A 56,761-nucleotide genomic window follows, 5' to 3' on the forward strand; every position below is an offset into this window, starting at 1 on the left:
AACCCACACCCCCCCACCCAAACCACTCTTTTCCCCCCCCCAAACTAAAACCCCCCCCGGGGGGGGGGCCCCCCCGCGCCGGGCCCCCCCCCCTCCGGCGACATCAGGCGGCAAAGGCCTCAGTGGCCGCCCTGGTCCTTGAAACGCTTGTAGGACCGCTCGATCTCGGCCTCGGCGTCGGTGCGGCCCACCCAGTCGGCGCCCTCGACGGACTTGCCGGGCTCCAGGTCCTTGTAGACCTCGAAGAAGTGCTGGATCTCCAGGCGGTCGAACTCCGACACGTGGTGGATGTCCCGCAGGTGCTCCACGCGCGGGTCGGTCGACGGGACGCACAGCAGCTTGTCGTCGCCGCCGGCCTCGTCCGTCATCCGGAACATGCCGATCGCGCGGCAGCGGATCAGACAGCCCGGGAACGTCGGCTCGTCCAGGATGACCAGCGCGTCCAGCGGGTCACCGTCCTCGCCGAGGGTGTTCTCGACGAATCCGTAGTCGGTCGGGTAGGCGGTCGAGGTGAAGAGTCGACGGTCCAGGCGGATCCGACCGGTCTCGTGGTCCACCTCGTACTTGTTCCGCGAACCCTTCGGGATCTCGATCGTGACGTCGAACTCCACCGGTTGCTCCTCCATGATCAGCACATAGTTCTGGTGGTTAAGTGTCCCTCACGCTGCTGTGTGATCGCGAAAGGGGCTGGTGTTCGTGCCAGAGCTGAGGCCTTGGCGGGCCGCGAGACCGCACGTGGTGCGGGTCGCGGACGCCGTACGACCGCGTCTGGCACGGGCCGCAGGGATCGTACGGCCTCGTCTCGCACGTGTGGCGGCGGCCGCGAAGCCGCAGGTCGCACGGCTCACACAGGCGGCGAAGCCGCAGCTCGAGCGGATCACGAAGGCCGGTCCGAACACCAGGTCGTGGCAGTACACCGCGGGTGCGGCGACCGCCGGGCTGGCGCTGGCCGCCGGTGTGGTGACGGCCGTCGGCCCCTGGGACTCCACCGGTCAGCGTACGGCGGAGCGGGACCGGGCCGCCGCCCTGGAACGGGTGGGTGGCACAGATCACGGCCGCACGGACGATTCGTCCGGTACCTCCGACACGGCGGCCGGAGCACCGCGGCCCGCACCGAGCGCCGCCTCCGTCCTCACGGGCCTGGGCGGCGCCGTCAACGCCGTGAAGTCCGCCCCGGACGCTCTTCCGACCGGCACGGGCCTCGCGGGCGTCCTGGACCCCCTCCTGGGCGATCCGGCCCTCGGCGCCCGGCGGACCGCCGTGGTCGTCGACGTGGCCACCGGCAAGCGGCTGTACGGCTCCGGGGGCGACGTGGCGCTGACCCCGGCGTCCACCACGAAGATCGCCACCGCGCTCGCCGCGCTCTCCGCGATGGGCGGCGAGCACCGTCTCACCACCCGCGCCGCGCTCGAACCCGACACCGGGGAAGTCGTCCTCGTCGGCGGCGGCGACCCCACCCTCACGGCCCGCGCGGACGCCGAGGGCTGGGCCGACCTGCGCGCCCTCGCCGGTTCCACGGCGGCCGCCCTGAAGAAGCGTGGCCTCACCCAGGTGACGCTCTCGTACGACACGACGCTGTTCGCCGGCACGCAGGTTCACCCCATCGGGGTCAACCCCAACCTCGCGGCCGTCACCGCCCTGTCCGTCGACGAGGGCCGCACCGACGACTCCACCAGCGGCCCGACGACCCGGGTGAGCGACCCGGCGGCCGACGCGACCCGCAAGTTCGCCGAGTTCCTGGAGGCCGCCGGCATCAAGACCTCGGCGCCCGGACTCTCCAAGGCCACCACGCGCGCGAAGACCCTCGCCACGGTCTCCTCGCCCCCGCTGTCCGTCCTGGTCGAACGGATGCTGACCAACAGCGACAACGACATCGCCGAGGCCCTCGCCCGCCAGACCGCCGTCGCGACCGGTGTCCGCGCCGACTTCGCAGGCGCCGGCAAGGCCGTCCAGGCACAACTGAAGAAGCTCGGACTGCCGTTGACCGGCGTCCGGATCAAGGACGGCAGCGGCCTCGACCGCGAGGACCGGCTCACGGCGAACCTCCTGACCGCCCTCCTGGTCAAGGCCGGTGACACCGACCGCCCCGACCTGCGCCCCGTCCTCACCGGCCTCCCCGTCGCCGGCTTCACCGGCACCCTCACCAGCCGCTACACCGAGGGCGCGGCCGGCGTCGTCCGCGCCAAGACCGGCACCCTGACCGGCGTGAACACCCTCGCCGGCACGGTCGTCGACCAGGACGGCCGCCTCCTCGCGTTCGCCCTCCTGGCCGCCGACACGACCGATCCGGCGGCGGCCCAGGCGGCGCTGGACCGGGCGGCCACGGCGCTGGCGGGGTGCGGCTGCCGCTGAGCGGCGCGGCCCCGGCACCCCCGAGCCGCCCCGGCTCCGACCCTGACATCTCCCTGACCGGTCTTCCGCGGCCTGCCCCCAACGGCGGCGCTCACGTACGGTTGACGCATGACGAGCAACGGTGGCGCTGCTTCTTCGGGGATGGTCGACTGGAATCTCGCGGTGGCGACCGCGACCCGGCTTGTGCGGCCGGGACCCGAGGTCAGCCGCGACGAGGCGCGAGCCGTCGTCGCGGAACTGCGCCGACACGCCAAGGCCTCGGAGGGACACGTCCGGGGCTTCACTCGTATGGGCACCGAGGAAATCCACGACACCCCGGTCCTCGTCGTCGACCGCCCGGGCTGGGTGGCGGCGAACGTGGCGGGCTTCCGGGAGATCCTCAAGCCCCTCCTCGACAAGATGCAGGAACGGCGCGGCAACACCCCGGGCGGCTCGGTCCTCGGCGCCGTCGGCGGCAAGGTCACCGGCGTCGAACTCGGCATGCTGCTCTCCTTCCTGTCCTCCCGCGTCCTCGGCCAGTACGAGACCTTCGCCCCCGCCACCCGTGCGCTCCCCGCCGGGGCCAACGGCGGCGGCCGTCTGCTGCTCGTCGCGCCGAACATCGTCCATGTGGAACGCGAACTCGACGTGGAGCCCCACGACTTCCGGCTGTGGGTGTGCCTCCACGAGGAGACGCACCGCACCCAGTTCTCGGCCGTGCCCTGGCTGCGGGACCACCTCGAGGGCGAGATCCAGTCGTTCCTGGGCGAGACCGACGTCGACCCCATGACGTTCCTGGAGCGGGTCAGGGAAGCGGCCCAGTCGCTCTCCGGCGGCCGGCCCGAGGGCGAGGAGGACGACGGCGGCCGTTCCCTGGTCGAACTGGTGCAGACGCCCGCCCAGCGCGAGATCCTCGCCCGCCTCACCGCCGTGATGTCCCTCCTGGAGGGACACGCCGACTTCGTCATGGACGGAGTGGGCCCGGAAGTCGTGTCGTCCGTCGCCGAGATCCGCGAGAAGTTCCAGCAGCGCCGCGCCAAGGGCGCCTCCCGACTGGACATCGCCCTGCGCAAGTTGCTCGGCCTGGACGCCAAGCTCAAGCAGTACCGCGACGGCGAGCGCTTCGTACGGGCCGTCGTCGACCAGGTCGGCATGGACGGCTTCAACCGCGTATGGACCTCACCGAACACACTTCCGACCAAGGCCGAGATCGCCAAGCCGGCGGACTGGGTCGCGCGAGTGCACCGCAAGGCCGAGTCATGAACCCGCCAGAACGGCGGTGAGCCGAATCCGGCCGACGGCAGGCGAACGCCCCTTCAATCACCCGTCCGAGGGACCGTGAGCCCTCGGCAGGCGTGCAATGCTCGGGGAACGCCCCGGTTCTGTCACCATCTACACACTCTGCGTGACCGAACCTCGGGTTCACTCCCGAAAACTTCATGAAGGGAACCGGACAGTGGGTCCCCATCCTGCGGTCGCGGCGATACGCCTGGCGGTCCGCCGCGTACTCCACGACATCCTCAACGACCACCCCACCCCCGAAACGGGCTCCCACGAGCGACCGGCACCGCCGCTCGTGCTCGTGGCGTGCTCCGGTGGCGCCGACTCCATGGCGCTCGCCTCCGCCCTCGCCTTCGAGGCGCCCCGGCTCGGCATCCGGGCCGGCGGTGTCACCGTCGACCACGGCCTCCAGCCCGGCTCCGATCTACGCGCCGGGGAAGTCGTCCTGCGCCTGCGCGAACTCGGCCTGGATCCCGTGGAGTCGGCGGCCGTGACCGTCGGCCGCGGAGGAGGGCCCGAGGCCGCCGCCCGCGACGCGCGGTACGCCGCCCTCGACGCCGCCGCCGTCCGCCAGGGCGCCGCCGCGATCCTGCTCGGCCACACTCGCGACGACCAGGCCGAAACCGTCCTGCTCGGCCTCGCCCGCGGCTCCGGCATCCGCTCGCTGTCCGGGATGGCGGCCGTCTCCGGGGGCCCCGGGGCCGCCCGCCGCTACCGCCGCCCCTTCCTCCAGCTCGACCGGCAGACCGCCCGCAAGGCCTGCATGGTCCAGTCCCTGCCGGTCTGGGACGACCCGCACAACGCCGACCCGGCCTACACCCGTTCCCGGCTGCGCCACGAGGGGCTGCCCGCCCTGGAGAAGGCCCTCGGCAAGGGCGTCGTCGAGGCCCTCGCCCGTACGGCCCAGCTCTCCCGTGACGACGCCGACGCCCTCGACGCCTGGGCGGGCCAGGCCGAGTCCTCCGTACGGGACGCGGCCGGGCTTCTGGAGTGCGCCAAGCTCTACGCACTGCCGCCTGCCGTACGCCGTCGGATCCTGCGCCGCGCCGCCATCGAGGCGGGCGCTCCGGCCGGTTCGCTCTTCGCCCGGCACATCGAGGAGGTCGACCGGCTGATCACCGGTTGGCGCGGCCAGGGGGTCATCAATCTCCCCGGCAAAGTCGTCGCTCAGCGCCAGGGTGGCAGACTGGTGATTCGGCAAGGCTGAAATCCGGGCCCTCCGGCAGGACCGCTTACGTGGTCGTGGGCGGTCCCGGTGGCCGCTGGGACAACCGAAAGTGATGCGGGTGGACGCGAAAGACATGGGCACCGATCTCAAAGAGGTGCTCATCACCAAGGAAGAGATCGACGCGAAGCTGGTCGAACTGGCCGCGAAGATCGATGCGGAGTACGCGGGCAAGGACCTGCTCATCGTGGGTGTCCTCAAGGGCGCCGTGATGGTCATGGCCGACCTCGCCCGATGCCTGTCCACCCCCGTCACCATGGACTGGATGGCCGTGTCGTCCTACGGCGCGGGCACCCAGTCCTCCGGTGTCGTACGGATCCTCAAGGACCTGGACACGGACATCAAGGGCCGTCACGTCCTGATCGTCGAGGACATCATCGACTCCGGCCTGACGCTGTCCTGGCTGATCTCCAACCTCGGCTCGCGCGAGCCCGCCACCCTCAAGGTGTGCACGCTGCTGCGCAAGCCCGAGGCCGCCAAGGTCGCCATCGACGTCGAGTGGGTCGGCTTCGACATCCCCAACGAGTTCGTCGTCGGCTACGGCCTCGACTATGCCGAGAAGTACCGAAACCTCCCGTTCGTCGGTACGCTCGCGCCCCACGTCTACGGCGGCTGAGACCCGAAGGGCCCAAGCTCCGTACGAAGATCGGGAACCCCAGCGGGCATTTCGCCGTTGGAGCAAGCAGACGGAGGCACCAGCCGTCCCGTGCGGCTCCGCGCGACAAAGCTGGGGTACCGTCAGAAGAACTGTCTTATCAAACTCACTATGGCAGGAGGGACGGGGCGACACCGCTCCGTATGGATGGACGTGAAGCGATACTTCCGTGGGCCGGTCATGTGGATCGTGCTGGCCGTCCTTGCCGTGGTCGTGTTGATGCAGGTCGTCGGCTCGTCCGGCGGCTACAAGACGGTGGACACCGGCCAGGTCATTGCAGCGATCAACGACAACAAGGTCGAGTCGGCCAAGCTCACCACCGGTGACGAGCAGACCATCAAGGTCACGCTCAAGGACGGCGTAAAGGTCAAGGACAGCTCGAAGATCCAGGCGAGCTATATCGGCGACCAGGGCGTGACCATTGCCAACACGCTGCAGACCAAGTACCAGGACAAGCAGATCCCGGACGGATACACAGTCTCGCCGACGAAGCAGAACGCCTTCGTCGGGATCCTGCTGTCCCTGCTCCCCTTCGTCCTCATCGTGGTCGTCTTCCTGTTCCTGATGAACCAGATGCAGGGCGGCGGCTCCCGAGTCATGAACTTCGGGAAGTCCAAGGCCAAGCTCATCACCAAGGACACCCCGAAGACGACTTTCGCCGACGTCGCGGGCTCGGACGAGGCCGTCGAGGAACTCCACGAGATCAAGGAGTTCCTCCAGGAACCGGCGAAGTTCCAGGCCGTCGGCGCCAAGATCCCCAAGGGCGTACTCCTGTACGGCCCGCCCGGTACCGGCAAGACGCTCCTCGCGCGCGCCGTCGCCGGCGAGGCGGGCGTTCCCTTCTACTCGATCTCCGGTTCCGACTTCGTCGAGATGTTCGTCGGTGTCGGTGCCTCCCGGGTCCGTGACCTCTTCGAGCAGGCCAAGGCGAACGCCCCGGCGATCGTCTTCGTCGACGAGATCGACGCGGTCGGCCGCCACCGCGGCGCCGGCCTCGGCGGCGGACACGACGAGCGCGAGCAGACGCTGAACCAGCTGCTCGTCGAGATGGACGGCTTCGACGTGAAGGGCGGCGTGATCCTCATCGCCGCCACGAACCGCCCCGACATCCTCGACCCCGCGCTGCTGCGTCCCGGCCGCTTCGACCGCCAGATCGCGGTCGACCGCCCGGACATGCAGGGCCGTCTGGAGATCCTCAAGGTTCACCAGAAGGGCAAGCCGGTCGCCCCGGACGTCGACCTGTCGGCCGTCGCCCGCCGTACCCCGGGCTTCACCGGCGCGGATCTGGCGAACGTGCTGAACGAAGCGGCGCTCCTCACGGCGCGCAGCGACAAGAAGCTCATCGACAACCACTCGCTGGACGAGGCCATCGACCGCGTCGTGGCGGGCCCGCAGAAGCGGACCCGGATCATGTCGGACAAGGAAAAGAAGATCACCGCGTACCACGAGGGCGGACACGCCCTGGTCGCGGCGGCCTCCCCGAACTCCGACCCGGTCCACAAGATCACGATCCTGTCGCGCGGACGGGCCCTCGGTTACACGATGGTCCTGCCGGACGAGGACAAGTACTCGACCACACGCAACGAGATGCTCGACCAGCTGGCCTACATGCTGGGCGGCCGCGCTGCCGAGGAACTGGTCTTCCACGACCCGACGACGGGCGCCGCGAACGACATCGAGAAGGCCACCGCGACGGCCCGCGCGATGGTCACGCAGTACGGCATGACCGAGCGTCTCGGGGCCATCAAGTTCGGTGGCGACAACACCGAGCCGTTCCTGGGCCGCGAGATGTCGCACCCGCGTGACTACTCGGAAGAGGTAGCCGCGCTGGTCGACGAAGAGGTCAAGAAGCTCATCGAGACGGCGCACAACGAGGCCTGGGAGATCCTGGTCGAGAACCGCGACGTCCTCGACCAGCTGGTGCTTCAGCTGCTGGAGAAGGAGACGCTGAACAAGGAGCAGATCGCCGAGGTCTTCTCCGCCATCGTCAAGCGTCCGGCCCGGCCCGCCTGGACCGGTTCCTCGCGGCGCACGCCGTCCACCCGTCCGCCGGTGCTCTCCCCCAGGGAGCTCGCACTGACGAACGGCGCCAACGGCGCGACTCCGGCGATCTCCACGGCGAAGACCACCGTGGTGGAGCCAACCCCCGTGACCGAGCCGGCCCCGGAGGACCGCCCCGAGAGCTGATCAGGCTCCCGGAGGCCCCACCAGGCCCGGAATGGATGCCGCGCCCCCCAGGTTCTAGCCTGGGGGGCGCGGCATTTTCGTCTGACGTTTTTTGGATGCCGCAGATGAGGCGCGTGACCCATACGCGCGACCCGTACAGGAACGAGGCACCACATGACCGACCCCGTGACGCTGGACGGCGAGGGCGCCATCGGCGAGTTCGACGAGAAGCGCGCCGAGAACGCCGTACGCGAGCTGCTGATCGCGGTCGGTGAGGACCCGGACCGCGAGGGCCTCCGGGAGACGCCGGCGCGGGTGGCGCGGGCGTACAGGGAGATATTCGCGGGGCTGTGGCAACAGCCGGAGGACGTGCTGACGACGACCTTCGACCTGGGGCACGACGAGATGGTGCTCGTGAAGGACATCGAGGTGTTCAGTACCTGTGAACACCATCTGGTGCCGTTCAGGGGCGTCGCCCACGTCGGCTACATCCCGTCCACCAGCGGGAAGATCACCGGCCTGTCCAAGCTGGCCCGCCTCGTGGACGTCTACGCGCGCCGGCCCCAGGTGCAGGAACGTCTCACCACGCAGATCGCCGACTCCCTGATGGAGATCCTGGAGCCGCGCGGGGTGATCGTCGTCATCGAGTGCGAGCACATGTGCATGTCCATGCGGGGCATCCGCAAGCCCGGCGCCAAGACCATCACCTCGGCGGTGCGGGGACAGCTGCGGGACGCGGCGACGCGCAACGAGGCGATGAGCCTGATCATGGCGCGCTGACCGGGGCCCGCGCTCACCCGGGCGACGTCACGCCGGCGACGCCGCCCCCTTGTCGTGATCTTCGTCCTCGGGCAGCTTGCAGACGCGCTCCAGGAAGATGGCCGCCGCTATGACCGCGATGCCCGCCAGGACGGAGAAACCGGCGTAGATGGCCTGGTCGCGCCGGGCGGGGATGTCGAGGGACTCCAGCAGGAAGACGCCCGTCCCGCCGTACATGCCGGAGACGAGGGCGGCCACCAGGGCGCTGGACTGGCCGAACACGACCGCGCGGGCCGCCATCAGGGGGTCGACGCCCTTGGCCTCGGGGCGGCGCTCACGCTGGGCCTTGAGGCGGGCGCGCAGCGACAGCGCGGTGGCCGTGAGCACCACGGCGATCAGGGCGAGGACGATGGGCGCGGCCAGCGGGACGCTGGGGAGGGTCCCGACCGAGTTCCACAGACGGGCCCCGGCCCAGGACAGGATCGCGGCCACGCCGAACACGCCGGCCAGCACCCTGATGCGCAGCTCTCTCACGGTGTCCCTTCAACTCCCCCGAGCCCGCGGGCATGGGCATCCCGCGGGCAGTGGTCCTGTCGACCTTAACGACTACTCGGGCAGGTGGAGTTCCAGGTCCTTGCGTGCCGCGACGCCCTCGCGGGTCACGGTGTCGAGAAGGCCGGCGACCGGGCCGCGGCCGGGCAGCTGGGCCTCGGGCTCGACATCGTGCCAGGGGGCCAGCACGAAGGCGCGTTCGTGGGCGCGGGGGTGGGGCAGCGTGAGGTGCGGGTCCTCGTCGACGACGTCGGCGTAGGTGACGATGTCGACGTCGAGGGTGCGCGCGCCCCAGCGTTCGTCGCGCACTCGGTGGAAGGCCTCCTCGACCGCGTGCGCCCGCTCCAGCAGCGAGGACGGCGGGAGGGTCGTCTTGAGCACGACGACCGCGTTGAAGTACGAGGGCTGGCTGCCGGGCTCGACGCCCCACGGCTCCGTCTCGTACACCGGGGAGACGGCCTTGATGCGTACGCCGGGGGTGTCCTCGAGGGCGTCGATGGCGCCCTGCAGGGTCTCCAGGCGGTTGCCGAGGTTGGATCCGAGGGCGATCACGGCGCGTTGGGGGTTGTGCAGGGTGGTGTCGGCGGCGTCGACCTTCTCGACGACGGAGGCGGGTACCGGCTGTACGGTCGGGTCGCTCTGACCCTCGGTGAAGAACGCGGTCATACTCGGCTCCGGGTGATGGTGACGGTCACGTCGTCGAAGGGGACCGTGATCGGCGCGTCCGGTTTGTGGACGCAGACCTCGACCTCCTGGACCCCTTCGTGCTTCAGGCAGGCCTGGGCGATGCGCTCGGTGAGCGTCTCGATGAGGTCGACGGGCTCGCCCTGGACGACGGCCACGACCTCCTCCGCCACGATGCCGTAGTGGACGGTCTTCGCCAGGTCGTCGTCGGCCGCGGCCGGTCGGGTGTCCAGGCCCAGGACGATGTCCACGATGAAGGTCTGGCCCTCCGCGCGTTCCTTGGGGAACACACCGTGGTACCCGCGGGCCTTGAGGCCGCGCAGCGCGACACGATCCACGCGAATCACTCCTGCAATCGTCGGTTTCGGCCGGTGCGTCCGGGTGCGGGCGGCACCCCGGCCTCGAACGAATCTACCCGCGAGCACTGACAGACCCGGGCTCCGGCCGCGGTTGCCCGGGCCGGAGTCAGGACTTTTCGCCGGGCGTTTCCCTTGGGGAACCCGGCTGCTCACAGGCTGGTAGCCGCCCCTACCCACGGGTTCGTGATTCCAACCACTTCTTGGTCCCTGTGGGTCGTCTCAGGGCCGCCTGCCCCCTTCCTGTGGTCCGCCTACCCGCTCAGGAGGGGTCTTCTTCACCCTCGGAGTCCTCGGGACTGTCGGCTTCGTCGTTCTCCGTCAGCACCGGGGAGGCGTGGTGCGACCACAGCTTCCATCCGTCGGACGTGCGACGGAACACGTTCGTGGCGACCACCAGCTGGCCGACGAGCGGCCCGAGCTCCTCGCCGTCCTCCGGCGCGGGGCCGCCGCTGAGGATGTTCTCGGTGCAGTTCACCAGCGCGGTGTCGCCGGTGACGGAGACATGCACGTCGGTGAGGAAGAACTGGATGTAGTCGGTGTTCGCCATGATCAGCGCGTACGACCGCAGCACCTCGCCCCGGCCGGTGAGCACCGGCCAGCCGGGGTGCACGCAGGAGATCACGCCGACGTCCGCCGGGTCGTGGTACGTCTCGTCCACGCCCAGGTCGGCCGGGGTGAGCCAGAGCGCGGACACCCCGTCGAAGTCACCTCGTTCGAGTGCCTCGTAGAAGGCGGTGTTGGCGGCCTCGACCTGCTCGACGTCGGTGTGGGGGGCGCTCACCGGGCTCCTTCTGCGCCGCTCGGGCCGTGTCCGCCGTGGTGTGCGCCCGGCGCGGCACCTTCCTCGCGCGCCCCCTCCACGGCACGGGCGACCCGTACCGCGTCCGCCGTCGCACGCACCTCGTGCACGCGCACCGCCCAGGCGCCGGCCTCCGCCGCGAGGGCGGAGACGGCGGCGGTGGCGGCGTCGCGTTCGCGCGCGGGCGGCGGCGCCCCCTCGGGGCCGGCCAGGACCCGGCCCAGGAACCGTTTGCGGGAGGCCGCGACGAGCAGCGGGTGACCGAGGGCGTGCAGCCGGTCGAGGTGGGCCAGCAGGGACAGGTCGTGATCGGCCTCCTTGGAGAAGCCGAGACCCGGGTCGACGACGATGCGGTCGGGGGAGACGCCACCGGCCAGGACGGCGTCCACGCGCGCGTGGAGTTCGTCCAGGACCTCGGCGACGACGTCGGTGTAGACGCCCCTGACGTTGCCGCCCTCGAGGAAGCCGCGCCAGTGCATGACGACGAAGGGGGCTCCCGTGTCCGCGACGGCCGGGATCATCGCCGGGTCGGCGAGGCCGCCGCTGACGTCGTTGACGAGGGCGGCGCCGGCCGCGAGGGCCCGGGCGGCGACGGAGGCGCGCATCGTGTCGACGGAGACGACGACCCCCTCGGAGGCGAGGCCGCGGACCACGGGGACGACCCGGCGGAGTTCCTCGGTCTCGTCGACCCGGCTGGCGCCGGGTCGGGTGGACTCGCCGCCGACGTCTACGAGGTCCGCGCCCTCGGCGACGAGCTGGAGGCCGTGCTTGACGGCGGCCGTCGTGTCGAACCAGCGGCCGCCGTCGGAGAAGGAGTCGGGGGTCACGTTGACGACTCCCATGACCGCGCAGCGGTCCCATCGGGGAAGACCGACGACGCGCCCGCGTCCGCTCTGCTTGCTCATATGTTCAGCGTAGGCCCAGGAGAGGGCCGCGCCGCGGCGCGGCCCGGGTGGAAGCCCCAGGGCTGGGAGGGGGAGGGGCTGCCCCACCCGGGCCGGTCCCGGTGGCGCGGGCCCGATGCCCGACCGGCCGGCATCGCCGCGGCTACGCCGCCCGTACGTCTCGCTCCGCCACCGCGTGCGCACACACGCGTGCCGCCTTGGAACGGCGGCGCAGGAAGCGCGGCAGCGGGAGAGCGAGGTCGACGAAGCCCTCGGCCTGCATGGCGGCGAAGCCGATGCGGGGGAGGTCGCCGGAGGCCCGGTAGACGACGAAGCGGGGCTCCCAGCGCGGCTGGAACTTGGCGTTGAACTTGTACAGCGACTCGATCTGGAACCAGCGGGAGAGGAACACCAGCAGCCCGCGCCAGGCCCGCAGCACCGGGCCCGCGCCGATCTTCTCGCCGCGGGCCAGCGCCGAGCGGAACATGGCGAAGTTCAGCGACACGCGCGCGACGCCGAACTTCGGGGCTGCCTGGAGCGCGGCGACGATCAGGAGTTCGTTCATGCCCGGGTCGGCCGAGCGGTCGCGGCGCATCAGGTCCAGGGAAGCGCCGTCCGGGCCCCAGGGCACGAAGTGCAGGATCGCCTTCAGGTCGCCGTACTCGCCGGGGACCTCGTCGGCCTTGTGGGCGGTGGCGATGAGGCAGTCCCCGTCGGAGGGGTCGCCGACGCGGCCCAGGGCCATCGAGAAGCCGCGCTCGGTGTCCGTGCCGCGCCAGTTCTCCGAGGCCCGCCGGATGCGCTCCAGCTCGGCCTCGCCGAGGTCACGTACGCGCCGTACCCGGGTCTCGTAACCGGCGCGCTCGATGCGCTTGACCATTTGGCGCACGTTGCGCATCGCGCGTCCGGCCAGGGAGAAATCCGCTACGTCCACCACCGCCTCGTCACCCAGCTCGAGCGCGTCGAGGCCGGTCTCGCGGGTCCAGACCTCGCCGCCCGTCTCCGAGCAGCCCATGACGGCGGGCGTCCAGGAGTGGGCCTTGGCCTCGTCCATGAAGCGTTCGATGGCGCCGGGCCAGGCCTCGACGTCGCCGATGGGGTCGCCGCTGGCGAGCATCACGCCGGAGACGACGCGATAGGTCACCGCCGCCTTGCCGCTGGGGGAGAAGACCACGGCCTTGTCGCGGCGCAGCGCGAAGTGGCCCAGGGAGTCGCGGCGGCCGTGCTTGTCCAGCAGGGCGCGCAGGCGCACCTCGTCCTCCTCCGTGAGGCGGGCGGCCGGGTGCTCGGGGCGGAAGGCGAGGTAGATCGTGGTGACCGCGGTGATCCAGCCGAGGGCGCCCAGGGAGAAGGCGACGGTCCAGGAGGTGTTGCCCTGGTAGTCGACCGGGCCCTCGAATCCGAAGAGGCCGTACAGGACGTGCGTAATGCGATCGGCCAGGCTCGGGTCGCCGATCAGGCGGTTGGGGTGGACGCTGACGATGACCAGCCCCAGACCGAGGGAACCGGCGCCCATGAGGACGAAGTTCGCCAGCGCGCGCCAGCGGCTGCGCGGGTCGGGCAGCGCCGCGAACTGGTCGCGGTGCAGCAGCAGCGGTACGAGCAGCGCTACCGAGATGAGCGCGCCCACTACCGAGTGCCGGTACACGAACTGGGCCACCGCGCCCGCCGGGAGCAGCACCACCGCCGCGCGCCACGCGCGCCGCTTGCCCCGCCTGAGGCCGTGGGCGAGCAGCAGCAGCAGGACGCCCGCGCTGAGGGACAGCGCGGCGGCGAACGGCCCGAACGAGCCGGGCAGGACCTCGGCGAAGGTGTGCATACGGCTGTGCCTGAACCGCGGGAAGACGCCGCCGGCCACGTCCAGCAGGCCCACCAGGGCACAGGCTCTGGCGACGAGGGCGGGAACGGACTCGGGGCGCGGACCTCGCAGTATCTGCCGCACCCGGCTTGATCGGTGCGGAACCCCGCCCGACATTTCCCCATCTTGAGTGACAGACATCGCATCCCGTAGTTCCGCGAGAGACCTTGGACCCGGGCCCGATTCGGGCATCCGGCGACATTGCGCCCTCTAGGACGGTGTCTTGGGGAGAGAGGTTCACTCGTCTCCTCAAAGCCACTGAAAAGGCCAAGGAAAGTTCGGGACAAGCCCTCGCGAAGGAGTCGGGGGGAGCGGGCGTCATCCCGGACGGAGAGCAGGCAGGAAACCACCGCATGGGGCTCACTAGCGACAAAATGCTGCTGCTGTCAGTGCTGTTCGCCTTACTGCTGTTCGTCGGCACGGTGTGGCTGTGGCCGCGCCTGGCCCGAACCGGCTGGCGGGCCGTCAGCGGGCGGGTCGGGCTGCTGCTCGCCACCCAGTTGGCGCTGTTCGTGTCGGTGGGGCTGACCGCCAACCAGGCATTCGGCTTCTACGCCAGCTGGGCGGACCTGTTCGGCCGGGAGACCGACCAGGGCGTGGTCGTCGACCACGGGGCCGGTGGCGCCCCGGCGGGGCCGTTGCGGGTGCTCGACACCAGGCGCGTGGACGGCGGCGGCGGTGGGCGTCCGCAGTACGCGGGACAGATCCAGAAGGTCGCCCTCAACGGACGTACGACACACATAGCCACGCCGGCGTACGTGTACCTGCCGCCGGAGTACTTCGACCCGCAGTACCGCACGCGTACGTTCCCCGCGGCCGTCGTCCTCACGGGCTACCCCGGAACGGCGGAGGCGCTCGTGGACAAACTGCACTACCCGCGCACCGCGCGGCAGCTCGCCAAGGACGGGCGCATGCAGCCGATGATCCTGGTGATGCTGCGGCCGACCGTGGCGCCGCCGCGCGACACCGAGTGCGTGGACATCCCGGGCGGCCCGCAGACCGAGTCGTTCTTCGCCAAGGATCTGCCGGACGCCGTGACGGCCCACTACCGCGTGGGCAGGAAGCCCGGCAGCTGGGGCGTCATCGGGGACTCCACGGGCGGCTACTGCGCGCTGAAGCTGGCGATGCACCACCCGGAGGTCTACGCGGCGGGCGCGGGCCTGTCGGCGTACTACAAGGCGCCGTCCGATCCGACCACCGGCGACCTCTTCCACGGGAACGCGACCCTGCGCAACGAGGCGGATCTGCACTGGTTTCTGAAGAATCGTTCCGCTCCCGACACCTCGCTGCTCGTCACCAGCAGCAAGGTCGGGGAATCCAACTTCAAGGCCACGCAGAAGTTCATAGCGCTGGCGAAGGCCGCGGACACGACCAGGATCTCGTCGATCATCCTGGAAAGCGGCGGGCACAACTTCAACACCTGGCGGCGGGAGATCCCGCCGACGCTCGAGTGGATCAGCGGGCGGTTGAGCGGCCGGTGAGGCGGCGCCCGACTGCGGGGGTCGGGCGGCGGACCGCAGATGTCAGGGGCGGGGCGGGCGGCGGGCGTCGAGGGCGGGGCCGAGGGGTGTCGTGGGCCGGGGCGCCCGGAGGCCCGACCGGGGTTCATGGGGGCCGGTCCGGGCGCCCTGACGGGAAATGATCTTGCTTCTTGTCGAATTCCGAGACCGCGTTGTTTCCTGATGCCCTGTGAAGACTTCGGTATGGCCGTGTTTTTGCGGGGCGGGGCGCCAACATTCGCCTACGCGCGGTAAGTTTCTGGCCATGCCACGTGGACGTCACCGCCATTCCCCGCCTTTGCACAGGCTGCTGCCTCCCTCGGCAATCGCAGGCGTCTCCCTCGTCTGCGCCCTCGGCCCCTGGGTGTTCACGGAGCCGATGGCGCTCCGCGGTCTGGCCGCGGCCGCCGCGGCGACGGCGATCCTCGGCGCGTACGTGATGCGCCGCTGGGACATCCAGGCCGGCAAACAGGTCGCCGACCTGGAACGCGCGCGTGTCAGTGACGAGTGGCGCTACGAGGAACGGGTCGCCGAGCTGGAGAGCGACCTCGACGAATCACGTGAGCTGCGCGTCAAGCTGGAGCAGCGCCTGCGCTCCAAGCGCACCGAACTGGCGGGCCTGCGCAACGAGCACGCCGCACTGCTGCGCCGCTACGCCACGGCCGAGACCGAGCGGGCCAGCGCCCTGGAGGGCCGCCGGCTGCTCGAGATAGAGGCGGCTCCCACGCCCGCGCTGCCCGCCGCGCGCGCGGCGCAGGACGAGGAGCCGGCCGGCGCGGTCGCCGCGCGGGAGGGCGGGGACGCGGAGGACGCCGAGGACACGGATGCCGTCGAGGCGGCGGCCGAAGCCCGGGAGACGGCCGAGGAGGCCGTGTCCGACGAGTCGGCCGACTCTGCCGGGTCCGACGACGCCGCCGAGCCGGTCGCGGAGACCGAGGAGGCTGCGGAGGCCGCGGAGGAGCCGCGTGCTTCGGCGGTCTTCTCTCCCGAGGGGTCCAAGCTGTTCCTGCGGGCCGAGGCGGCCCTGGCCCGGTTCGACACCGACGGCGTCAAGGCCTCGAAGATCGAGGACCATGCCGAGGAGGAGACCTCGCGGGCGACTTCCGCGGACGTCGGCGCCACAGCCGCCGGCGGCGACGCGGAGGCCGCGCAGGAGGACGAGGCGCAGGGGAAGCCCGAGGCGGTCGACGAGCACACGCGCGCGGCCGCCCCCCACACGACTGCCGAGGCCGACACGGTCTCGGAGAACCAGAGCAGCCCGGAGGACCGGCGCCCGGAGAGCCAGGACCTGGACGACCGAACTCCCGGCGCCGTGGACGCGGACGACGCGGAGGGGAACGCTCCGGAACCGGCGGTCTCAGAAGCTGTCGCGGTCGGCGAGCACGTGAACGACACGGAGACCGTGCGGCCCGCGCCGCCGGTGTACTCCGCTCCCACCGCGGCCCCCACCGCGGCCCCTGCCCCGGTGGCCGCCGCGGCCGGTGCGCTCGTCCCCCGCCCCGCCGGCGCCGTGCAGCGCCGCCCCTCCGGCCCCTCCGGCCACTTCGCCGTGCCGACCGCGGTGGCCGTCGTGCCGGCCGCGCAGCCCGTACGGCGTCCGACGGCCGAGGGAGGCTTCGACTTCTTCGGGACGAAGGGCGCGTCGGCGCCTCTCGCCCTGGAGGCCGTGCAGAACGAGGACCTGGCCGATGTCGTCGGCCAGGAGGCCCTCGCCCTGCACAAGGCCGAGTCCGAGGCGGAGTTCAAGCCGCTGGACGAGCGGGCGCGCGGTGTCGGTCAGGTGATCGACCTGACCGCCCACGACGAGACGGAGCACATCGACCTCCAGGGACTGCGCAGCGCCGTCTCCTGACGCCGTCTTTCTGACGCCGTGTTCTGGGATGCCTACGCCATCCACCGGTCGGGCCGGGCGTCCAGGCGCCCGGTCCGTGACCGTTCGGCCTGGCCGCGGAGCAGCTCCGCGGCCTCCTGTGCGTCCCGCAGCCGGGCTGTGACGGTCTTGTCGGCCCCCGTGTCCACATGGACGTCGGCGAGCCGCCAGAGGCGCTGCCAGGGCCCTTGCGTCAGTCGGACGCTCTGTACCTTGGCGTGCGGGACGAGCGCCAGGCTGCGGCGCAGCAGGCCGTGCCGGGTGGCGAACACGGCGTCGGTGACGGCGATTCCGTAGCCCCGCCACCACAGCGGCACACACCGACCGGCCCGCCGCGGCGGCCGCGACAGCGAGCTTTCGTCCGGGACGTTCACCCCGGGCAGCACGCGCGCGACGACTGCCTCCGCGGCCTCGCGCGGGGCCACCGGCACCAGTACGGAGTTGGCCGAGCCGGCCACGTCGAGCTCGACCCGGACCCACCCGCGCCGCCGCCACAGCAGCGGCTGGACGATCCGTACGGTCTGCACCCGGCCGGGCGGCACCGTCTCGTGCGTACGGTCCAGCAGTCCGTGGTCGATCCGCAGGCCGTCCGGCGACTCGCCGACCGTCCAGTCGTACTCGCCGACGAACCGTCCCACGCTGCTCGCGCCCGCCGCGCCGAGCAGCGGCACGCCGGTCGCGAGGACTGTCCACACGCTGTGGGTGGCCAGCCACAGGACCGGCGGCACGACGAGCGCGGCGACCAGCGCGCCCCAGGTCGCGCCCGTCAGGACCAGCGCGATCGCGAGCTCGCGGGCCGGTACGCGCAACAGCTCGCGCGCGGGCGCCTCACCCACCTCGTGCGCCGTCTCCGGCGCGAAACCCGCCGCCCGAGCGAGCAGCTCCGCCCGCAGCACCCGGGCCTCCTCCTCGCCCAGGAAGGCCAGTTCGTCCTTCTTCTCGGCGCCGACCACGTCGAGCCGGAGCTTGGCGACGCCCGCGATCCGCGCCAGCAGCGGCTGACTGACGTCGATCGCCTGGATGCGTTCCAGCCGGATGTGCGCGGCGCGCCGGAACAGCAGGCCGGTCCGGATGCGCAGTTCGCTGTCGGTCACCGAGAAATGGGTGAACCACCAGGTCAGAAAGCCGTAGAGGGAGGCGGCGGGGACGAGGACGGCGAGCGCGATCAGCAGGGTCGTGGTGGTCAGCCGGGTCAGCTGTTCCTGCGCCTGGTTGGGGTCGTGCACGGCCCAGCCGACGAGGACCGCGATCGGGGCCCACGCCCGCCGGAACGGTGTGACGGGGTGCAGCCGGCGCTCGGTGACGGGCCGTTCGGGGCGGGTGCCGGGCGGGTCCGGTGAGTCCGCGGTGTCCGCGATGTCTGTGGTGCTCTCGGTGCTCTCGGTGCTCTCGGTGTCCGCGGTGTCCGCGGTGTCCAGAGCATCCGGGGCGTCTGCTGCGGGGGGTGCGTCGGGTACGCCGTTCTCGACGCCCGGGGTCGTCACAGCCCCGCCGATCGGGCCTCGCCGAGTCGGGTGAGCCGGTCGCGCAGCCGCTCCGCCTCGGCCGGGTCCAGGCCCGGGATGGTCGCGTCGGTCGCGGCGGCCGCGGTGTGCAGCTGGACGCTGGCCAGCCCGAAGTGCCGTTCGACGGGCCCCGAGGTGACCTCGACGAGCTGCATGCGCCCGTACGGCACGACGGTCTCCTCGCGCCACAGCACGCCCCGGCTGATCAGCAGGTCGTCGGCCCGCTCGGCGTACCGCCAGGAGCGCCAGTTGCGCCCGAGCAGCACCCAGCCCCATCCGATGCCGGCCAGGGGCAGCAGCGCGAACGCGGCCCACGCGGGGCCGACGAGCAGCCCGAGCAGCAGCCCGGCGCCGACGGCCGTCAGCCCCAGCCACACCACCAGCAGCAGCCGCCGCATCCGCAGCAGTCCCGGCGGCAGTCCGATCCACACCGGTGCGGCCGCCGTCGTCCCCACGCCGTCCGGGCTCCCCGTTTCCATACCGTCAGCGTACGTAGGGGAACCCGTAGGGGAGACTGTGCCCATGACTCCCACGACGGAGACCACGGTCGGGATCGGCGGTGCCGCGGAGAGCACCGACATGGTGCTCAACATCGGTCCCCAGCATCCCTCCACGCACGGTGTGCTGCGGCTGCGGCTCGTCCTGGACGGTGAGCGCATCCGGCAGGCGGAGCCGGTGATCGGCTATATGCACCGCGGCGCGGAGAAACTCTTCGAGGCACGCGACTACCGCCAGATCGTCATGCTGGCCAACCGCCACGACTGGCTGTCGGCGTTCTCGAACGAGCTGGGCGTGGTCCTCGCGGTGGAGCGGATGCTCGGCATGGAGGTCCCCCCGCGCGCGGTGTGGACGCGCACCCTGCTCGCCGAGCTGAACCGGGTGCTGAACCACCTGATGTTCCTGGGGTCCTACCCCCTGGAGCTGGGCGGCATCACCCCGGTCTTCTACGCCTTCCGTGAGCGCGAAGTGCTTCAGAACGTGATGGAGGAGGTCTCCGGCGGGCGCATGCACTACATGTTCAACCGCGTCGGCGGCCTCAAGGAGGACCTGCCGGCCGGATGGGCAACGCGCGCGCGTGGCGCCGTCGCCGCCGTGCGCTCGCGCATGGACGTCTTCGACGACCTGGTGCTCGGCAACGAGATCTTCCGGGGGCGCACGCGGGACGTGGGAACGCTCGCGCCGGAGCACGTGCACGCGTACGGCGTGAGCGGGCCGATCGCGCGCGCCTCGGGTGTCGACCTCGACCTGCGCCGGGACGAGCCCTATCTCGCCTACGGGGAGCTGCGGGACACCCTCAGGGTGGTGACCCGGACCGAGGGCGACTGCCTCGCGCGCTTCGAGTGCCTCCTGGAGCAGACGCACAACGCGCTCGACCTCGCGGACGCGTGCCTGGACCGTCTCGCGGAGCTGCCGCCCGGTCCGATCAACCAGCGGCTCCCGAAGGTCCTCAAGGCGCCCGAGGGGCACACGTACGCGTGGACCGAGAACCCCCTCGGCATCAACGGCTACTACCTCGTCAGCAAGGGCGAGAAGACCCCGTACCGGCTGAAGCTCCGCTCGGCCTCGTTCAACAACATCCAGGCGCTCACCGAACTGCTGCCGGGCACGCTGGTCTCGGACATGGTGGCGATCCTGGGGTCGATGTTCTTCGTGGTGGGAGACATCGACAAGTAGGCCGGGCGACGGACGGGCAGGCCGCGGGCGGTCAGCCGGTCCCGGGTTCCGGGTCGAGCGGGTGAGGAATCCCGACCGGCTGGAGCAGCCATCCGAAGTCGCCCAGTCCACCCGGCGCGGTGAGCTCGGCGGCCTCTCCGGCGCTCGCGAGGGCGCGCACGTACGCGGCGGGATTCGTGGACGCCAGCGCCAGCGGGGGGCGTGCGCCGGTGATGCCCAGGGCGCGCAGTGCGGCGCGCTGTGTGAGCAGGCGCGCGCCGGCGAGTGCCCGCGCCGCGCCCTTCCCCGCCGTCGCTCCTGCCGTGGACCCCGCCCGCGCGCACGCGTCCAGCGCGACATGGGCCGTGATGTCGCAGGAACCGTCCGGCACGGGCACCGTCTCGCGCCCCTCCCGGAAGCCGGTGAGCGTTCCGAACGGGGGGCGCGCGTCCGCCGTGTGCGCGTAGTCCACCGCCACCGCGAGCCCGCCCTCGACGCAGGAGACGGCGGACGCCCACGCCGTGTCCCGGGGCAGCCCGATCTCCGCCCGCAGGCCCTCCTCGGCCGCCGTCGGCCACCAGCGCGCGAGCCACTCCGCCTCCACGCCGGACACCCGCTCCCCGAGCCGCTCGGCCCCGGTGTCCCGGACGAGCACGAGTCGAGCCACGCCCGCGGAGTCGACCTCCGCGACCTCGACGGGCACGTTGTCCAGCCACTCGTTGGCGAACAGCAGCCCGGTGACCTGCCGTGGGGGCTCTGGCAGCCACTCGATCCGGTGAGCGAGGCCCACCGGCCGGTCGGCGACCTCGACGGCGCACGCGCGCGTGCGCGCCGCCACCTCGGCGGGGAGCGCGGCCAGCACCGCGGTGACCAGTTCGCCCCGCCCGGCGGCCATGTCGACGAAGTCGAGCGACGAGGGCCGGCCGAGCGCCTCGTCGACCCGGCACAGCAGCCGGGCCACGGCCCCGGCGAACAGCGGCGACGCGTGCACGGACGTACGGAAGTGCCCGGCCGGGCCCTCGGAACGCCGGTAGAAGCCGCCCGTTCCGTCCGAGCCGTACAGTGCCGCCTGCGTCGCCGCCCGCCAGCCGCGCCACTCGCCCGGGCCGGTCACCTTGTCCACCACCCGGTCAGACTAGGCGTACAGGTGATCACGGCATCCACCTTGCGGAGTACGCGCGCCCGGACCGGATCGGCCCTCCGGTTGACCCCTGCACGCACCGGGCTTCCCTACGCTGGGTCACGTGCAGCGCCTCTATGACTTCCTCCGCAGACACCCGACAGGGGTGGACGCCTTCTGGGCCCTCGTCCTGTTCGGGATCTCCGCGGCTGCCGGAACCGCCGGTCAGGACCGCGGCGGCACCGACTCCATGGCGCTACTGGTGCCGGTCGTGTTCCTGTTGTGCCTGGTCATCGCGTTGCGTCGGCGCATGCCCGAGCAGATGCTCGTGCTCGCCGTGGCACTGGGACTGGCTCAGCTGGTGCTGAACGTCGGGGTCACGGCGGCCGACTTCGCCCTGCTGGTGATCGTCTACACCGTCGCCGCGACCGGCGCCCGCTGGGCCTCCCGGCTCGCACTGGTCATGGCGCTGAGCGCGGCGACCCTGGCGCAGCTGCGCTGGCCGCACGAGAACGCGAGCGTGCCGGGCCAGGTCGCGGTCATCGTCTTCCAGACGGTGCCGTTCGCCCTCGCCTGGGTGCTGGGCGACTCCATTCGCACCCGTCGCGCGTACTTCGCTCAGCTGGAGGAGCGCGCGGCCCGCCTGGAGAAGGAGCGCGAGGCGCAGGCGAAGGTCGCGGTCGCCGCAGAGCGCGCCCGTATCGCGCGGGAGCTGCACGACGTCGTCGCGCACAACGTGTCGGTGATGGTGGTGCAGGCCGACGGCGCCGCCTATGTCCTCGACGCCGCGCCCGACCAGGCGAAGAAGGCCCTGGAGACGATCTCGTCCACGGGCCGCCAGGCCCTCGCCGAGATGCGCCGTCTGCTGGGCGTGCTGCGCACCGGCGAGCACGAGGAGGGCGGCGAGTACGTGCCGCAGCCCGACGTCGAACAGATCGAGGACCTCGTCGAGCAGTGCCGCGGCTCGGGCCTGCCCGTGGACTTCAAGGTCGAGGGCACGCCTCGGCCGTTGCCGAGCGGCGTCGAGCTGACGGCGTACCGCATCGTGCAGGAGGCGCTGACGAACACGCGCAAGCACGGGGGGCCCAACACGGGCGCGAGCGTGCGCCTGGTCTACTTCGACGACGGCCTCGGCCTGCTCGTCGAGGACGACGGCAAGGGCGCCCCGCACGAGCTGTACGAGGAGGGCGGCGCCGACGGCGCGGGTCACGGCCTGATCGGCATGCGCGAGCGGGTCGGCATGGTGGGCGGCACCCTGGACGCCGGCCCGCGGCCCGGCGGAGGATTCCGCATCAGCGCCCTGCTCCCGCTCAAACCCGCGCATTGACGCCGACGCACGCCCCTGGTGACACCTGTCACGCCCCCTCGGTGCCAACCGCACCAGCTGACGCAACAGAAGAAACAGAAGAAACGGAAGAGGACTCGATGACGATCCGCGTGATGCTCGTCGACGACCAGGTGCTGCTGCGCACCGGGTTCCGGATGGTGCTCGCCGCCCAGCCGGACATGGAGGTCGTGGCGGAGGCGGGCGACGGCGTCGAGGCCCTCCAGGTGGTGCGTTCCACGGCGGTCGACGTCGTGCTCATGGACGTCCGCATGCCGAAGCTGGACGGCGTGGAGGCCACCCGGCGCATCTGCGCCGAGTCCGAGCCGCCGAAGGTGCTGATCCTGACCACCTTCGACCTGGACGAGTACGCGTTCTCCGGGCTGAAGGCGGGCGCCTCCGGCTTCATGCTCAAGGACGTGCCGCCGGGCGAGCTCCTCGCCGCCATCCGCTCCGTGCACAGCGGTGACGCGGTGGTCGCCCCGTCCACCACCCGCCGTCTCCTCGACCGGTTCGCGCCGATGCTGCCCACCACCGGCAAGGAGCCCCGCCACAAGGAGCTGGAGCGGCTCACGGAGCGGGAGCGCGAGGTGATGGTGCTGGTCGCGCAGGGGCTGTCCAACGGGGAGATCGCGGCCCGGCTGGTGCTGTCCGAGGCGACCGTGAAGACCCATGTGGGCCGCATCCTGACCAAGCTGGGGCTGCGCGACCGGGTCCAGGTGGTGGTCCTCGCGTATGAGACGGGGATCGTCCGGGCCGGCGGTCACGGCTGACCCGCACGGACTCACGCGGCTGCGGCGGGGCGCACCTCGTTCGGGCACGGCAGCGGGGCGGACAGCCGAGGGCTAGCGGAGCATCCCTTCCAGGAAGTCGCTGCCCAGCCGGGCCACCACCGTCACGTCGAGCTGGTGCAGCACATAGCGGCCGCGTCGACGGGTGGTGAGCAGGCCCGCCTTCCTCAGGACGGCGAGGTGCCGGGATATCTCGGGGGCCGTCATGCCGTGCACCTGGGCCAGCTCGGTCGTGGTGTAGGCGCTGCGGGCCAGCAGGCGGCAGATCCGCATCCGGACGGGGTGGGACAGCGCCGTCATCCGCAGCGTCAGCTGCTCCACCGAGGGCGGCGAGGCCAGTTCCGGCGAGCCGACCGGGTAGTGCAGCACCGGCTGCCAGTCGTACCGGTGCAGCACCATCAGGTGCGGCCAGCCGAGACTCGTCGGCACCAGCAGCAGGCCGCCGTCCCCGGTGGCGCTGCGGCCCTGGGTCAGCTTGTCCACGGTGATCCGCGCGGCGTCCATGTCGAGCGTCACCGCCGAGGACACCGCGGCGAGGGCTTCCGCCAGACCCTTGTGGCGCAGGAGATCCGTCTTGTAGCGGGCGTCCGTGGCGAGCGGAAGGCGCACCCGGGCCCAGACATCGGCGAAGAACGCCTCGTCGCAGTCCTCCAGGAACTGCCTGAGCCAGGCACGCACGCGGGGCGGGTCGTCGAGCAGCCGCTGAGTGAACCGCACCTGCCGCGGCCCGCGTGTGGCGGCCAGCTCGAAGGCGCGCCGACGCAGCTTCGGGTCGGCGAGCACGCTGGGGCTCGGCACGTCGTACCCGGGCGCGCAGGTGAACTCCAGGGCGGAGTCCACGAACTGCTCGTCCGTCAGCTTGTCCAGGAGGTCGAGCTCCTCGGCGAGCGAGGCCCCGGGGAGCGTGCTTCTGCCCGGGATGCCCGCGTACGGCAGGAAGATGTCCGAGAACGTCGTCCTCCACAGGAAGTCGGCCTCGCACATCCGGTCCGCCAGATGCGAGTCGAGCCCTGCGGTCACACCGGTGACCCAGCCCTGAAGACCGGGGTGGTGCGCCGGCTCGGACAGCGCGTGCAACGCCATGCCGAGCTCGGCCAGGGGTGAGGGCACGACCGCGACCCTCTCCGGCCGCAGCCCCGCGATGTCGATGCTCACGCTCATGACCTCATGGTGCACCCCGCCACTGACAACGCGGTCCTCGATTGACAGCCGCCGTCAATCGACGCGACGCCGGGCGTCGGCCGGGCGCAGCCTGAAGAGGCCGGGGCGGTCGCGGAGGCGGTTCGTGCGGGCCGCCCCGCCCGCCGGCGGCTGCGGCAGGCCCTGGCCCGTCGGCTGCGCCCGCGGCCTACCTGCTGACCACCTCGGCCACCCGGCCCACGAAGTCCACGACCGCCGCCCGCACGTCGTCCGCCGTCCACGTCAGTCCGGCGGCGCTGACGGTGACCTCGGTGTACGACAGCCCCGGCCCGCCGCGGCTCCAGGCGCCGGCGAAGAGCATCGCCTTCGTCTGCTCGGCCTGGAGCGCCGCCGCTTCGGCGAGTACCTCGCCCTCGTACGGCAGCCAGACCTGGAACTCGTGGGTGTGCGGCACCTCGGGGTGCACGCGTGCCCACGGCCCGCCCGCTTCGGCGAACCCCTGGCGCAGCGCCGCGGCCACCACGCGCGCGTGGACCACGTACTCCGGCAGCCGGGGCAGTTCCCGCTCCAGGCCGACGAGTGCGGCCAGGGCGGTGGGGAACTGCTGGAAGACCATCCCGCCGTAGCGGTGCCGCCACGTCTTCGCCTCCTCCACCAGCGTCCTCGGGCCGGCGAGCGCGGCGCCGCCGAAGCCGTCGAGGGACTTGTAGAACGACACGTAGACGCTGTCGGCCAGGTCCGCTATCTCCCGCAGGGGGCGGCCGAAGTGGTGGGTCGTCTCCCACAGGCGCGCCCCGTCGAAGTGCACCACCGCGTCGCGCTCGCGTGCCGCCTCCACGACCTCGGTCAGCTCCTGCCAGGAGGGCAGCACATAACCGGCGTCCCTGAGAGGCAGTTCCAGCATCAGCGCTCCGAAGGGTTCCTCGAAGGCGCGCACCTCCTCGGCCGTGGGCAGCCGCGGCTCGCGCGTCAGCCGGACCGTGCGCAGTTCGCTGACGGCGGTGAAGGCGCCCCGCTCCCACACCTCGGGATGACTCAGCGCGTGCAGCGCGACCGTGGGGTTGCCGGTGCGTCCCGCCCAGCAGCGCAGGGCGACCTGCTGGGCCATCGTGCCGGTCGGGAAGAACGCCGCGGCCTCCGTGCCCAGCAGCCCGGCGACCCGCTCCTCCAGCGCCGCCACGACCCCGTCGCCGTAGAGGTCCGCGGGCTCGTCCAGGTCGTGGACCTGCGGCGCGGCCTCGTGCAGCAGCGCGAGCCGGTCCCGCAGCGTGCCCCGGGCGCCGTCGCGCGACAGGACGCGTTCCGCCGTCCGGTAGGCGGCCGCCCGCCGCTCCCGCAGGCGCTGCTGCGCCGACTTCTCCTCGCCGTGTTCCGCCGTGTTCGTCATGCCCCGGATGATGCCGTGCGGCGGCCCGCGGGGCCACGGACGTTTCCGGCCCCCGCCCGTCCCCGGGGCCGCAGGTCGGGAACGGGTGGGATAACCCACAGCCTGTGGACAACCGGACGCTCCCCGGACGGATAGCGTTAACATGACGAGAAATCGTCCGGTACCCGGAGCGGACTGGAACGGAAGGCCTCCGTCGCGTGAGTACAGCCCAACAGCCAGACCCCAGGGACCGCCCGGCGCGGCTCGCCGTCGGCGTCGTCGGCGCCGGCCGGGTGGGCCCAGCCCTGGCCGCGTCCCTCCAGCTCGCCGGGCACCGCCCGGTCGCCGTCTCCGGTGTCTCCGACGCCTCCAGGCGGCGGGCCGCGCTGCTGCTGCCCGACGTGCCCCTGGTCCCGCCCGCCGAGGTCCTCCAGCGCGCCGACCTGGTGCTGCTGACCGTCCCCGACGACGCCCTGCCCGGGCTCGTGGAGGGCCTCGCCGAGACCGGTGCCGTACGGCCCGGCCAGCTGATCGTGCACACCTCGGGGCGGTACGGCGCGAAGGTCCTCGACCCGGTCCTGCGCGTGGGCGGGCTGCCGCTGGCCCTGCACCCGGCGATGACCTTCACGGGCAGCCCCGTCGACGTCCAGCGCCTGGCGGGCTGTTCCTTCGGCGTCACCGCGCCCGACGAGCTGCGGCTGGCCGCCGAGGCCCTGGTGATCGAGATGGGCGGCGAGCCGGAGTGGATCGCCGAGGAGAGCCGGCCGCTCTACCACGCGGCCCTCGCCCTGGGCGCGAATCACCTGGTCACGCTGGTCGCCCAGTCCATGGAACTGCTGCGAGCGGCCGGCGTCGAGGCCCCCGACCGGATGCTCGGCCCGCTGCTCGGCGCCGCCCTCGACAACGCGCTGCGCTCCGGCGACGGCGCGCTCACCGGCCCTGTGGCGCGCGGAGACGCGGGCACGGTCGCCGCGCACGTCGCCGAGCTGCGCGAGCACGCCCCGCAGACCGTGGCCGGCTACCTGGCGATGGCCCGCGCGACCGCCGACCGCGCGCTCGCCCACGGGCTCCTCAAGCCCGAACTCGCCGAGGACCTCCTCGGGGTGCTCGCCGACGAAGCCCACGGCACCCCCAAAAACCCCGGGGCCCCCGGCACGCACGGCACCGAAGGAGATGCCGGATGACCACCACCCTGCTGCGCACCGCCGCCGAACTGCACGCACGCACGCGTGGCGGCCGCCGGGCCGTCGTGATGACCATGGGCGCCCTGCACGAGGGCCACGCCACCCTCGTCCGCACCGCCCGGGAACTCGCCGGGCCGGACGGCGAGGTCGTCGTCACGGTCTTCGTCAACCCGCTCCAGTTCGGCCAGGGCGAGGATCTCGACCGCTACCCGCGCACCCTGGACGCCGATCTCAAGCTCGCCGAGCAGGCCGGCGCGGACGTCGTGTTCGCCCCGTCCGTGGACGAGGTCTACCCGGGCGGCGAGCCCCAGGTCCGCATCACCGCGGGCCCCATGGGCGAGCGTCTCGAGGGCAGCTCCCGCCCCGGCCACTTCGACGGCATGCTCACCGTCGTCGCCAAGCTGCTGCACCTCACCCGGCCCGACACGGCCCTCTTCGGACAGAAGGACGCCCAGCAGCTCGCCCTGATCCGCCGCATGACACGGGACCTGAACTTCGGCGTGGACATCGTCGCCGTGCCCACCGTGCGCGAGGAGGACGGGCTGGCCCTGTCCAGCCGCAACCGCTATCTGTCCGCCGAGGGCCGGCGCACCGCACTGGCGCTCTCCCAGGCACTGTTCGCGGGCCGCGACCGGCACGCCGCACAGGAGGCGCTGCGGGCACGCGCGCGTCAGGTGCCCGCCACACGCGCGCGCGCCGAGGCGCTCAGCGCCATAGGGGAGTCCCGCGCGGCGGCCGACGCGCACGCCGTCGCCAAGGCCGCCCCCGGCAACCCGGCGGCCATCCGCGCGGCGGCCCGCCTGGTCCTCGACGAGGCCGCCCGGCTGCACCCGCCGCTGGAACTGGACTACCTCGCGCTGGTCGATCCGTCGGACTTCACGGAGATCACCGAGCTCGGGGACGACTTCACCGGCGAGGCCGTCCTCGCCGTCGCCGCCAGGGTCGGCACGACCCGGCTGATCGACAACCTTCCCCTCACCTTCGGAGCCGCCTCGTGACCAGCACAGGCATACGACTGCACGCGCCCGAGCCCGGGTGGAGCATCGCCGCGGACGTGGTGGTCGTGGGTTCCGGCGTCGCCGGCCTGACCGCGGCCCTGCGCTGTGAGGCCGCCGGCCTGACCACGGTCGTCGTCACCAAGGCCCGGCTCGACGACGGCTCCACCCGCTGGGCGCAGGGCGGTATAGCCGCGGCCCTGGGCGAGGGCGACACGCCCGAACAGCACCTGGACGACACGCTGGTGGCCGGCGTGGGCCTGTGCGACGAGGACGCCGTACGGATCCTCGTCACGGAGGGCCCCGACGCCGTGCACCGGCTGATCGAGACCGGCGCCCACTTCGACGAGTCCGAGGGCGGCGGCCTGGAGCTGACCCGCGAGGGCGGCCACCACCGACGCCGTATCGCGCACGCGGGCGGCGACGCGACCGGCGCGGAGATCTCCCGGGCGCTCGTCGAGGCGGTACGCGCGCGTGGCCTGCGCACGATCGAGAACGCGCTCGTGCTGGACCTGCTGACGGACGCCGACGGCCGTACCGCCGGCGTCACCCTGCACGTCATGGGCGAGGGCCAGCACGACGGCGTGGGCGCCGTGCACGCCCCCGCGGTCGTCCTCGCGACCGGCGGCATGGGCCAGGTGTTCTCCGCCACCACCAACCCGTCGGTGTCCACCGGCGACGGCGTGGCGCTCGCCCTGCGCGCGGGCGCGGAGGTCTCCGACCTGGAGTTCGTCCAGTTCCACCCGACCGTGCTGTTCCTCGGCGCGGACGCCGAGGGCCAGCAGCCCCTCGTCTCCGAGGCCGTACGCGGCGAGGGCGCCCACCTGGTCGACGCGAACGGCGTGCGCTTCATGGTCGGGCAGCACGAGCTGGCCGAACTGGCGCCGCGGGACATCGTCGCCAAGGGCATCATGCGCCGCATGCAGGAGCAGGACGCCGAGCACATGTTCCTCGACGCCCGCCACTTCGGCGCCGACATGTGGGAGCACCGCTTCCCGACGATCCTGGCCGCCTGCCGGGTCCACGGCATCGACCCGGTCACCGAGCCCGTCCCGGTCGCCCCGGCGGCCCACTACGCCTCCGGGGGCGTGCGCACCGACTCCCGCGGCCGGACGACCGTGCCGGGCCTGTACGCGTGCGGCGAGGTCGCCTGCACCGGCGTGCACGGCGCGAACCGGCTCGCGTCGAACTCGCTCCTGGAAGGCCTCGTCTACGCCGAGCGCATCGTCACCGACATCGTGGAGAGCCGGACGGACGACGGCCTGCACGCGCGGGTGCCCGCGCCGGTCGAGCACCCGGAGAAGCCGGCGCACCCGCTCCTCGCCCCGGAGGCCCGGTTCGCCATCCAGCGGATCATGACCGACGGCGCGGGCGTCCTGCGCTCCGCCGAGTCCCTGGAGAAGGCGGCCGGCCAGCTCGTGCGGCTGCACGCCGAGGCCCGCGACGCCCTCGACGAGAACGGCAAGACGGCCGAGCCCGGCGTCGACACCTGGGAGGCCACGAACCTCCTGTGCGTGGCGCGGGTCCTGGTCGCCGCCGCCCGGCAGCGCGAGGAGACCCGCGGCTGCCACTGGCGCGAGGACCACGCCGACCGCGACGACGCGAACTGGCGCCGGCACATCGTCGTACGGCTGAATCCGGACCGCACGCTCGCCGTACACACCACCGATACCGCAGACTTCCCCCCGACCCGGCAGCACCCCCAGGAGCAGTGACAGACGTGAGCACCCCCGACCTTCCCCTCGCCCAGAGCGGCGGCTGCGGCGACGGCTGTGCCTGTGGCGCCGACGCAGACACGGACTTCGCCGGCGAGGGATACGCCGAATACGCGGAGTGCGGGCTCGACCCCGCGCTCGCCCAGCTGCTTTCCGACGCCGGACTCGACCCCGTCGAGGTCGAGGACATCGCCAACGTCGCCATCCAGGAGGACCTGGCCCACGGCGTCGACGTGACCACCGTCGCGACCATCCCCGAGGAGGCGGTCGCCACCGCCGACTTCACCGCGCGCGAGGCGGGCGTGGTGGCGGGCCTCAGGATCGCCGAGGCGGTCGTCTCGGTCGTCTGCACGGACGAGTTCGAGGTCGAGCGGCACGTGGAGGACGGCGACCGCGTGGAGGCCGGCCAGAAGCTGCTGTCCGTCACCACGCGCACGCGTGACCTCCTCACCGCCGAGCGCAGCGCGCTCAACCTGCTGTGCAGGCTCTCCGGCATCGCCACCGCCACGCGCGCGTGGGCGGACGTCCTGGAGGGCACCAAGGCGCGTGTGCGGGACACCCGCAAGACGACACCGGGCCTGCGCTCCCTGGAGAAGTTCGCCGTCCGCTGCGGCGGAGGCGTCAACCACCGCATGTCCCTGTCCGACGCGGCGCTGGTCAAGGACAACCACGTGGTCGCCGCGGGGGGCGTCGCCCAGGCCTTCGAGGCCGTGCGGGAGACGTTCCCGGACGTCCCGATCGAGGTCGAGGTCGACACCCTGCACCAGCTGCGGGAGGTGGTCGCCGCCGGCGCCGACCTGATCCTGCTGGACAACTTCACGCCCGGGGAGTGCGCGGAGGCCGTCGGCGTCGTCGGCGGGCGCGCGCTGCTGGAGGCGTCGGGCCGGCTGACCCTCGTCAACGCCAAGGCGTACGCCGACACCGGCGTCGACTTCCTCGCCGTCGGTGCCCTGACGCACTCCTCGCCGATCCTGGACATCGGTCTGGATCTGCGAGCGGCTGAGTAGGGAACGGGGACCGGCCATGCTGCTGACGATCGACGTGGGCAACACGCACACCGTGCTCGGCCTGTTCGACGGTGAGGACATCGTCGAGCACTGGCGGATCTCCACCGACGCCCGCCGGACCGCGGACGAACTGGCCGTGCTCCTGCAGGGCCTGATGGGGACGCACCCGCTGCTCGGAGAGGAACTGGGCGACGGCATCGACGGGATCGCGATCTGCGCGACCGTGCCCTCCGTGCTGCACGAACTGCGCGAGGTGACCCGGCGCTACTACGGCGACGTGCCCGCCGTGCTGGTCGAACCCGGCGTGAAGACGGGGGTGCCGATCCTCTTCGACAACCCCAAGGAGGTCGGCGCCGACCGCATCATCAACGCGGTCGCGGCGAACGAGCTCTACGGCGGCCCGGCGATCGTCGTCGACTTCGGTACGGCGACGACGTTCGACGCGGTCAGTGCGCGCGGGGAGTACGTCGGCGGCGTCATCGCCCCCGGCATCGAGATCTCCGTCGAGGCGCTGGGCGTCAAGGCCGCACAGCTGCGCAAGATCGAGGTGGCCCGGCCCCGGAGCGTGATCGGCAAGAACACGGTCGAGGCGATGCAGTCGGGGATCGTCTACGGGTTCGCAGGCCAGGTCGACGGCGTGGTGACCCGGATGGCCCGCGAGCTGGCGGACGACCCGGACGAGGTCACGGTGATCGCGACGGGCGGGCTGGCGCCGACGGTGCTCGGCGAGTCCTCCGTGATCGACGAGCACGAGCCGTGGCTGACCCTGATCGGGCTGCGCCTGGTGTACGAGCGGAACGTGTCCCGCATGTGAGCGGACGGGTGGGGGCGGGTGACCCGGGAGGCAGGGCCACCAGGGCGGATTGCGGGCGCGCCACACCCGTCCCCTATGTCGAATTTGTCTGATTAGCGCGTATCGTCGCGGCATGCCCACGCCCTACGGATCCCGCGGCGGCATGGCGTTCGGCACGGAGGAGCTGCGAGTGCTCCGCCGCGCCCTCGCCCTCGCCCTCCACCCCGGCCCCGTCTCCGCCGAGGACATCCAGGACTGTCATCGCCTCGCCGAATCCCTCGACGAGGCGATGCACGAGGCCGCCCGACTGCGGGCCTTCCTGGTGGCCGACCTCGCCCGGTACCGCGCTGCCCTCCCCGGCACGGCCGCCGGCTACCTCACGCTCCTCGAGGAGGTACTGCCCACCGGATACCGGCCCGAGCCGGACGACCTCGCCGCCCTCCGCGCCCTGCGCGGCAACCCCACGGCCGCCGCCCTCCTGGGCCGCTGTCAGACGCTCGCCGAACGGGACGTACGCGCCCGTCTGGCCCGCCGGGCGGCTCACAGGGTCCCGGAGGCCGCCCCCACCGTCCCGGCGTCCCGTACCCGGCTCCTGGCCCTTCCCGGGGGCCTCTGCGGGGACGGCCGCGCCCGCCCGTCCGTCGCCGCCGGTGATCCGGGCGGGCGACCGGGCGAGGAGCCGCGCAGGAGACCCGCCGGGAAGCCCGCCACGCCCGCCCCCGGTCCGGTTCCCGCCGAGCCCGCCCGGGAGCCCGCCCGGCGGCCCGTTCCCACGCCGGGCGAGGTCTTCCCGCGCCGCAGACCGACCCCGCCGCCCGCCAATCCGGAGCAGCAGCGGCTGGTGGCAGGCTGATCCGGGCGACCCCGCCCCGATGTCCCGTTCCGCCCTGGCTACCCTGTTTCCATGGACTACGTCTCCGCGCTCGTGCCTCCCGTCGTCATGGCCGTGTTCTTCATCGGTGTGATCAGGGTGATCGTGAAGACCCAGGGCGGAGCCAACAAGGCCAAGGAGGACGCGGCCGTCGACGCCGTCCTCGCGCGCGCGGACGGCGCCCAGGCCTCCGCGAGCTCCGACGCCTGACCGACCCGCGACGCTCCCGCACCACCGCCCAGGGCGTGCGGCTCTTTTCGGAGCCGCACGCCCTTTTTGTTCCCGTTTGCCGATGAAAGCGCACGTCCGGCACGCGATTGGCGAGATCTCCCACTATTGTTCTGAGCTGTGCCTCGCCCATTGGGAGAACTCGAAGACTCGGTCATGACGCGGGTGTGGAAGTGGAACCGCCCGGTGACCGTTCGAGAAGTCCTGGAAGACCTTCAGCGGGAACGGTCCATCGCCTACACCACGGTGATGACCGTTTTGGACAATCTCCATCAGAAGGGCTGGGTGCGGCGTGAAGCCGAAGGCCGCGCCTATCGATATGAGGCGGTCTCGACCCGGGCCGCCTACGCGGCTGCCCTGATGAACGACGCCTGGGCGCAGAGCGACAACCCCGCCGCCGCTCTCGTCGCCTTCTTCGGGATGATGAGCGAGGAACAGCGCCACGCGCTCCGCGACGCCGTACGCATGGTCCAGGGCCCGGAAACTGCCCAACCCGCAACTGCGGGGAGTGCGGGGAGTCCGGAGAGTGCGGGGAGTCCGGAGAGTACCGGGAGTACCGGTGAGAACCCCGGCTCGGCGACGGAGGCCGACGGGCGATAGCGTCCGCACATGTCAGCAGAGAGTCCCTCGGCCGAGAACCCCGAAGTCACCGCTAAAGCCATCACCGTCCGCCGGGCCCGGACCGGCGATGTCTCCGCCGTACGCCGTCTCCTTGACGCCCACGTCCGCGGCGGCATCCTGCTCGACAAAGCGACGGTGACACTTTACGAGGACATCCAGGAGTTCTGGGTCGCCGAACGCGACGACAACGCCGAGGTGGTCGGCTGCGGGGCCCTGCACGTGATGTGGGAAGACCTGGCGGAAGTCCGCACTCTCGCGGTGAAGCCCGGCCTGAGGGGCGCGGGCATCGGTCACCAGTTGTTGGAGAAGTTGCTCCACACCGCGCGCTGGCTCGGCGTTCGACGAGTTTTCTGCCTGACCTTCGAAGTCGACTTCTTCGGCAAGCACGGCTTCGTGGAGATCGGTGAGACGCCGGTCGACACCGATGTCTACGCGGAGCTGCTGCGTTCCTATGACGAGGGCGTCGCGGAGTTCCTCGGACTCGAACGAGTGAAACCGAACACCTTGGGCAACAGTCGGATGCTTCTGCATCTGTGATCGTCGACGTTCATTCACACCGATCCGCCTTGCCCGGGTTCCCTATGTCCGAAACGCGCACGTTTCCGGGCGAGGGGCGGGCTGCGGGCCCCCGCCGGGGGTTTGTGTTTTCCCAGCAAAAGCGGTTTGCTTTCCGACGTACTGCTGTACTGCATATATCAGGGCGCGGCTAAACGGCGTACGCCGCGGATCCCCGGCCCTCACGTTTTCGATGAAAGGAAATCCGGTGGCACAGAAGGTTCAGGTCCTTCTTGTCGACGACCTCGACGGCGGCGAGGCGGACGAGACCGTGACGTTCGCGTTGGACGGCAAGACCTACGAGATCGATCTCACGACTACCAATGCGGACAAGCTCCGTGGACTTCTCGAGCCCTACGTGAAGGGTGGCCGTCGCACCGGAGGCCGTGCCGCGGGCGGGCGTGGAAAGGCGCGTGCCGCCACCGGTGGCAGCCAGGACACGGCCCAGATCCGCGCGTGGGCCAAGGAAAACGGTCACGAGGTCAATGACCGCGGCCGCGTTCCGGCGTCCATTCGTGAGGCCTACGAGAAGGCCAACGGCTGAGCGCTCGCGCGCCGCAGCCGGACACGGTGACAGTGCGTCGCCAGCGTGTCCACCAGCCGTACGAGATCGGGGGCGCCCCCAACGCCCCCCAGTGCCGACATCGTCGGCAGCGAGGCCTCGGCCTCGCGCCCTGCCACGGGGGGCCGCAGCCAGACGGCGGCCCCCTGCACCGCCCCGGGACGGTGCGGACCCGCATCGCGGTCCCGGCTCCCGCCGGGGGGCGGCAGCGGAGCCTCGATGAGTTCGCCCGCGCCGATCGCCGTCAGATCCAGTGGCAGCGCGCCCCACTCCAGCCACCGAAGGATCCCCGGCACCTCCTCCGCGCCGCCCGCCGCCACCAGCAGCCGCATCCGGTCGCCCCGCACGGCCACCGGCGAGCCCGGCGCCAGTCGCCGCAGCGCGGCGAGGCCCGCCTCGGCCGGCACGTCCAGCACGTCGAAGCGCTCGCCCACCAAAAGTCGTACCGGCTCTCCGGGCACCGTCGGCCAGTCCAGTTCGTTCTCGTACCAGCCGCGGATCCGGTCGGCCGGATCATCCGGGTCGAGCGGGCGTCGCGGGAGGGGGACCGTGAGGATCGCGGCGGCGGCCGAGCAGGCAGCCGGTGGGACTGAGCCAACCATGCCAAGTCCAACCGCCGAAAAGGTCCGCGGGTTACGCTGGGTGTTTGAACGGATGCGCCCTGTGTCGACAAACGGGGCGCGTGGGGGTGTCGGGAGGCGCAAGGTTGTTCGCCCGTAGCGGAGGGGACCGGTGCGCACGGCATGGACTGTCGGTTGCAGCGGGTAAGACATCCCTAGTGGGAGGGGGCGACACGCAGGAAAGGCCGTCTCACGTTCGCCATCGGCGTACTGGCGACTGGGGTATCTGCCTGGCCTGCGGGAACATCGTCTCGCACCATCGGGTTGGAGCAGATGTCGGCGTTCGGGGTCAGGAGGCCATCGACGGTGTCGGCAGTTGGAATGAGCGGTCCCCGCTTGCGGGACTAAGCTGCGGAAGGACAGGGAGGGGAAGTTCCCCCCACTGCCTGACCGCTCTGAGGAGCGATTAACGATGTTCGAGAGGTTCACCGACCGCGCGCGGCGGGTTGTCGTCCTGGCTCAGGAAGAAGCCCGGATGCTCAACCACAACTACATCGGCACCGAGCACATCCTCCTGGGCCTGATCCACGAGGGTGAGGGTGTCGCCGCCAAGGCCCTTGAGAGCCTCGGGATTTCGCTCGAGGCGGTCCGCCAGCAGGTGGAGGAGATCATCGGCCAGGGCCAGCAGGCCCCGTCCGGGCACATCCCCTTCACCCCCCGTGCCAAGAAGGTCCTGGAGCTGTCGCTCCGCGAGGCCCTTCAGCTGGGACACAACTACATCGGCACGGAGCACATCCTGCTCGGCCTGATCCGCGAGGGCGAGGGCGTCGCCGCCCAGGTCCTCGTCAAGCTGGGCGCAGATCTCAACCGGGTGCGGCAGCAGGTCATCCAGCTGCTCTCCGGTTACCAGGGCAAGGAGACCGCCGGCGCCAGTGGTGGCCCTGCCGAGGGCACGCCCTCGACGTCCCTGGTCCTCGACCAGTTCGGCCGGAACCTCACCCAGGCCGCTCGTGAGTCCAAGCTCGACCCGGTCATCGGGCGCGAGAAGGAGATCGAGCGGGTCATGCAGGTGCTGTCCCGCCGTACCAAGAACAACCCGGTCCTGATCGGTGAGCCCGGCGTCGGCAAGACCGCCGTCGTCGAAGGTCTCGCCCAGGCCATCGTCAAGGGCGAGGTGCCCGAGACCCTCAAGGACAAGCACCTCTACACCCTGGACCTCGGCGCCCTGGTCGCCGGTTCCCGCTACCGCGGTGACTTCGAGGAGCGCCTGAAGAAGGTCCTCAAGGAGATCCGCACCCGCGGCGACATCATCCTGTTCATCGACGAGCTGCACACGCTGGTCGGTGCGGGTGCCGCCGAGGGCGCCATCGACGCCGCTTCGATCCTGAAGCCGATGCTGGCCCGCGGTGAGCTCCAGACCATCGGTGCGACCACGCTGGACGAGTACCGCAAGCACCTGGAGAAGGACGCGGCCCTCGAGCGCCGCTTCCAGCCCATCCAGGTCGCGGAGCCGTCCCTGCCGCACACGATCGAGATCCTCAAGGGTCTGCGCGACCGGTACGAGGCGCACCACCGTGTCTCGATCACCGACGAGGCGCTGGTCCAGGCCGCCACCCTGGCCGACCGGTACATCTCGGACCGCTTCCTGCCGGACAAGGCGATCGACCTGATCGACGAGGCCGGTTCCCGGATGCGTATCCGCCGGATGACCGCGCCGCCGGACCTGCGCGAGTTCGACGAGAAGATCGCCGGCGTCCGCCGCGACAAGGAGTCCGCGATCGACTCGCAGGACTTCGAGAAGGCCGCCTCCCTCCGCGACAAGGAGAAGCAGCTCCTGGCCGCCAAGGCCAAGCGGGAGAAGGAGTGGAAGGCCGGCGACATGGACGTCGTCGCAGAGGTCGACGGCGAGCTGATCGCCGAGGTCCTCGCGACCGCCACCGGCATCCCGGTCTTCAAGCTGACCGAGGAGGAGTCGAGCCGCCTGCTGCGCATGGAGGACGAGCTCCACAAGCGGGTCATCGGCCAGATCGACGCCGTCAAGGCGCTGTCGAAGGCGATCCGTCGTACGCGTGCGGGCCTCAAGGACCCGAAGCGTCCCGGTGGTTCGTTCATCTTCGCCGGTCCGTCCGGTGTCGGTAAGACCGAGCTGTCCAAGGCGCTCGCCGAGTTCCTCTTCGGTGACGAGGACGCGCTGATCTCCCTCGACATGTCGGAGTTCAGCGAGAAGCACACGGTGTCGCGGCTCTTCGGTTCGCCCCCCGGATACGTGGGCTACGAAGAGGGCGGCCAGCTGACCGAGAAGGTCCGTCGCAAGCCGTTCTCCGTCGTCCTCTTCGACGAGGTCGAGAAGGCCCACCCGGACATCTTCAACTCGCTGCTCCAGATCCTGGAGGACGGTCGCCTGACCGACTCCCAGGGCCGGGTCGTGGACTTCAAGAACACGGTCATCATCATGACGACCAACCTCGGCACCCGGGACATTTCCAAGGGCTTCAACCTGGGCTTCGCGGCCTCGGGCGACAAGAAGTCGAACTACGAGCGCATGAAGAACAAGGTCTCGGACGAGCTCAAGCAGCACTTCCGCCCCGAGTTCCTCAACCGTGTCGACGACGTGGTCGTCTTCCCGCAGCTGACGCAGGAGGACATCCTGCAGATCGTCGACCTGATGATCGGCAAGGTCGACGAGCGCCTCAAGGACCGGGACATGGGCCTCGAGCTCTCCCAGGCCGCGAAGGAGCTGCTGGCGAAGAAGGGCTACGACCCGGTGCTGGGTGCGCGCCCGCTGCGTCGCACCATCCAGCGCGAGATCGAGGACACGCTCTCGGAGAAGATCCTCTTCGGCGAGCTGCGCCCCGGTCACATCGTGGTCGTGGACACCGAGGGCGAGGGTGAGACCAAGACCTTCACCTTCCGCGGCGAGGAGAAGTCGGCTCTGCCGGACGTCCCGCCGATCGAGCAGGCGGCCGGCGGCGCCGGACCGAACCTGAGCAAGGACGCCTGACCCTGCGGGGACTGAGCGAAGAGAGGGGCCGGTGCTTCACAGCACCGGCCCCTTTCGCATGCGTTCCGCAGGCCCCGCACGGCCATGTGGGGACCTACGACAGCTGGCCGTCGTAGTCCGGCAGCTTGTACGTCGTCTCGGCGTGGCCGCCCGAGAGGTCGGTGGCGCTGTTGCCGATGTTCGCGATGATCGTGTAGCCCTTGGACTCGATGTCGACGCGCTGGGCGGTCTTGTAGGTGGCGACGTCCTTGAAGAGGTCCAGGAAGCCGCGTACGTAGAGGCCGGAGACCTTGTAGCCGACGTACTTGAGGTTGTAGTCGGTCACCCCGGAGATGATGCCCGGGCGGGCGGTGACGAAGAACAGCGAGACGCCGTGCTCCTGGGCGTACCTGGCCACGTCGAGGACCGGCTTGTTGGCCGGCTGGGGGTAGCTGAAGCCGAAGTCGGTCTCCAGGGTGGTGTTGTCGATGTCGAAGACGATCGCCTGCTTCTCGCCCGGCTTGGTGGCGGCGATGCGCTGCTTCAGCGTCGGCAGGGCCTGGTTCACCACGGCCTGGCAGTCCTGCTGCCAGGTGGCGTAGTCGACGTCCTCAGCGGCTGCGGCTGCGGTGGAGACGGTGGAGGTGCCGGTGGCCGTCGCGGCCTGGGCGCCGACCGGTACGGCCATCGCCGTGACGGCTGCCGTCGCCACGGTGGTCATGGCGATACGCCGCGTCCAGCTGCCTCTGGTCATGTGTGGGGTCCTCTCGCGTCCTTGCGCTACCGGTGTCGTGAGCATGCTGATCGCTGGGAGTGGCCTGGGGGGAACCAGCGGGTTACTGGACGGTAGAGGCCGATGAGAGCCCGGTCACAGACCCGTGCATACGAACGTGAGCGGGGTCACAAGTGCCTTACGGGGTAGGGGAGTAGCCGCCGTCACATTCCGAAGTCCCTTGCAGGGGGCGGCCGGTGACATGGAGCACAGGCGTTTCGGACCCTACTAGGCCGGTTAGTCGTAACCTAAATCGGACTAAAACGGACTTATGGCCCAGAGGTCTCGATCGCCTCTCAGGCCTCCCGTGTGGGCGGGTGTCGAGTGTGTCCGGAAAGGGGCTTCTGTCAAGAAGTGGGAAGTTTTGGGGTGAAGTACTAGGTTACGTCGTAGATCACACGTTTGGGGGTCTGTGCGCCCCGGGGTTACCAAGAGATGGCCACTTCGGCGGAGGTTCACGCCGGGTGGTTTCCTCTGTCCCCGTCCCCATGAGGTCTTCGATGTTCCAGCGCGTCACGTTCCGTTCTTCCCGTACGTCCCAGCTCCGCACTCGCGTGGTCGTCGGCGCCGCCGCCCTGGGCGCCTCGGTCGTGCTGGGTACCGGAGTGGCGTCCGCCGCCGCGCCTGCCGCCGCGCCCGCCGCGGCGAAGACGGCCGCCTCGGCCGCTTCCTGGATCGACCCGGTGAAGAAGTACACCCTGTCCGCCGGCTACGCCCAGGCCGGCGCGATGTGGCAGTCCACCCACAGCGGTCAGGACTTCGCCGTGCCGACGGGCACCAAGGTCATGGCCGCGCACGGCGGCACCGTGGTCAAGGCCGGTGGCAATGGCGCCGGTGACGGCCCCGCCTACGGCAACGCCATCGTGATCAAGCACTCCAACGGCGTCTACTCGCAGTACGCCCACCTCTCGAGCATCCACGTGAAGGTCGGCCAGGTCGTCAAGACGGGCCAGAAGATCGCCCTGTCCGGCAGCACCGGCAACTCCAGCGGTCCCCACCTGCACTTCGAGATCCGTACGACCGCCAACTACGGCTCGGCGATCAACCCGGTCACCTTCCTGCACGGCAAGGGCGTGAAGGTCTGACGCCGATGTGATCAGGTGCCCTGGTGCGCCTGCGTCACCAGATCGATGGCGACCTCGAGGACGGCTGCGCGCTTGTCCTCGGGGTCGCCTTCGAGGTCCTGGAGGAAGAACATGCCGGCGTGCAGCGTGAAGATGGCGCTCACGCAGCGGACCTGGTCGGCGAGGGGGGCGTCCGGGTCGATGATGATGTCGCGCAGGCCCCGCATGCGGTCCTTGAACGAGTCGCCGATCTGGAGTTCCCGCACCGTCGCCTGGTTCTCCTGCATGAAGCGGAAGAGCGGGGTCGCCTCGGAGAGGGCCCGGCTGTAGCGCCGTATGAGCTCCTGCTTGGTGTCCAGGGTGTGCGGCTGGTTCCCGCCCCACTCGATCAGGTCCTCGACCGGCTTCGTCAGATCCGTGAAGATGCCGACGATGATCTCTTCCTTGGTCTTGAAGTGGTAGTACAGGGCAGCCTTGGTGACCTCCAGCCGTTCCGCGATCTCGCGGAGGGAGGTCTTCTCGTAGCCCTGCTCCGCGAAGAGTTCGAGTGCGACGTCCTGGATGCGCTGGCGGGTGTCGCCGCGCCGTTGCTGCTTCGTGCCGTCCATGGTGACGTCCATTCTCGTGGGCCTCGCGTTCCCGCGAAACTTACTTGCCGTCCGGCTAGTTAGATGCGGAAACTTACTTGACGCCCGGCTAGTTGCAGGTCTACCTTCCCAGTGTACTGAACTAGCCGGGCGGCAAGTAAGTAGCCGGCCGGGGGGAAGCCCAGGGGAGTGGCAACCATGGCGGACACGAAGACAGTCGAGACCGAGGCGGAGAAACAGCCGAGGAGCGTGCGGGTCGTCCTGCTCGCGCTGATGATCACGATGATGCTCGCGATGCTCGACAACATGATCGTGGGCACGGCGATGCCGACGATCGTCGGCGAACTCGGCGGGCTCGAACACCTTTCGTGGGTCGTGACGGCGTACACGCTCGCGACCGCGGCCTCCACCCCGATCTGGGGCAAGATCGGCGACATGTACGGGCGCAAGGGCGCCTTCATGACGTCGATCGTGATCTTCCTGATCGGTTCCGCACTGAGCGGCATGGCCCAGAACATGGGCGAACTGATCGGCTTCCGCGCGGTCCAGGGCCTCGGCGCCGGTGGTCTGATGGTCGGCGTCATGGCGATCATCGGCGACCTCATCCCGCCGCGGGAACGCGGCAAGTACCAGGGCATGATGGCCGGCGTCATGGCGCTCGCGATGATCGGCGGCCCGCTGGTCGGCGGCACCATCACCGACAACTGGGGCTGGCGCTGGTCCTTCTACATCAACCTGCCGCTCGGCGTGGTGTCGCTGGCCCTCATCAGCGCCGTTCTGCACCTGCCGAGGAAGCGCTCGCAGTCGCGGATCGACTACCTGGGCGCCACTCTGCTGACCGTCGGGATCACCTCCATCGTCCTCGTCACCACCTGGGGCGGCTCGGAGTACGCCTGGTCGTCCGCGCGGATCATGGAGCTCATCGGGATCGGCGTCGCCTCGCTCATCGGGTTCGTGTTCTGGCAGACCAGAGCCACCGAGCCGATCGTGCCGCTGCACATCTTCCGCAGCCGCAACTTCACGCTGATGTCGATCATCGGCTTCGTCACCGGCTTCGTGATGTTCGGCGCCACCCTCTTCCTGCCGCTGTACCAGCAGTCGGTGCAGGGCGCCTCCGCGACCAACTCCGGTCTGCTGCTCCTGCCGATGCTCGGCGCCATGCTGGTCACCTCGATGGTGGCGGGCCGGGTGACCACGAACAGCGGCAAGTACAAGGTCTTCCCGCTCGTCGGCAGCGTCGCGATGGTCATCGGCCTGTACCTGCTGTCCACCATGGACACCGGGACCAGCCGCCTCACCTCCGGTGTGTTCATGGCCGTCGTCGGCCTCGGCATGGGCTGCCTCATGCAGATCACGATGCTGGTCGCGCAGAACAGCGTCGAGATGAAGGACATGGGCGTCGCTTCCTCGTCCACCACCCTCTTCCGTACGCTCGGCTCCTCCTTCGGCGTCGCGATCATGGGCGCGCTGTTCAACAACCGCGTCCAGGACGTCATGTCCGAGCGGGCCGGCGCGCTGGGTTCGAAGCTCACCGAGCAGTCCGCGCAACTGGACGCGGCCAGCCTGGCCAAGTTGCCCGCCGCAGCCCGTGAGGCCTACCAGCACGCGGTGTCGTCCGGCACCCACTCGGCGTTCCTGCTGGGAGCCGTGGTGGCGGTGGTCGCGCTGGTGGCGGCGGTGTTCGTCAAGGAGGTCCCGCTGAAGGGAGCGGGGCCGCAGAAGGACGGCGACGAGCCGGCCGACGGCGCTGCCGCGACGCAGCCGCCCCTGGTCGAGGCAGTCTGACCGCGCTGTCGTGAACGCAGGCCCCCCGGCGGTTGTCCGCCCCGGGGGGCCTGTGGTCTGTGCGCCCGACCCGGCGCCTCTCCCGATGGTGAGCCGACGCCGCTCTCCCGAGGTGAGAGGGACTGCCGGTCGCCGGTACCGGACCGGTCATGTCGCCCGCGGCGTCTCCCCGATCCCGCCGTGCCACGCGCCCGCACGGTGTCCGCCGTCACGGCATCGTCGGGTAGCTTCCCGTGTTCGTCGGCGCGTGCTCGGGCAGCCACAGGACGGCGACGGCGCCCTCGGCCGGTACGTGTCCAGGGGCCCCCGCGGGCCGTACGTTGCGGAAGGTCAGCCGGGCGCCGAGTACCCGGGCCTGACCCGCCGCGATGGTCAGCCCGAGCCCGTGTCCGTGCCCGGCCCGGTCGGCGCTGCCCGTGCGGAAGCGGCTGGGTCCTTCCGCGAGCAGATCCTCGGGGAAACCGGGACCGTGGTCGCGGACCCTGATGACCCGGCCCTCGACGGTGACCTGGATCGGCGGCTTGCCGTGCCGGGCGGCGTTGGCCAGCAGGTTGAACAGCACGCGCTCCAGGCGCCGGGGGTCGGTCGTGACCATCGACTCGTGCACCACCCGCACCTCGACGTCCGGGTCCTTGGCCGCTACCCGTCGGGCCACGAACTCGCCCAGCACGATGTCCTGCAGCTCGGCGCGCTCCGAGGCACCGTCGAGACGGGCCACCTCCAGCACGTCCTCGACCAGGGTGCGCATCGCCTTCGCCCGGTCCAGGACCAGCTCGGTCGGCCGGCCGGGCGGCAGCAGCTCGGCTGCCGTCAGCAGTCCCGTCACCGGGGTGCGCAGTTCGTGCGCGATGTCGGCGGTGACCCGGCGCTCGGCCTCCAGCCGCTCCTGAAGCGCGTCCGCCATGGCGTCCACGGCGCTCGCCAGGTCGTCGGTCTCGTCCCGTACGACCCCGCCGATGGCGTCTCGCACCCGCACGTTCGGCTCGCCGCTCGCGACCTGGTTCGCCGCGGCCGCCGCCTTGCGCAGCCGGCGCGAGAGCTGCCCGCCGATGAGGACGCCGAGCGCGCTGCCGCCGAGGACGACCGCGATCGAGCCGATCACCAGGGCCTGGTCGAGATCGTTGAGGATGTCGGTGCTGCGGTCGGTGAAGCCGGTGTGCAGGGACAGCACATGCCCGTCCTTGACCGGCACGGCCGCCCAGATGTCCGGCACCCCGCCCGTGCGGTCGGCGACGAAGGTGGCCCGGCGGCCCTCCTGGACCTTCTCGCGCAACGAAGGCGGCAGGCTGGAGTCGTCGATCTTGACGTTGGGGAAGTTCAGCCGCCCCGACTGCTCGTAATTGTGCTGGGCGATCTGGACGCGCTCGTCGGCGAGGTCCCGCGCGTTGTCGAGCATGGACACGCGTGCGGCGTTGTGCACGACGAGACTGAGCGCGATCGCCACCAGTGCGCCGACCAGCGCGATCGCCGCGCTCAGCTTCCATCGCAGCCCCGTGCGGATGCCCACGCGCTCCCTGCGAGCCGGAACCAGCTGCCGGATCATCCCCCGCATCCTCCCGCCCCTGCCCCGTTCAGGCTTTCAACTTGTAGCCGAAACCGCGGACCGTCTCGATACGGTCCTGGCCGATCTTCGTCCGCAGCCGCTGCACATGGACGTCCACGACCCGGGTGTCGCCGCCCCAGCCGTAGTCCCACACCCGCTCCAGCAGTTTGTCGCGCGAGAGGACCGTGCCCGGAGCGGAGGAGAACTCCAGCAGCAGGCGCATCTCGGTCGGGGTCAGCGCCACCGGCTGCCCGGCCCGGCGCACCTCCATGCCCTCCGTGTCGATCTCCAGATCACCGAACGACAGCACACCGCCGGCCGTGGAGGCGGCGGGCTCGGTGCGGTCGCCGCCGCCCGCGTGACCGAAGCGGCGCAGCACGGCGCGGATCCGCGCGACGAGCACGGCGCCGTCGAAGGGCTTGGTCACGTAGTCGTCGGCGCCGGCCTCCAGGCCGAGGACGACGTCGATGGAGTCGGCACGCGCCGACAACATGATCACCGGCACGGTGGACTCGTCCCTGATGCGCCGGCACAGGCTCACGCCGTCCAGGCCGGGCACCATGACGTCCAGCAGCGCGATGTCGGGGCGGTCGGCACGAAACGCCTCCAGACCCGACAGTCCGTCGGGCATCGCGGTGACCACGAAGCCGTCCCGCTCGAGGGCGAGCTGGGTGGCCTCGCGGATGACGTCGTCGTCCTCGACGAACAGGACGTGGGTCTGGTCTGCCATCCCGGTGCTCTCAGTTCTCGTATGCGGTCTCGTGTGCGTGCGGTCGTCAGTCTGACGGGGTTCCGCCTGCGTCCTGTCGCTCACCTGTCGGTGAACTGTCGTGTGTGCCCCTTGCTTGGACGCGTGGAGCGCGACGAGCGTTCACTCCGCGCGCGATCCCTGTCCGTCTCTCCCTGCGGTCCGTCCTTGCGCGTTCCCGCCCGTCCCCGCTCGTCCTTGCCCGTCCGTCCATTGATCGGAACCAGCGGCCCGATCGGTTCACGTTGCCGGAGAGTTTCTCGGTCGGCCGCGTCCGGGCAGGTCAGCTCGCCTCCGGCGCCACCGTCGGGTCGTCACCGACGATGCTGCTGTAGTCGTTGTGCCAGCTGTACTCCTTCACGAAGCGGCCCGAGGCCCAGCGGTACGTGATCACGTTCTCACCGGACGGGTCGGAGACCGGGTCGCCCTTCTCGTACACCTGCTTGGTCACCACCAGGTCGCCCCGGTCCATCTCCGCGTAGACGGGAGGCTCCTCGGCCTGGAACACGTTCCGGTAGCCGTCGTCTTCCTTCCGGTACACGTACGAGCCCATGCCGACGGCGTCACCGCAGGTGAGAACGTTGACGATGATGTCGTCGCCGGAGCCGCCGGTGAGGTCGCCGTACGAGACGTCGACCGGGTACTCGTCGCCGACGCAGGGCTGCAGCTCGCGCTTGACCCCCGCCGAGACCTCGGGGTCGTCCTTGATCAGCCGGACCGCCTCCGTCCGGTCGGGGGGGCCGGTGGAGGCGGCCGACGGGGAGGTGCCGGCGCCCGCCACCGCGTCGGCGTGAGCCGGACCCTCGTCACGGGCGCCGGTGCCGCCGGTGGCGCAGGCGGAGACGGAAAGGGCGAGGGCGGCGAGCACGGACATCGCCGTGAGCGCCGCCTGGATGGTGCTTCGGGCCGGTGTGGGCCCGGCCTCGGTCAGGCCGCCGCGCAACGCTCCCGCTCCTCACGCTCCAGCGCGCGTGCGTCCAGATCGCGGGCTTCCAGCTCCTCGCGGAGCCGGGCGAGCGCCCGGTGCAGCGTGCTCTTGACCGTTCCGGCCGACATGCCGAGGGCGGCGGCCGTCTCCTCCGTGGACATCTGCTCCCAGTGTCGCAGCACCACGACACTGCGCTGCTTCGGAGCGAGCACCTTCATCGCGTCCATCAGCAGGGCGCGGTCGGCGTGCTGCTCGGTGGAGTCGTCCACACGCGCGTCCGGGAGCTGCTCGGTGGGAACCTCCTCGAGCTTGCGGGCCCGCCACCACTCGGTGCGTGTGTTGATCATGACCCGGCGCAGGTAGGCGTCCGCGAGCCGCTTGTCCGCGATGCCGTCCCAGCGGCCGTACGTCCGGGCCAGCGCGGTCTGCAGGAGGTCCTGCGCGTCGACCGGGTCCGGGACCAGGCGTCGGGCGCTGCGCAGCAGCGCGTCCTGCCGCGTGCGGACGTATTCCTCGAACTCGAGCACCTCACCCTGTGCCATGGTCAACCGCCTCCGATTCCCCGTACCGGCGGACTGCCGCCGCCGGTTCACTGCCTGTGGTCTGTAGCCCTCGTGGTCCTGCCGGGTACGCAAATGAAGCTACGGAGGTGTTGTCACGGCGTTGTCCGAGGCAGCCTTCGGCCAGCGCTCAGCTGTCCGTCGGTTGTGTAACGGAAAGAGGTTTGGGGTAGAGACACAGGCCGAATGGCTCGGCTCTGGGCCAATTTGTCCGGCTGTTGGGCGTGACAAAAGGCCGGAGAAGGCCGTGATGAAGCCGCGTACCTGTGAAATGACCGAGCGTCAGGTCAGCGGCAGGCGGTACAGCCCGCCCGGGAGCGGCTCCACGAGTCCGTCCGCGACGAGGCCGTCCAGCGCACGCGCGCGTTGCACCGGCTCGTGCCACACCTGGTCCAGGGCGGCCTGTGGCACGGGGGTGTGCGCGTCCCGCAGGACGGCGAGCAGCTTGCCCCTGACCTGCCGGTCGGTGCCCGCGTACGTCTGCCCCCGGCGCGGCGGGCCGTCGTGCTCCGGCTTGCCCGCGAGCCGCCAGGCGCACTGCGCCGCGATCGGACAGCGCACGCACGTCTCGTTCTTCGCCGTGCAGACGAGTGCGCCGAGCTCCATGGACGCGGCCGCCCAGCGTGCGGCGGTCGGCTCGTCGTCGGGCAGCAGGGCGCGGGCCAGCTTGCGCTCGGCGGCCGTGGTGGCGTTCGGCGGGTACCGCACACCCGTGACGGCGCGTGCGAAGACCCGGCGGACGTTGGTGTCCAGGACGGCGTGCCGCTGCCCGTAGGCGAAGGAGGCGACGGCCGCGGCCGTGTACTCGCCGATGCCGGGCAGTGCGAGGAGCTGCGCGTGACCCGAGGGCACGTTGCCGCCGTGCCGTTCCGTTATCGCCACCGCCGCGCCGTGCAGCCGCAGAGCCCGGCGCGGATAGCCGAGCCGCCCCCACGCGCGTACGGCCTCGCCCGGGGCCTCGGCTGCCAGGTCGGCCGGGCGCGGCCAGCGGGCGAGCCACTGCTCGTAGACCGGCAGGACACGGCTGACCGGTGTCTGCTGGAGCATGAACTCGCTGACCATCACGCCCCACGCGCCGGCCTCGGGGCGCCGCCAGGGCAGGTCACGGGCGTTCTCGTCGAACCAGTCGATCACCGGGGAGTGCAGGTCCGCCGCAGGGGCGTCGACGTCGGAGCGGGCGGGGGAGCGGTGCGGGGGCTTCGTGGGCGCAGTCATGGCCCTTCCGATCCTGCCATGCGGACCGGGGCGCGCGCGTACCGCCACTCGGCCGGGCGGGGTCCCGCGGGCGCGCCACGCGCGCGTGCCCGGGGCCGTGGCCAGAGGTGCAACGGGTGCGATCGGCAAGGAAGGGTGGCCGCGCGGACCGAAGTCGGGCACGGGGGAAATGGGGTTCCGGGATGATGATCCGGAAAAGTTGCGCCCCTGGCGGCGGGTGGGGCCAGTTAACCCGTCGATCTCTCGTACAGTTTGCGCCGTGGGATCTCTGCGCAATCCGGTCGGGCCGCTTCCCTCCTCCATCTACTGGCGTCGGAGGGTCGTACTGCTGTCCGTGTGCGCCCTGTTGGCGCTGGTGACCCTGTGGGTGGTGACCTCGGGCGGGGGCGGCAGCAAGAACGGTGCCGACGGCGGCGGGGGCAAGAATCCCGCCTCCTCCATCACGCCGGGGCCGTCCGGATCGGGGCCCGCGATCAGCCAGAACCCGGGTGGACGCGACGAGTCGAGCGACGGCACCTCCAGCGGGTCCGGCTCGGGTTCCGGCTCGGGCGACGGCACCGGCTCAGGCGGCTCGGACGGTGACTCGGCGGGTGCCGGCAGTACCGACGACGGCGCCAACGGCAGTGGCAGCGGCAGCGGTGGCAGTGGCGGCGCCAGCGGTACGGGGACGACGCTGCCGGCCGGGACGACCCTGCCCAACTGCACCGCCGGCGGGGTCACGTTGACCTTGCGGAGTGTCCAGAACTCCTACTCGCCCGACCAGACGCCCACGTTCCAGTTGATCGCGAAGAACGCCTCGGGAAGCGACTGCAAGGTCGATCTCGGGCCGAAGGCCGCGGTGTTGACGATCACTCAGACAGGCGGCGACGACGCGTACTGGTCGTCCGCCGACTGCCCCAGGCCGGCCGGGAGCCTGCTGTACCGGGTGCCGGCCGGGGACAGCTTCACGTACACCGTGAAGTGGGACCGCAAGCCGAGCGCCCCCGAGTGCGCGACGCCTCCGGCGGGGGCGGCCGGAAGCGGTACGTACCTGGTGGAGGCCAAGGCCCCGGGGTTCGCCAAGGCACAGACGTCGTTCGTGCTGAAGGACGACTAGACCGACCCGGCAGTGCCGGCCGGACAGGCCCTAGACGTACCGCTCCAGGATCGACGACTCCGCCAGTCGTGACAGGCCCTCGCGGACGCTGCGGGCCCGTGCCTCGCCCACGCCGTCCACCGTCTGGAGGTCGTCGACGCTCGCGGCGAGGAGCTTCTGGAGGCCGCCGAAGTGATCGACGAGGCGGTCGATGATGGCGCCGGGCAGCCGCGGCACCTTCGCCAGCAGGCGGAAGCCGCGGGGCGAGACCGCCGAGTCGAGGGCCTCGGGGGATCCGGTGTAGCCCAACGCGCGTGCCACCGTGGGCAGTTCGAGGAGTTCGGCGTGGCTCAGCGCGTTCAGCTCGTACAGCGCCTCGTCGACCGTGCGGGAGCGCTTGGCCGTGGGCTCGGGCACGTAGTCCCGGACGACCAGCTCGCGCTCCGGCTCCACACCCGCGATCAGCTCGTCGAGCTGGAGGGAGAGCAGTCGCCCGTCCGTGCCCAGTTCGACCACGTATTCGGCGATTTCGGTGGCGATGCGGCGCACCATCTCCAGCCGCTGGGCCACCGCGGAGACGTCCCGGACCGTCACCAGGTCCTCGATCTCCAGCGCTGACAACGTTCCCGCGACCTCGTCCAGGCGGAGCTTGTAGCGCTCCAGGGTCGCCAGCGCCTGGTTCGCGCGCGACAGGATCGCCGCGGAGTCCTCCAGGACGCGGCGCTGTCCGTCGACGTACAGGGCGATCAGACGCATGGACTGGGAGACCGAGACGATCGGGAAGCCGACCTGTTTGCTGACCCGGTCCGCCGTACGGTGCCGGGTGCCCGTCTCCTCCGTGGGGATGGTCGGGTCCGGCACCAGCTGGACGCCTGCCCGGAGGATCTTCGACAGGTCGGAGGAGACCACGATGCCGCCGTCGAGCTTGCACAGCTCACGCAGGCGCGTGGCCGCGAACTCCACGTCCAGGACGAACCCGCCCGTGCACATCGACTCGACCGTCTTGTCGGAGCCCAGCACGATGAGTCCGCCGGTGTTGCCGCGAAGGATCCGCTCCAGGCCGTCGCGAAGCGCGGTGCCGGGAGCCACCGCGCTCAGCGCGGCGCGCATCAGGCCGTCGGCACCGGAACTCCCGCCGGACTTTCCGGGAGCTGCCGCCCGGTCGTTGGCTGCCACTGCACTCCTCCGGTCACAGGTCTGGGACGCCCCCGTTTCGCGCACTCGTTTCGTACGGACGGGCGAGACCAGGGCAAAGTCTACCGGCGCTGCTCCGCCTCCCGTGGGGCGTCTCGTCGAGGGGAGCGCGGCAGGACCCGCAGGGCGTCCCCTATGTCCGCGACTTCCAGGACCTTCATGCCCGCGGGGATCTTGCCGGGATCGCCCGGCACGAGTGCGTGCGTGAAGCCCAGACGGTGTGCTTCCGAGAGCCTGCGCTGGACGCCGGTGACCCGTCTGACCTCGCCCGCAAGCCCGACTTCGCCGATCGCGACCAGGTTCTTGGGCAGTGGGGTGTCGCTCGCGGCGGAGGCCAGGGCGAGGGCGATCGCCAGGTCCGCGGCGGGCTCAGAGAGCTTCACACCGCCGACCGTCGCCGAGTAGATGTCCCGCTTGCCCAGGGCGCTGATCCGGCCGCGCTGCTCCAGGACGGCCAGCATCATCGACACCCGGGAGGTCTCCAGGCCGGACGTCGTGCGGCGGGGCGAGGGGATCTGGGAGTCGACCGTGAGGGCCTGCACTTCGACGACCAGGGGGCGGCGGCCCTCCAGGGTGACCGTCAGGCAGGTACCCGGGACCGGTTCGTCACGTCGGGTCAGGAAAAGTCCGCTCGGGTCCGTAAGGCCCGTAATGCCCTCGTCGTGCAGTTCGAAGCAGCCGACCTCGTCGGTGGCGCCGTAGCGGTTCTTCACGCCCCGCACCAGGCGCAGGCGCGCGTGGCGGTCTCCCTCGAAGCTCAGCACGACGTCCACGAGGTGTTCGAGGAGGCGGGGGCCGGCGATCGCGCCGTCCTTCGTGACATGGCCCACCAGAAGCGTGGACATGCCGCGTTCCTTGGAGACGCGGATCAGGGCGCCGGCGACCTCGCGGACCTGCGCCATGCCGCCGGGCGCTCCGTCGATCTCCGGAGAGGCCACGGTCTGCACCGAGTCCATGATCAGCAGCGACGGCTTCACCGCGTCCAAGTGGCCCAGGACGGCCGCCAGATCGGTCTCGGCGGCCAGATACAGGTGGTCGTCGATGGCGCCGATGCGGTCGGCGCGCAGCCGGACCTGGGAGGCCGATTCCTCACCGGTCACATACAGCGTGCGGTGTTCGTCGCTCGCCGACTTGGCCGCCACGTCCAGCAGCAGGGTCGACTTGCCGACGCCCGGCTCGCCGGCCAGCAGGACGACCGCGCCCGGTACGAGTCCGCCGCCGAGGACCCGGTCCAGCTCGGGCACGCCCGTGGGGCGGGCGGTGGCCTGACGCACGTCGACCTGGCCGATGGGCAGGGCGGACGTGGTGACGCGCCCCGGCGCCGTCGTACGGACCGCGGGCGTGCCGTACTCCTCGACCGTCCCCCAGGCCTGGCACTCGGGGCAGCGGCCGAGCCACTTGGCCGTCTGCCAGCCGCACTCCGTGCAGCGGTAGGACGGACGGTCCTTGGTGGTCTTCGTACGGGCAGCCATGGGGAAACCGTAGCCGCCGCTACTGACAGCCCGACCTGCCTGTGGACAACCGGCCGCGCCGGGCACCCGTCCTGAGCCCTTCGGCAAGGCCTCGGCAGCGCTTCTGCGCAGCCTCGGCGTCGCCCCGCGTGGGCCCGCGCCCCCCGGGAGGGGGCGGGCACCCCTTGTGATTTGGCCACCCCTCGTCACGAACGAGCCATGTGACCCCCCTTCCCTGTCCCCTTATGAGGGATCGTTTCACCCGTACGGATTAAAAGGACTCAAGGGACAAGTAGACCTAGTTCCGCGCCGCCTACGGTCGCACGGGTGATGAGCAGCAGCCCGGAAATCTCGACCCGCACGACCGGCGCGCACCGGGCGCACCGGGAGGCGCGTGACGGCGCTGCGGCGCGCACGCTCGCGCAGCGGCCCCCCGCGCGCTACGAGCCCTACCTGGACGGCCTGTTCACCTACTGCCTGTCCGTCCTGTGCGACCACGAAGCGGCCACCGCCGCCCTCGGCGACGTCCTCGCGTTCGCGGAACGGCGTGGCCAGCGTGGTCCCGACGCGGCGGGCGACCGCCGGGCCTGGCTGTACGCGCTGGCCCGCTGGGCGTGCCTGCGCAAGCTCACCGAGGCCAAGCAGAAACGTCAGGGCACGCACGCCGCGGCCCGTCACGGCGCCCGTCGGCAGCCGGGCGCGAAACCGGCGACGGCCGCGAGCGCCACGGCGTCGGCGGGCCCGCCCGCTTCCGACGAGGCCAGGGAGCAGCGGCGGCGGGAGCTGACCCAGCTCGCCTGGCCCGAGGCCGCCGGCACCACCCCGGAGCAGCGCGAGGCGCTCGAACTCGCCGTACGCCACCACCTCGCCCCCCATGAGGTCGCCGCCGTCCTGGGCAAGGACCTGGCCGCCGCCCGCGAACTGCTCGCCTCCGCCGCCTGCGAGGTCGAGCGCACGCGCGCGGCGCTCGCCGTCGTCGAGACCGGCGGCTGTCCCGGTGTGGCCCGTCTCACAGGCGAGAACCAACTGGTGCTCAGCGCCGCCCTGCGCCGCGAACTCGTCCGGCACGTCGACGACTGCCCGCGCTGCCGCCGGGCCGCCGAACGCGCCGTCCCCGGCCGCTGGCCCGGCGCCGGTGTCACCCCCGCCGAGCTGCCCGTCCTGGCAGCGCCCCGCGGGGAGCTGCACATGGCCATGGCCCACCTCCCGCGCGCGCGGGGAGCCGCCGCACCGCGCTACGACCGGCGGGGCTTCCCGATGGACCCCAAGGACCGGGCCGCCCGCCGGGAGCGGCTACGCGCGCGTGCCGTGACCACGACCGTCGTCGCCACCGTCGTCGCCGCTCCCGTGCTCGCCCTGTGGGCGGCCTACCGGGGCACACCGACGGGGGAGGGGGTCGAGGGCCGCTCGGCCAGCGCCAGCGAGGCGCAGGGCCCCGACAGCCTCGACGGTGAGACGGTCGGCGGCTACGAGAACGCGGGAAACGCCAGCACCCGCCCCGGCACCGGTCTCCCCAAGGGCGACGGACCGGATGTCTCCGTGGAGGTCGTCGGCGTCACAGGACTCGGCAGGAGCGCCGCCGGCAAGCTCTCCGTGACGGCCGCCAACAGGGGCGACACCACGCTCATCACCCTCACCGCGGCGGCCGACGGCGACGGGCCGGTCCGCTGGTCGGCCACCACGGCGGCCTCCTGGCTGTATCTGAGCCGCTCCACGGGCACGCTGAAGCCAGGCGAGTCGGTGACGGTCAAGGTGTACGTCGATCATCTGCGCGAGCCCTCCGGGCGGTGGCACGCGCGCGTGGCCGTCGCTCCGGCGGGCGCCGTCGTCTCCATCGAGGGCTACGGCACCGCACCCGGCCCCCCGGGCCCGGGCAACGGCCCCGGCCCGGGCGGCCCCGGCGGTCGGCCTCCGTCGTCCGATCCGGCACCGACGCCCACGGTGCCGTCCTCCCCGGATCCCACCCCGACCGATCCGCCGTCCTCCGCCGACCCGGAGCCCACACCGGGCGACCCGTCCCCGAGCGACTCGGAGGGCTCGAACCCGCCGTCCGACGACAGCGACCCCTCGGGCCCGGAGACGTCGTAGGGGTCAGCCGTGGGCGCCACGGGCCGCGCGGGGCGGTCCCGGCGATCCACCGGAACCGAGGAGCCCGGGCCGACGGCCCGTCGGTCCGTCGGCCGGTCGGCCGGTCGGCCGGTCGGTCCGTCGGCCGGTCGGTCCGTCGGCCGGTCCCTCCGTCAGCCCGTCGGGCGCGCCGGGTCCGCCGGGTGCGGCGCCAGCAGCGGGAGCTGTGAGGCGAGGCGCTGGTCGCACAGCTCGGCCAGGCGGTCGTAGCCGGCCTTGCCCATCAGCTCGGTCAGTTCCGGGCGGTAGGAGACGTACACCGGGTCGCCCGCGCCGTGTGCCGAGGTCGCGGACGTGCACCACCAGTGCAGGTCATGGCCGCCCGGACCCCAGCCGCGGCGGTCGTACTCACCGATCGACACCTGGAGCACGCGCGTGTCGTCGGGCCGGTCGATCCAGTCGTACGTCCGGCGCACCGGGAGCTGCCAGCAGACGTCCGGCTTGGTCTCCAGTGGCTCGCGGCCCTCCTTGAGAGCCAGGATGTGCAGCGAGCAGCCCGCGCCGCCCGCGAAACCGGGGCGGTTCTGGAAGATGCACGAGCCGTTGAACGGGCGCGTCTGGCGGGAGCCCTCCTCGTCCTCCGAGACCCAGCCGTCCCGGACGCCCTCGGCGTGGTGCTGCCAGATGTCCGGCGTGAGCCGCGCCACGTGTCCGGCGACGCGCTTCTCGTCGTCCTCGTCGGAGAAGTGGGCGCCCAGGGTGCAGCAGCCGTCGGCCGCGCGGCCCGGCTGGATGCCCTGGCAGCCACTGCCGAAGATGCAGTTCCAGCGAGAGGTCAGCCATGTCAGGTCACACCGGAAGACCTGTTCGTCGTCCGCGGGGTCGGGGAACTCCACCCACGCGCGCGCGAAGTCGAGGCCCTTCTCGTCCGCGGCGAGAGCTTTCGCCGCCAGGGCCTTCACTTCCGCCGCCTGGGCCTTGTTCGACTTCTTCGGTGGCTTCACCGGCTTCGCCCGCGAAGAACCGTCGGTCGATTTGTCGGTCTTCGCCTTGTTCGTCTTTGGCACTCGTCCAGGGTAAGTCGCCGGGAGCCGCTTCGGGGACGGCCAGCGGCGCTGTGGGCAGTAGCGTTCCCTACATGAGACTCGGTGTCCTCGACGTGGGATCGAACACGGTGCATCTGCTGGTGGTGGACGCACACCCGGGCGCGTGCCCCCTGCCCGCGCACTCGCACAAGGCGGAACTGCGCCTTGCCCAACTCCTCGACGAGGACGGGGCGATCGGCCCGGAGGGCGTCGACAAACTGATCGCCGTGGTCCGGGAGGCGCTCCAGGCCGCCGAGGACAAGGGCGTGGAGGACCTGCTGCCGTTCGCGACCTCCGCCGTGCGCGAGGCCAGCAACGCCGACGACGTCCTCGCGCGCGTGCAGGCCGAGACCGGCGTCGAGCTCCAGGTCCTCACCGGCGCCGAGGAGGCCCGGCTCACCTTCCTGGCCGCCCGCCGCTGGTTCGGCTGGTCCGCCGGAAAGCTGCTGGTCCTGGACATCGGCGGCGGCTCACTGGAGATCGCCTACGGCATCGACGAGGAACCCGACGCGGCCGTCTCGCTGCCGCTCGGCGCCGGCCGGCTCACCGCGGGCTGGCTGCCCGGCGACCCGCCCGACCCCGAGGACATACGAGCCCTGCGCCGCCACGCCCGTGCGCAGATCGCCCGCACGGTCGGGGAGTTCAAGCGGTTCGGCGCCCCCGACCACGTCGTCGCCACGTCGAAGACGTTCAAGCAGCTCGCCCGCATCGCCGGAGCCGCCCGCTCCGTCGACGGCCCGTACGCCCAGCGGCAGCTCAAGCGCGAGTCGCTCGAAGCCTGGGTGCCCCGCCTGGCGGGCATGACGACCGCCCAGCGAGCGGAGCTTCCGGGCGTCTCCGAGGGCCGCGCCAACCAGCTCCTGGCGGGCGCGCTGGTCGCGGAGGGGGCGATGGACCTCTTCGGCGTGGAGAACCTGGAGATCTGCCCCTGGGCGCTCAGGGAGGGCGTCATCCTGCGCAAACTCGATCACCTGGCGTCGGAGTGACGGGCCTGCCGGGCGCGCGGCCGTGACATGGCCGGCTCCGCCGCGCAGGCGTGAGCCACCAGGCCGCACGCGCACCCGCCCGTGGCGAACGCCACAACGACGGCCGGGGGCCCGGCACCCGGGTGACCGCACCCCGTAACCTGTCCCCCATGGCAGAGCCAGTCGTGCGGATCCCGGATGCGAAGGTCGCCCTGTCGACGGCCTCGGTCTACCCGGAGTCGACGGCGACGGCCTTCGAGATCGCCGCGCGCCTCGGATACGACGGCGTCGAGGTCATGGTCTGGAACGACCCCGTCAGCCAGGACATAGACGCGCTGCGCAGACTCAGCGACTACCACCGCATCCCGATCCTCGCCGTCCACGCCCCCTGCCTGCTCATCACGCAGCGGGTCTGGTCGACCGATCCGTGGACCAAGCTCCAGCGGGCCCGCGCGGCGGCGGAGAAGCTCGGTGCGAGCGCGGTCGTCGTCCACCCGCCGTTTCGCTGGCAGCGCCAGTACGCGCGGGACTTCGTCACGGGCATCTGGCGGATGGCGGACGAGACGGACGTACGGTTCGCCGTCGAGAACATGTACCCGTGGCGCTACCGCGACCGCGAGATGCTGGCGTACGCGCCCGACTGGGACGTCACGAAGGACGACTACCGGCACTTCACGATCGATCTCAGCCATGCCTCCACGGCCCGCGCGGACGCGATGCAGATGATCGACCGCATGGGCGACCGCCTGGGCCACGTCCACCTGGCCGACGGAAACGGTTCGGCCAAGGACGAGCACCTGGTCCCGGGCCGCGGCGCCCAGCCCTGCGCCGAGCTGCTGGAACGGCTCGCGCTGACCGGCTTCGACGGGCACGTCGTCATCGAGGTCAACACGCGGCGCGCGATGTCTGGCGCCGAACGTGAGGCCGACCTGGCGGAGGCCCTGGCCTTCACGCGCCTGCACCTGGCCTCCGCCTCGTCGACGGCGCCGTCGGCCCCGTCCCCCGCGGCGAAGGCGCCCCGCCGATGACCGGCGTCACCGCACGTAAACGCGGCCGCCCCCCTCGTACGGAGTCGGCGGACACCCGCGACCGCATCCTGACGGCCGCCCGCGAGGAATTCTCCGAGCGGGGCTACGACAAGACGTCCGTGCGCGGTATCGCGAAGGCCGCCGGTGTGGACTCGGCGCTGGTGCACCACTACTTCGGCACCAAGGAGCAGATCTTCGAGGCGTCCATCGAGGTCGCCTTCGCGCCCGCGCTGGGCGCCCCGGAAGCGGTCGCCGACGGCCCGCTGGACCAGGTCGGCGAGCGGCTCGCCCGCTTCGTCTTCGGCGTCTGGGAGAACCCCACGACCCGTAAGCCCCTGCTGGCGATCGTGCGCTCGGCCGTGAACAACGACACCGCGGCCGCCGTCTTCCGCCGCATGGTGGCCTCCCTGGTGCTGCGCCGGATCGCCGGCCGGCTCGATCTGCCGGACGCCGAGCTGCGTGCCGAACTGGCGGCCGCGCAGCTGGTGGGCTGCGCGATGCTGCGGTACGTGATCAAGGTGGAGCCGCTGGCCTCGGCGGACCTGGAGCTGATCATCGCGCGTGTGGCACCGGTCGTACAGGGACATCTGACCGGGCCGTGAAACGCGGCCCGGGAGGGTGAGGCGCGGCCCGGGAGGGTGAGACGTTCGTCCCGATATACGGACGCCGTGTCCGACCCCTGGATGACCGGCGTACGCTCGTTAGCAGTCAGAAGTCTCTGATCGCAGTCTCTGAAGGAGCGAGCGACGATGCCCGAGCTGAGGTCCCGCACAGTCACCCACGGCCGCAACATGGCGGGCGC

The 56,761-nt window shown here is 71.5% G+C and carries 53 protein-coding genes (1 of these 53 cut by a window edge); 30 read left to right on the forward strand and 23 right to left on the reverse strand.

Translation table 11 applies throughout. From position 1 onward, the window contains the following. Positions 1–119: 119 nt before the first annotated feature. Complete coding sequence (locus ACFWBD_RS31710) at positions 120–611, reverse strand: inorganic diphosphatase (protein ID WP_007452023.1); 492 nt, start codon at positions 609–611, stop codon at positions 120–122. 124 nt (positions 612–735) lie between these two features. On the opposite strand from ACFWBD_RS31710, the gene dacB reads away from it, so the two are divergent. The 6 genes from dacB (at position 736) to folE (ending at position 8,438) form a co-directional block, all read left to right on the forward strand. After that, positions 736–2,352, forward strand: a complete 1,617-nt coding sequence (gene dacB, locus ACFWBD_RS31715; protein WP_385674492.1) for a D-alanyl-D-alanine carboxypeptidase/D-alanyl-D-alanine-endopeptidase — start codon at positions 736–738, stop codon at positions 2,350–2,352. 108 nt (positions 2,353–2,460) lie between these two features. After that, positions 2,461–3,594, forward strand: coding sequence for a zinc-dependent metalloprotease (locus ACFWBD_RS31720; protein WP_385674333.1), 1,134 nt, complete (start codon positions 2,461–2,463; stop codon positions 3,592–3,594). A 193-nt stretch (positions 3,595–3,787) separates the two neighbouring features. Then, entirely contained in the window at positions 3,788–4,819 is a 1,032-nt protein-coding gene (tilS, locus tag ACFWBD_RS31725; RefSeq protein WP_385674336.1) for a tRNA lysidine(34) synthetase TilS, read from the forward strand. A 73-nt stretch (positions 4,820–4,892) separates the two neighbouring features. Beyond that, positions 4,893–5,453: a hypoxanthine phosphoribosyltransferase gene (hpt, locus tag ACFWBD_RS31730; RefSeq protein WP_351764826.1), complete on the forward strand. Its 561-nt coding sequence runs from the start codon at positions 4,893–4,895 to the stop codon at positions 5,451–5,453. A gap of 186 nt (positions 5,454–5,639) precedes the next feature. Further along, positions 5,640–7,679, forward strand: coding sequence for an ATP-dependent zinc metalloprotease FtsH (gene ftsH, locus ACFWBD_RS31735; protein WP_385674338.1), 2,040 nt, complete (start codon positions 5,640–5,642; stop codon positions 7,677–7,679). A 153-nt stretch (positions 7,680–7,832) separates the two neighbouring features. Continuing rightward, complete coding sequence (gene folE / locus ACFWBD_RS31740; RefSeq protein ID WP_142265545.1) at positions 7,833–8,438, forward strand: GTP cyclohydrolase I FolE; 606 nt, start codon at positions 7,833–7,835, stop codon at positions 8,436–8,438. Positions 8,439–8,465: 27 nt separating this feature from the next. Here folE and ACFWBD_RS31745 read toward each other — a convergent pair whose 3' ends face one another. The 6 genes from ACFWBD_RS31745 to ACFWBD_RS31770 all read right to left on the reverse strand — a co-directional run bounded on the left by ACFWBD_RS31745 (position 8,466) and on the right by ACFWBD_RS31770 (position 13,670). Further along, positions 8,466–8,951 carry a DUF3180 domain-containing protein gene (locus tag ACFWBD_RS31745; protein ID WP_385674343.1) on the reverse strand — a complete coding sequence of 162 codons (486 nt, stop codon included), beginning with the start codon at positions 8,949–8,951 and terminating at the stop codon, positions 8,466–8,468. A gap of 72 nt (positions 8,952–9,023) precedes the next feature. Then, a complete protein-coding gene (folK, locus tag ACFWBD_RS31750; protein WP_385674346.1) occupies positions 9,024–9,635 on the reverse strand; it encodes a 2-amino-4-hydroxy-6-hydroxymethyldihydropteridine diphosphokinase in 612 nt (203 codons plus the stop codon). After that, complete coding sequence (folB, locus tag ACFWBD_RS31755; RefSeq protein ID WP_385674349.1) at positions 9,632–9,991, reverse strand: dihydroneopterin aldolase; 360 nt, start codon at positions 9,989–9,991, stop codon at positions 9,632–9,634. Before folB ends, folK begins: the two co-directional genes overlap by 4 nt. 280 nt (positions 9,992–10,271) lie before the next feature. Further along, positions 10,272–10,793 (reverse strand): nuclear transport factor 2 family protein, encoded by a 522-nt coding sequence (locus tag ACFWBD_RS31760; protein WP_385674352.1) that lies wholly within the window; start codon positions 10,791–10,793, stop codon positions 10,272–10,274. Then, complete coding sequence (folP, locus tag ACFWBD_RS31765; protein WP_385674354.1) at positions 10,790–11,716, reverse strand: dihydropteroate synthase; 927 nt, start codon at positions 11,714–11,716, stop codon at positions 10,790–10,792. Before folP ends, ACFWBD_RS31760 begins: the two co-directional genes overlap by 4 nt. Before the next feature lie 142 nt (positions 11,717–11,858). Next, positions 11,859–13,670, reverse strand: coding sequence for a phosphatidylglycerol lysyltransferase domain-containing protein (locus ACFWBD_RS31770; RefSeq protein ID WP_385674356.1), 1,812 nt, complete (start codon positions 13,668–13,670; stop codon positions 11,859–11,861). A 236-nt stretch (positions 13,671–13,906) separates the two neighbouring features. On the opposite strand from ACFWBD_RS31770, the gene ACFWBD_RS31775 reads away from it, so the two are divergent. Both ACFWBD_RS31775 and ACFWBD_RS31780 read left to right on the forward strand, forming a co-directional pair. Next, positions 13,907–15,034, forward strand: a complete 1,128-nt coding sequence (locus ACFWBD_RS31775; RefSeq protein ID WP_385674358.1) for an alpha/beta hydrolase — start codon at positions 13,907–13,909, stop codon at positions 15,032–15,034. Positions 15,035–15,317: 283 nt separating this feature from the next. Beyond that, positions 15,318–16,904: a hypothetical protein gene (locus ACFWBD_RS31780; RefSeq protein ID WP_385674361.1), complete on the forward strand. Its 1,587-nt coding sequence runs from the start codon at positions 15,318–15,320 to the stop codon at positions 16,902–16,904. Positions 16,905–16,936: 32 nt separating this feature from the next. Here the strand turns inward: ACFWBD_RS31780 and ACFWBD_RS31785 are convergent, their stop codons facing one another. Then, the gene (locus tag ACFWBD_RS31785) at positions 16,937–18,280 is read right to left on the reverse strand and encodes a PH domain-containing protein (protein ID WP_385674495.1); all 1,344 of its coding nucleotides are present in this window, start codon (positions 18,278–18,280) and stop codon (positions 16,937–16,939) included. 122 nt (positions 18,281–18,402) lie between these two features. Next, the gene (locus ACFWBD_RS31790) at positions 18,403–18,906 is read right to left on the reverse strand and encodes a PH domain-containing protein (RefSeq protein ID WP_385674364.1); all 504 of its coding nucleotides are present in this window, start codon (positions 18,904–18,906) and stop codon (positions 18,403–18,405) included. 43 nt (positions 18,907–18,949) lie between these two features. Here ACFWBD_RS31790 and ACFWBD_RS31795 point away from each other — a divergent pair, with 43 nt between their 5' ends. Continuing rightward, positions 18,950–20,101 (forward strand): NADH-quinone oxidoreductase subunit D, encoded by a 1,152-nt coding sequence (locus ACFWBD_RS31795; protein ID WP_385674367.1) that lies wholly within the window; start codon positions 18,950–18,952, stop codon positions 20,099–20,101. Positions 20,102–20,132: 31 nt separating this feature from the next. Here ACFWBD_RS31795 and ACFWBD_RS31800 read toward each other — a convergent pair whose 3' ends face one another. Next, entirely contained in the window at positions 20,133–21,206 is a 1,074-nt protein-coding gene (locus tag ACFWBD_RS31800) for an SAM-dependent methyltransferase (protein WP_385674370.1), read from the reverse strand. 118 nt (positions 21,207–21,324) lie between these two features. On the opposite strand from ACFWBD_RS31800, the gene ACFWBD_RS31805 reads away from it, so the two are divergent. Further along, entirely contained in the window at positions 21,325–22,527 is a 1,203-nt protein-coding gene (locus tag ACFWBD_RS31805) for a histidine kinase (RefSeq protein ID WP_385674373.1), read from the forward strand. 98 nt (positions 22,528–22,625) lie between these two features. Further along, on the forward strand, positions 22,626–23,297 hold the full coding sequence (locus ACFWBD_RS31810) for a response regulator (RefSeq protein ID WP_385674376.1): 672 nt from the start codon (positions 22,626–22,628) through the stop codon (positions 23,295–23,297). Between the two features lie 72 nt (positions 23,298–23,369). Here ACFWBD_RS31810 and ACFWBD_RS31815 read toward each other — a convergent pair whose 3' ends face one another. Both ACFWBD_RS31815 and ACFWBD_RS31820 read right to left on the reverse strand, forming a co-directional pair. Beyond that, entirely contained in the window at positions 23,370–24,476 is a 1,107-nt protein-coding gene (locus tag ACFWBD_RS31815; protein ID WP_385674379.1) for a DUF5937 family protein, read from the reverse strand. 187 nt (positions 24,477–24,663) lie between these two features. Next, entirely contained in the window at positions 24,664–25,842 is a 1,179-nt protein-coding gene (locus ACFWBD_RS31820; protein WP_385674382.1) for a threonine aldolase family protein, read from the reverse strand. A gap of 197 nt (positions 25,843–26,039) precedes the next feature. Here ACFWBD_RS31820 and ACFWBD_RS31825 point away from each other — a divergent pair, with 197 nt between their 5' ends. The 10 genes from ACFWBD_RS31825 (at position 26,040) to ACFWBD_RS31870 (ending at position 34,334) form a co-directional block, all read left to right on the forward strand. Further along, entirely contained in the window at positions 26,040–27,005 is a 966-nt protein-coding gene (locus tag ACFWBD_RS31825) for a Rossmann-like and DUF2520 domain-containing protein (protein WP_385674385.1), read from the forward strand. Beyond that, positions 27,002–28,003 carry a pantoate--beta-alanine ligase gene (gene panC, locus ACFWBD_RS31830; RefSeq protein WP_385674388.1) on the forward strand — a complete coding sequence of 334 codons (1,002 nt, stop codon included), beginning with the start codon at positions 27,002–27,004 and terminating at the stop codon, positions 28,001–28,003. Before ACFWBD_RS31825 ends, panC begins: the two co-directional genes overlap by 4 nt. Then, entirely contained in the window at positions 28,000–29,715 is a 1,716-nt protein-coding gene (locus ACFWBD_RS31835) for an L-aspartate oxidase (RefSeq protein WP_385674391.1), read from the forward strand. Before panC ends, ACFWBD_RS31835 begins: the two co-directional genes overlap by 4 nt. A gap of 5 nt (positions 29,716–29,720) precedes the next feature. Further along, positions 29,721–30,722, forward strand: coding sequence for a carboxylating nicotinate-nucleotide diphosphorylase (gene nadC, locus ACFWBD_RS31840; protein ID WP_385674394.1), 1,002 nt, complete (start codon positions 29,721–29,723; stop codon positions 30,720–30,722). A gap of 16 nt (positions 30,723–30,738) precedes the next feature. Then, positions 30,739–31,536: a type III pantothenate kinase gene (locus tag ACFWBD_RS31845; RefSeq protein ID WP_020132481.1), complete on the forward strand. Its 798-nt coding sequence runs from the start codon at positions 30,739–30,741 to the stop codon at positions 31,534–31,536. Between the two features lie 142 nt (positions 31,537–31,678). Beyond that, positions 31,679–32,368, forward strand: a complete 690-nt coding sequence (locus ACFWBD_RS31850) for a hypothetical protein (protein ID WP_385674498.1) — start codon at positions 31,679–31,681, stop codon at positions 32,366–32,368. Between the two features lie 51 nt (positions 32,369–32,419). Further along, a complete protein-coding gene (locus ACFWBD_RS31855; RefSeq protein WP_385674397.1) occupies positions 32,420–32,596 on the forward strand; it encodes a hypothetical protein in 177 nt (58 codons plus the stop codon). Positions 32,597–32,770: 174 nt separating this feature from the next. Next, positions 32,771–33,214: a BlaI/MecI/CopY family transcriptional regulator gene (locus tag ACFWBD_RS31860; RefSeq protein WP_385674400.1), complete on the forward strand. Its 444-nt coding sequence runs from the start codon at positions 32,771–32,773 to the stop codon at positions 33,212–33,214. Positions 33,215–33,223: 9 nt separating this feature from the next. Then, positions 33,224–33,772, forward strand: coding sequence for an amino-acid N-acetyltransferase (locus ACFWBD_RS31865; RefSeq protein WP_385674403.1), 549 nt, complete (start codon positions 33,224–33,226; stop codon positions 33,770–33,772). A gap of 226 nt (positions 33,773–33,998) precedes the next feature. Beyond that, positions 33,999–34,334, forward strand: a complete 336-nt coding sequence (locus ACFWBD_RS31870) for an Lsr2 family protein (protein ID WP_351764850.1) — start codon at positions 33,999–34,001, stop codon at positions 34,332–34,334. Here ACFWBD_RS31870 and ACFWBD_RS31875 read toward each other — a convergent pair. After that, positions 34,313–34,954 (reverse strand): SCO3374 family protein, encoded by a 642-nt coding sequence (locus ACFWBD_RS31875; RefSeq protein WP_385674406.1) that lies wholly within the window; start codon positions 34,952–34,954, stop codon positions 34,313–34,315. The two genes, ACFWBD_RS31870 and ACFWBD_RS31875, sit on opposite strands and share 22 nt — an antisense overlap. Before the next feature lie 430 nt (positions 34,955–35,384). On the opposite strand from ACFWBD_RS31875, the gene ACFWBD_RS31880 reads away from it, so the two are divergent. Beyond that, positions 35,385–37,913, forward strand: a complete 2,529-nt coding sequence (locus ACFWBD_RS31880; RefSeq protein ID WP_385674409.1) for an ATP-dependent Clp protease ATP-binding subunit — start codon at positions 35,385–35,387, stop codon at positions 37,911–37,913. A 94-nt stretch (positions 37,914–38,007) separates the two neighbouring features. Here the strand turns inward: ACFWBD_RS31880 and ACFWBD_RS31885 are convergent, their stop codons facing one another. Next, on the reverse strand, positions 38,008–38,646 hold the full coding sequence (locus tag ACFWBD_RS31885) for an HAD family acid phosphatase (RefSeq protein ID WP_385674412.1): 639 nt from the start codon (positions 38,644–38,646) through the stop codon (positions 38,008–38,010). A gap of 518 nt (positions 38,647–39,164) precedes the next feature. On the opposite strand from ACFWBD_RS31885, the gene ACFWBD_RS31890 reads away from it, so the two are divergent. Continuing rightward, positions 39,165–39,749, forward strand: a complete 585-nt coding sequence (locus ACFWBD_RS31890) for a M23 family metallopeptidase (protein ID WP_385674414.1) — start codon at positions 39,165–39,167, stop codon at positions 39,747–39,749. An 11-nt stretch (positions 39,750–39,760) separates the two neighbouring features. Here ACFWBD_RS31890 and ACFWBD_RS31895 read toward each other — a convergent pair whose 3' ends face one another. Continuing rightward, on the reverse strand, positions 39,761–40,348 hold the full coding sequence (locus ACFWBD_RS31895) for a TetR/AcrR family transcriptional regulator (RefSeq protein WP_385674417.1): 588 nt from the start codon (positions 40,346–40,348) through the stop codon (positions 39,761–39,763). Between the two features lie 165 nt (positions 40,349–40,513). Here ACFWBD_RS31895 and ACFWBD_RS31900 point away from each other — a divergent pair, with 165 nt between their 5' ends. Continuing rightward, on the forward strand, positions 40,514–42,100 hold the full coding sequence (locus ACFWBD_RS31900) for an MDR family MFS transporter (protein WP_385674420.1): 1,587 nt from the start codon (positions 40,514–40,516) through the stop codon (positions 42,098–42,100). A 208-nt stretch (positions 42,101–42,308) separates the two neighbouring features. On the opposite strand, the gene cseC is transcribed toward ACFWBD_RS31900, so the two are convergent. From cseC to ACFWBD_RS31925, 5 genes are all read right to left on the reverse strand, one after another. Continuing rightward, positions 42,309–43,643 carry a two-component system sensor histidine kinase CseC gene (gene cseC, locus ACFWBD_RS31905; protein ID WP_385674423.1) on the reverse strand — a complete coding sequence of 445 codons (1,335 nt, stop codon included), beginning with the start codon at positions 43,641–43,643 and terminating at the stop codon, positions 42,309–42,311. A gap of 28 nt (positions 43,644–43,671) precedes the next feature. Then, positions 43,672–44,373, reverse strand: a complete 702-nt coding sequence (gene cseB / locus ACFWBD_RS31910) for a two-component system response regulator CseB (protein WP_020132468.1) — start codon at positions 44,371–44,373, stop codon at positions 43,672–43,674. Positions 44,374–44,674: 301 nt separating this feature from the next. Next, positions 44,675–45,334, reverse strand: a complete 660-nt coding sequence (locus ACFWBD_RS31915; protein ID WP_385674426.1) for a hypothetical protein — start codon at positions 45,332–45,334, stop codon at positions 44,675–44,677. Next, positions 45,319–45,861 carry a SigE family RNA polymerase sigma factor gene (locus ACFWBD_RS31920; RefSeq protein ID WP_020132466.1) on the reverse strand — a complete coding sequence of 181 codons (543 nt, stop codon included), beginning with the start codon at positions 45,859–45,861 and terminating at the stop codon, positions 45,319–45,321. The genes ACFWBD_RS31915 and ACFWBD_RS31920 overlap by 16 nt, the downstream gene beginning before the upstream one ends. A gap of 300 nt (positions 45,862–46,161) precedes the next feature. Beyond that, on the reverse strand, positions 46,162–47,094 hold the full coding sequence (locus ACFWBD_RS31925) for an A/G-specific adenine glycosylase (protein WP_385674430.1): 933 nt from the start codon (positions 47,092–47,094) through the stop codon (positions 46,162–46,164). 259 nt (positions 47,095–47,353) lie between these two features. Here ACFWBD_RS31925 and ACFWBD_RS31930 point away from each other — a divergent pair, with 259 nt between their 5' ends. Next, positions 47,354–48,190, forward strand: coding sequence for a hypothetical protein (locus tag ACFWBD_RS31930; RefSeq protein ID WP_385674433.1), 837 nt, complete (start codon positions 47,354–47,356; stop codon positions 48,188–48,190). A 30-nt stretch (positions 48,191–48,220) separates the two neighbouring features. Here the strand turns inward: ACFWBD_RS31930 and disA are convergent, their stop codons facing one another. Both disA and radA read right to left on the reverse strand, forming a co-directional pair. Further along, positions 48,221–49,345 (reverse strand): DNA integrity scanning diadenylate cyclase DisA, encoded by a 1,125-nt coding sequence (gene disA / locus ACFWBD_RS31935; RefSeq protein WP_385674436.1) that lies wholly within the window; start codon positions 49,343–49,345, stop codon positions 48,221–48,223. Between the two features lie 80 nt (positions 49,346–49,425). After that, positions 49,426–50,835 (reverse strand): DNA repair protein RadA, encoded by a 1,410-nt coding sequence (radA, locus tag ACFWBD_RS31940; RefSeq protein ID WP_385674439.1) that lies wholly within the window; start codon positions 50,833–50,835, stop codon positions 49,426–49,428. A 309-nt stretch (positions 50,836–51,144) separates the two neighbouring features. On the opposite strand from radA, the gene ACFWBD_RS31945 reads away from it, so the two are divergent. Then, positions 51,145–52,902: a hypothetical protein gene (locus ACFWBD_RS31945; protein ID WP_385674442.1), complete on the forward strand. Its 1,758-nt coding sequence runs from the start codon at positions 51,145–51,147 to the stop codon at positions 52,900–52,902. Positions 52,903–53,054: 152 nt separating this feature from the next. Here the strand turns inward: ACFWBD_RS31945 and ACFWBD_RS31950 are convergent, their stop codons facing one another. Beyond that, a complete protein-coding gene (locus tag ACFWBD_RS31950) occupies positions 53,055–53,948 on the reverse strand; it encodes a hypothetical protein (RefSeq protein ID WP_385674445.1) in 894 nt (297 codons plus the stop codon). A gap of 71 nt (positions 53,949–54,019) precedes the next feature. Here ACFWBD_RS31950 and ACFWBD_RS31955 point away from each other — a divergent pair, with 71 nt between their 5' ends. The 4 genes from ACFWBD_RS31955 to ilvD all read left to right on the forward strand — a co-directional run. Then, complete coding sequence (locus tag ACFWBD_RS31955; protein ID WP_385674448.1) at positions 54,020–54,952, forward strand: Ppx/GppA family phosphatase; 933 nt, start codon at positions 54,020–54,022, stop codon at positions 54,950–54,952. Positions 54,953–55,101: 149 nt separating this feature from the next. Next, the gene (locus ACFWBD_RS31960; RefSeq protein ID WP_385674451.1) at positions 55,102–55,959 is read left to right on the forward strand and encodes a sugar phosphate isomerase/epimerase family protein; all 858 of its coding nucleotides are present in this window, start codon (positions 55,102–55,104) and stop codon (positions 55,957–55,959) included. Next, the gene (locus tag ACFWBD_RS31965; protein WP_385674454.1) at positions 55,956–56,561 is read left to right on the forward strand and encodes a TetR family transcriptional regulator; all 606 of its coding nucleotides are present in this window, start codon (positions 55,956–55,958) and stop codon (positions 56,559–56,561) included. Before ACFWBD_RS31960 ends, ACFWBD_RS31965 begins: the two co-directional genes overlap by 4 nt. A gap of 147 nt (positions 56,562–56,708) precedes the next feature. Further along, on the forward strand, positions 56,709–56,761 hold the 5' end (the start) of the coding sequence (gene ilvD / locus ACFWBD_RS31970; protein WP_385674457.1) for a dihydroxy-acid dehydratase. It continues 1,801 nt past the right edge of the window; the window shows 53 of its 1,854 coding nt (coding positions 1–53); its start codon is at positions 56,709–56,711; the stop codon falls past the right edge of the window.

The organism is Streptomyces sp. NPDC060002 (assembly GCF_042737245.1).
Taxonomy (GTDB): Bacteria; Actinomycetota; Actinomycetes; order Streptomycetales; family Streptomycetaceae; genus Streptomyces.

Bases quoted from the DNA above. Each gene is read 5' to 3' on its own strand.
- ftsH (WP_385674338.1), top strand. From the start codon at position 5,640: ATGGACGTGAAGCGATACTTCCGTGGGCCGGTCATGTGGATCGTGCTG.
- ACFWBD_RS31850 (WP_385674498.1), top strand. From the start codon at position 31,679: ATGGCGTTCGGCACGGAGGAGCTGCGAGTGCTCCGCCGCGCCCTCGCC.
- ACFWBD_RS31790 (WP_385674364.1), bottom strand. From the start codon at position 18,906: ATGGAAACGGGGAGCCCGGACGGCGTGGGGACGACGGCGGCCGCACCG.
- folP (WP_385674354.1), bottom strand. From the start codon at position 11,716: ATGAGCAAGCAGAGCGGACGCGGGCGCGTCGTCGGTCTTCCCCGATGG.
- ACFWBD_RS31770 (WP_385674356.1), bottom strand. From the start codon at position 13,670: ATGTCGGGCGGGGTTCCGCACCGATCAAGCCGGGTGCGGCAGATACTG.
- radA (WP_385674439.1), bottom strand. From the start codon at position 50,835: ATGGCTGCCCGTACGAAGACCACCAAGGACCGTCCGTCCTACCGCTGC.
- ACFWBD_RS31720 (WP_385674333.1), top strand. From the start codon at position 2,461: ATGACGAGCAACGGTGGCGCTGCTTCTTCGGGGATGGTCGACTGGAAT.
- ACFWBD_RS31780 (WP_385674361.1), top strand. From the start codon at position 15,318: ATGCCACGTGGACGTCACCGCCATTCCCCGCCTTTGCACAGGCTGCTG.
- ACFWBD_RS31845 (WP_020132481.1), top strand. From the start codon at position 30,739: ATGCTGCTGACGATCGACGTGGGCAACACGCACACCGTGCTCGGCCTG.
- ACFWBD_RS31895 (WP_385674417.1), bottom strand. From the start codon at position 40,348: ATGGACGTCACCATGGACGGCACGAAGCAGCAACGGCGCGGCGACACC.
- ACFWBD_RS31820 (WP_385674382.1), bottom strand. From the start codon at position 25,842: ATGACGAACACGGCGGAACACGGCGAGGAGAAGTCGGCGCAGCAGCGC.
- ACFWBD_RS31925 (WP_385674430.1), bottom strand. From the start codon at position 47,094: ATGACTGCGCCCACGAAGCCCCCGCACCGCTCCCCCGCCCGCTCCGAC.
- ACFWBD_RS31900 (WP_385674420.1), top strand. From the start codon at position 40,514: ATGGCGGACACGAAGACAGTCGAGACCGAGGCGGAGAAACAGCCGAGG.
- ACFWBD_RS31855 (WP_385674397.1), top strand. From the start codon at position 32,420: ATGGACTACGTCTCCGCGCTCGTGCCTCCCGTCGTCATGGCCGTGTTC.
- ACFWBD_RS31860 (WP_385674400.1), top strand. From the start codon at position 32,771: ATGACGCGGGTGTGGAAGTGGAACCGCCCGGTGACCGTTCGAGAAGTC.
- ACFWBD_RS31955 (WP_385674448.1), top strand. From the start codon at position 54,020: ATGAGACTCGGTGTCCTCGACGTGGGATCGAACACGGTGCATCTGCTG.
- folE (WP_142265545.1), top strand. From the start codon at position 7,833: ATGACCGACCCCGTGACGCTGGACGGCGAGGGCGCCATCGGCGAGTTC.
- ACFWBD_RS31795 (WP_385674367.1), top strand. From the start codon at position 18,950: ATGACTCCCACGACGGAGACCACGGTCGGGATCGGCGGTGCCGCGGAG.
- ACFWBD_RS31960 (WP_385674451.1), top strand. From the start codon at position 55,102: ATGGCAGAGCCAGTCGTGCGGATCCCGGATGCGAAGGTCGCCCTGTCG.
- ACFWBD_RS31945 (WP_385674442.1), top strand. From the start codon at position 51,145: ATGAGCAGCAGCCCGGAAATCTCGACCCGCACGACCGGCGCGCACCGG.
- panC (WP_385674388.1), top strand. From the start codon at position 27,002: ATGACCACCACCCTGCTGCGCACCGCCGCCGAACTGCACGCACGCACG.
- ACFWBD_RS31885 (WP_385674412.1), bottom strand. From the start codon at position 38,646: ATGACCAGAGGCAGCTGGACGCGGCGTATCGCCATGACCACCGTGGCG.
- ACFWBD_RS31920 (WP_020132466.1), bottom strand. From the start codon at position 45,861: ATGGCACAGGGTGAGGTGCTCGAGTTCGAGGAATACGTCCGCACGCGG.
- cseB (WP_020132468.1), bottom strand. From the start codon at position 44,373: ATGGCAGACCAGACCCACGTCCTGTTCGTCGAGGACGACGACGTCATC.
- ACFWBD_RS31775 (WP_385674358.1), top strand. From the start codon at position 13,907: ATGGGGCTCACTAGCGACAAAATGCTGCTGCTGTCAGTGCTGTTCGCC.
- hpt (WP_351764826.1), top strand. From the start codon at position 4,893: ATGCGGGTGGACGCGAAAGACATGGGCACCGATCTCAAAGAGGTGCTC.
- ACFWBD_RS31810 (WP_385674376.1), top strand. From the start codon at position 22,626: ATGACGATCCGCGTGATGCTCGTCGACGACCAGGTGCTGCTGCGCACC.
- ACFWBD_RS31965 (WP_385674454.1), top strand. From the start codon at position 55,956: ATGACCGGCGTCACCGCACGTAAACGCGGCCGCCCCCCTCGTACGGAG.
- cseC (WP_385674423.1), bottom strand. From the start codon at position 43,643: ATGATCCGGCAGCTGGTTCCGGCTCGCAGGGAGCGCGTGGGCATCCGC.
- folK (WP_385674346.1), bottom strand. From the start codon at position 9,635: ATGACCGCGTTCTTCACCGAGGGTCAGAGCGACCCGACCGTACAGCCG.
- ACFWBD_RS31815 (WP_385674379.1), bottom strand. From the start codon at position 24,476: ATGAGCGTGAGCATCGACATCGCGGGGCTGCGGCCGGAGAGGGTCGCG.
- ACFWBD_RS31865 (WP_385674403.1), top strand. From the start codon at position 33,224: ATGTCAGCAGAGAGTCCCTCGGCCGAGAACCCCGAAGTCACCGCTAAA.
- ACFWBD_RS31890 (WP_385674414.1), top strand. From the start codon at position 39,165: ATGTTCCAGCGCGTCACGTTCCGTTCTTCCCGTACGTCCCAGCTCCGC.
- ACFWBD_RS31875 (WP_385674406.1), bottom strand. From the start codon at position 34,954: ATGGTTGGCTCAGTCCCACCGGCTGCCTGCTCGGCCGCCGCCGCGATC.
- ACFWBD_RS31880 (WP_385674409.1), top strand. From the start codon at position 35,385: ATGTTCGAGAGGTTCACCGACCGCGCGCGGCGGGTTGTCGTCCTGGCT.